55 protein-coding genes and 1 tRNA gene (2 of these 56 only partly in view) are annotated in these 55630 nt (G+C 65.7%); 31 read left to right on the top strand and 25 right to left on the bottom strand.

From position 1 onward, the window contains the following. The 3 genes from U1H82_RS13855 to glmU all read right to left on the bottom strand — a co-directional run. Positions 1-385 carry the 5' portion of a putative bifunctional diguanylate cyclase/phosphodiesterase gene (locus U1H82_RS13855; protein ID WP_322965547.1) on the bottom strand. Its footprint begins 1490 nt before the window's first position, so 385 of the gene's 1875 nt are visible here — the first part of the coding sequence; the start codon lies at positions 383-385; its stop codon lies beyond the left edge, outside the window. 76 nt (positions 386-461) lie between these two features. Next, positions 462-2285: a glutamine--fructose-6-phosphate transaminase (isomerizing) gene (gene glmS / locus U1H82_RS13850; protein WP_322965546.1), complete on the bottom strand. Its 1824-nt coding sequence runs from the start codon at positions 2283-2285 to the stop codon at positions 462-464. Between the two features lie 4 nt (positions 2286-2289). Continuing rightward, entirely contained in the window at positions 2290-3654 is a 1365-nt protein-coding gene (glmU, locus tag U1H82_RS13845) for a bifunctional UDP-N-acetylglucosamine diphosphorylase/glucosamine-1-phosphate N-acetyltransferase GlmU (protein ID WP_322965545.1), read from the bottom strand. 62 nt (positions 3655-3716) lie between these two features. On the opposite strand from glmU, the gene U1H82_RS13840 reads away from it, so the two are divergent. Next, a complete protein-coding gene (locus U1H82_RS13840) occupies positions 3717-4409 on the top strand; it encodes an HAD-IA family hydrolase (protein WP_322965544.1) in 693 nt (230 codons plus the stop codon). Here U1H82_RS13840 and U1H82_RS13835 read toward each other — a convergent pair. The 4 genes from U1H82_RS13835 to U1H82_RS13820 are packed head-to-tail and all read right to left on the bottom strand — an operon-like array spanning position 4369 to position 6968. Beyond that, positions 4369-5397 carry a nucleotidyltransferase domain-containing protein gene (locus U1H82_RS13835; protein ID WP_375339530.1) on the bottom strand — a complete coding sequence of 343 codons (1029 nt, stop codon included), beginning with the start codon at positions 5395-5397 and terminating at the stop codon, positions 4369-4371. The genes U1H82_RS13840 and U1H82_RS13835 overlap by 41 nt on opposite strands. Beyond that, positions 5382-6227, bottom strand: a complete 846-nt coding sequence (locus U1H82_RS13830) for an HprK-related kinase A (RefSeq protein WP_322965543.1) — start codon at positions 6225-6227, stop codon at positions 5382-5384. Before U1H82_RS13830 ends, U1H82_RS13835 begins: the two co-directional genes overlap by 16 nt. Further along, complete coding sequence (locus U1H82_RS13825) at positions 6224-6508, bottom strand: HPr-rel-A system PqqD family peptide chaperone (RefSeq protein ID WP_322965542.1); 285 nt, start codon at positions 6506-6508, stop codon at positions 6224-6226. Before U1H82_RS13825 ends, U1H82_RS13830 begins: the two co-directional genes overlap by 4 nt. Positions 6509-6512: 4 nt before the next feature. Continuing rightward, positions 6513-6968: a hypothetical protein gene (locus tag U1H82_RS13820; RefSeq protein WP_322965541.1), complete on the bottom strand. Its 456-nt coding sequence runs from the start codon at positions 6966-6968 to the stop codon at positions 6513-6515. A 154-nt stretch (positions 6969-7122) separates the two neighbouring features. Here U1H82_RS13820 and U1H82_RS13815 point away from each other — a divergent pair, with 154 nt between their 5' ends. The 8 genes from U1H82_RS13815 (at position 7123) to U1H82_RS13780 (ending at position 14754) form a co-directional block, all read left to right on the top strand. Then, positions 7123-8367: a sensor histidine kinase gene (locus U1H82_RS13815; protein ID WP_322965540.1), complete on the top strand. Its 1245-nt coding sequence runs from the start codon at positions 7123-7125 to the stop codon at positions 8365-8367. 72 nt (positions 8368-8439) lie between these two features. Beyond that, positions 8440-9486: a substrate-binding domain-containing protein gene (locus U1H82_RS13810; protein WP_322965539.1), complete on the top strand. Its 1047-nt coding sequence runs from the start codon at positions 8440-8442 to the stop codon at positions 9484-9486. Then, complete coding sequence (pstC, locus tag U1H82_RS13805; RefSeq protein ID WP_322965538.1) at positions 9483-10859, top strand: phosphate ABC transporter permease subunit PstC; 1377 nt, start codon at positions 9483-9485, stop codon at positions 10857-10859. The genes U1H82_RS13810 and pstC overlap by 4 nt, the downstream gene beginning before the upstream one ends. Then, positions 10852-12117, top strand: a complete 1266-nt coding sequence (pstA, locus tag U1H82_RS13800) for a phosphate ABC transporter permease PstA (protein WP_322965537.1) — start codon at positions 10852-10854, stop codon at positions 12115-12117. The genes pstC and pstA overlap by 8 nt, the downstream gene beginning before the upstream one ends. Next, positions 12111-12875, top strand: coding sequence for a phosphate ABC transporter ATP-binding protein PstB (gene pstB / locus U1H82_RS13795; protein ID WP_445977870.1), 765 nt, complete (start codon positions 12111-12113; stop codon positions 12873-12875). The genes pstA and pstB overlap by 7 nt, the downstream gene beginning before the upstream one ends. Before the next feature lie 11 nt (positions 12876-12886). Beyond that, on the top strand, positions 12887-13570 hold the full coding sequence (gene phoU / locus U1H82_RS13790; RefSeq protein ID WP_322965535.1) for a phosphate signaling complex protein PhoU: 684 nt from the start codon (positions 12887-12889) through the stop codon (positions 13568-13570). A gap of 13 nt (positions 13571-13583) precedes the next feature. Then, a complete protein-coding gene (gene phoB / locus U1H82_RS13785) occupies positions 13584-14276 on the top strand; it encodes a phosphate regulon transcriptional regulator PhoB (protein WP_219019896.1) in 693 nt (230 codons plus the stop codon). A 115-nt stretch (positions 14277-14391) separates the two neighbouring features. Beyond that, on the top strand, positions 14392-14754 hold the full coding sequence (locus U1H82_RS13780) for a hypothetical protein (RefSeq protein WP_322965534.1): 363 nt from the start codon (positions 14392-14394) through the stop codon (positions 14752-14754). Positions 14755-14814: 60 nt separating this feature from the next. On the opposite strand, the gene U1H82_RS13775 is transcribed toward U1H82_RS13780, so the two are convergent. Then, complete coding sequence (locus tag U1H82_RS13775; protein ID WP_322965533.1) at positions 14815-15147, bottom strand: DUF2794 domain-containing protein; 333 nt, start codon at positions 15145-15147, stop codon at positions 14815-14817. Further along, positions 15147-15830 (bottom strand): serine O-acetyltransferase EpsC, encoded by a 684-nt coding sequence (gene epsC, locus U1H82_RS13770; protein WP_322965532.1) that lies wholly within the window; start codon positions 15828-15830, stop codon positions 15147-15149. The genes U1H82_RS13775 and epsC overlap by 1 nt, the downstream gene beginning before the upstream one ends. A gap of 155 nt (positions 15831-15985) precedes the next feature. Between epsC and U1H82_RS13765 the strand changes: the two genes are divergently transcribed. Beyond that, a complete protein-coding gene (locus U1H82_RS13765; protein ID WP_322965642.1) occupies positions 15986-16750 on the top strand; it encodes a sulfite exporter TauE/SafE family protein in 765 nt (254 codons plus the stop codon). 88 nt (positions 16751-16838) lie between these two features. Here U1H82_RS13765 and ahpD read toward each other — a convergent pair whose 3' ends face one another. Both ahpD and U1H82_RS13755 read right to left on the bottom strand, forming a co-directional pair. Beyond that, positions 16839-17360 carry an alkylhydroperoxidase, AhpD family gene (gene ahpD, locus U1H82_RS13760; protein ID WP_322965531.1) on the bottom strand — a complete coding sequence of 174 codons (522 nt, stop codon included), beginning with the start codon at positions 17358-17360 and terminating at the stop codon, positions 16839-16841. Between the two features lie 118 nt (positions 17361-17478). Further along, entirely contained in the window at positions 17479-18024 is a 546-nt protein-coding gene (locus U1H82_RS13755) for a peroxiredoxin (protein WP_183950930.1), read from the bottom strand. Between the two features lie 155 nt (positions 18025-18179). Between U1H82_RS13755 and U1H82_RS13750 the strand changes: the two genes are divergently transcribed. The 3 genes from U1H82_RS13750 to U1H82_RS13740 all read left to right on the top strand — a co-directional run bounded on the left by U1H82_RS13750 (position 18180) and on the right by U1H82_RS13740 (position 20459). Further along, positions 18180-19082 (top strand): hydrogen peroxide-inducible genes activator, encoded by a 903-nt coding sequence (locus U1H82_RS13750; protein ID WP_322965530.1) that lies wholly within the window; start codon positions 18180-18182, stop codon positions 19080-19082. A 48-nt stretch (positions 19083-19130) separates the two neighbouring features. After that, positions 19131-19751 carry a fasciclin domain-containing protein gene (locus U1H82_RS13745; RefSeq protein WP_322965529.1) on the top strand — a complete coding sequence of 207 codons (621 nt, stop codon included), beginning with the start codon at positions 19131-19133 and terminating at the stop codon, positions 19749-19751. 114 nt (positions 19752-19865) lie between these two features. Then, positions 19866-20459 (top strand): fasciclin domain-containing protein, encoded by a 594-nt coding sequence (locus U1H82_RS13740; RefSeq protein ID WP_322965528.1) that lies wholly within the window; start codon positions 19866-19868, stop codon positions 20457-20459. Between the two features lie 49 nt (positions 20460-20508). Here U1H82_RS13740 and U1H82_RS13735 read toward each other — a convergent pair whose 3' ends face one another. Genes U1H82_RS13735 through pgsA form a run of 3 tightly spaced genes read right to left on the bottom strand, consistent with a single transcriptional unit; the run spans position 20509 to position 21757 of the window. Continuing rightward, a complete protein-coding gene (locus U1H82_RS13735) occupies positions 20509-20949 on the bottom strand; it encodes a molybdenum cofactor biosynthesis protein MoaE (protein ID WP_322965527.1) in 441 nt (146 codons plus the stop codon). After that, the gene (gene moaD, locus U1H82_RS13730; RefSeq protein ID WP_322965526.1) at positions 20946-21203 is read right to left on the bottom strand and encodes a molybdopterin converting factor subunit 1; all 258 of its coding nucleotides are present in this window, start codon (positions 21201-21203) and stop codon (positions 20946-20948) included. The genes U1H82_RS13735 and moaD overlap by 4 nt, the downstream gene beginning before the upstream one ends. Next, complete coding sequence (gene pgsA / locus U1H82_RS13725) at positions 21203-21757, bottom strand: CDP-diacylglycerol--glycerol-3-phosphate 3-phosphatidyltransferase (protein ID WP_322965525.1); 555 nt, start codon at positions 21755-21757, stop codon at positions 21203-21205. Before pgsA ends, moaD begins: the two co-directional genes overlap by 1 nt. Before the next feature lie 114 nt (positions 21758-21871). On the opposite strand from pgsA, the gene U1H82_RS13720 reads away from it, so the two are divergent. Next, positions 21872-23182, top strand: a complete 1311-nt coding sequence (locus U1H82_RS13720) for an MFS transporter (RefSeq protein ID WP_322965523.1) — start codon at positions 21872-21874, stop codon at positions 23180-23182. 23 nt (positions 23183-23205) lie between these two features. On the opposite strand, the gene U1H82_RS13715 is transcribed toward U1H82_RS13720, so the two are convergent. The 5 genes from U1H82_RS13715 to U1H82_RS13695 form a co-directional block, all read right to left on the bottom strand. Further along, positions 23206-23376, bottom strand: coding sequence for a hypothetical protein (locus U1H82_RS13715; protein WP_322965522.1), 171 nt, complete (start codon positions 23374-23376; stop codon positions 23206-23208). 97 nt (positions 23377-23473) lie between these two features. Then, positions 23474-25177: a cation acetate symporter gene (locus U1H82_RS13710; RefSeq protein WP_322965521.1), complete on the bottom strand. Its 1704-nt coding sequence runs from the start codon at positions 25175-25177 to the stop codon at positions 23474-23476. Next, positions 25174-25479, bottom strand: coding sequence for a DUF485 domain-containing protein (locus U1H82_RS13705; protein ID WP_322965519.1), 306 nt, complete (start codon positions 25477-25479; stop codon positions 25174-25176). The genes U1H82_RS13710 and U1H82_RS13705 overlap by 4 nt, the downstream gene beginning before the upstream one ends. Positions 25480-25549: 70 nt before the next feature. Continuing rightward, positions 25550-26866 (bottom strand): sigma-54-dependent transcriptional regulator, encoded by a 1317-nt coding sequence (locus tag U1H82_RS13700; protein ID WP_322965518.1) that lies wholly within the window; start codon positions 26864-26866, stop codon positions 25550-25552. Beyond that, the gene (locus tag U1H82_RS13695) at positions 26863-28653 is read right to left on the bottom strand and encodes a sensor histidine kinase (protein ID WP_322965517.1); all 1791 of its coding nucleotides are present in this window, start codon (positions 28651-28653) and stop codon (positions 26863-26865) included. The genes U1H82_RS13700 and U1H82_RS13695 overlap by 4 nt, the downstream gene beginning before the upstream one ends. Positions 28654-28863: 210 nt before the next feature. Between U1H82_RS13695 and U1H82_RS13690 the strand changes: the two genes are divergently transcribed. Beyond that, complete coding sequence (locus tag U1H82_RS13690; RefSeq protein WP_322965514.1) at positions 28864-30195, top strand: dicarboxylate/amino acid:cation symporter; 1332 nt, start codon at positions 28864-28866, stop codon at positions 30193-30195. A 109-nt stretch (positions 30196-30304) separates the two neighbouring features. Then, complete coding sequence (locus U1H82_RS13685) at positions 30305-31792, top strand: alginate export family protein (RefSeq protein WP_322965513.1); 1488 nt, start codon at positions 30305-30307, stop codon at positions 31790-31792. A gap of 34 nt (positions 31793-31826) precedes the next feature. On the opposite strand, the gene mtnP is transcribed toward U1H82_RS13685, so the two are convergent. From mtnP to U1H82_RS13665, 4 genes are all read right to left on the bottom strand, one after another. Further along, complete coding sequence (mtnP, locus tag U1H82_RS13680; protein WP_322965511.1) at positions 31827-32705, bottom strand: S-methyl-5'-thioadenosine phosphorylase; 879 nt, start codon at positions 32703-32705, stop codon at positions 31827-31829. Between the two features lie 118 nt (positions 32706-32823). Further along, positions 32824-34293: an efflux transporter outer membrane subunit gene (locus U1H82_RS13675; protein WP_322965509.1), complete on the bottom strand. Its 1470-nt coding sequence runs from the start codon at positions 34291-34293 to the stop codon at positions 32824-32826. Beyond that, a complete protein-coding gene (locus U1H82_RS13670) occupies positions 34286-37498 on the bottom strand; it encodes a multidrug efflux RND transporter permease subunit (RefSeq protein ID WP_322965507.1) in 3213 nt (1070 codons plus the stop codon). The genes U1H82_RS13675 and U1H82_RS13670 overlap by 8 nt, the downstream gene beginning before the upstream one ends. 18 nt (positions 37499-37516) lie before the next feature. Next, on the bottom strand, positions 37517-38716 hold the full coding sequence (locus tag U1H82_RS13665) for an efflux RND transporter periplasmic adaptor subunit (RefSeq protein WP_322965505.1): 1200 nt from the start codon (positions 38714-38716) through the stop codon (positions 37517-37519). Positions 38717-38845: 129 nt separating this feature from the next. Between U1H82_RS13665 and U1H82_RS13660 the strand changes: the two genes are divergently transcribed. From U1H82_RS13660 to U1H82_RS13645, 4 genes are read left to right on the top strand one after another with little or no spacing between them, the layout of a single operon-like run. Then, entirely contained in the window at positions 38846-39478 is a 633-nt protein-coding gene (locus U1H82_RS13660) for a TetR/AcrR family transcriptional regulator (RefSeq protein ID WP_322965504.1), read from the top strand. A gap of 50 nt (positions 39479-39528) precedes the next feature. Continuing rightward, positions 39529-40644, top strand: a complete 1116-nt coding sequence (locus U1H82_RS13655; RefSeq protein WP_322965503.1) for a glycoside hydrolase family 130 protein — start codon at positions 39529-39531, stop codon at positions 40642-40644. Then, positions 40641-42233, top strand: a complete 1593-nt coding sequence (locus U1H82_RS13650) for an alpha-amylase family glycosyl hydrolase (RefSeq protein WP_322965502.1) — start codon at positions 40641-40643, stop codon at positions 42231-42233. The genes U1H82_RS13655 and U1H82_RS13650 overlap by 4 nt, the downstream gene beginning before the upstream one ends. Next, positions 42230-43237 carry a glycosyltransferase family 4 protein gene (locus U1H82_RS13645; protein ID WP_322965501.1) on the top strand — a complete coding sequence of 336 codons (1008 nt, stop codon included), beginning with the start codon at positions 42230-42232 and terminating at the stop codon, positions 43235-43237. Before U1H82_RS13650 ends, U1H82_RS13645 begins: the two co-directional genes overlap by 4 nt. Here the strand turns inward: U1H82_RS13645 and U1H82_RS13640 are convergent. Beyond that, a complete protein-coding gene (locus U1H82_RS13640; protein ID WP_322965500.1) occupies positions 43234-43686 on the bottom strand; it encodes a MarR family winged helix-turn-helix transcriptional regulator in 453 nt (150 codons plus the stop codon). The two genes, U1H82_RS13645 and U1H82_RS13640, sit on opposite strands and share 4 nt — an antisense overlap. A 63-nt stretch (positions 43687-43749) precedes the next feature. Between U1H82_RS13640 and hppD the strand changes: the two genes are divergently transcribed. From hppD to U1H82_RS13620, 4 genes are all read left to right on the top strand, one after another. Next, entirely contained in the window at positions 43750-44811 is a 1062-nt protein-coding gene (gene hppD, locus U1H82_RS13635; RefSeq protein ID WP_322965499.1) for a 4-hydroxyphenylpyruvate dioxygenase, read from the top strand. 164 nt (positions 44812-44975) lie between these two features. Next, the gene (hmgA, locus tag U1H82_RS13630) at positions 44976-46253 is read left to right on the top strand and encodes a homogentisate 1,2-dioxygenase (protein ID WP_322965498.1); all 1278 of its coding nucleotides are present in this window, start codon (positions 44976-44978) and stop codon (positions 46251-46253) included. Then, positions 46250-46882 carry a maleylacetoacetate isomerase gene (gene maiA / locus U1H82_RS13625; protein WP_322965497.1) on the top strand — a complete coding sequence of 211 codons (633 nt, stop codon included), beginning with the start codon at positions 46250-46252 and terminating at the stop codon, positions 46880-46882. Before hmgA ends, maiA begins: the two co-directional genes overlap by 4 nt. Then, positions 46879-47238, top strand: coding sequence for a Rieske (2Fe-2S) protein (locus U1H82_RS13620; RefSeq protein WP_322965496.1), 360 nt, complete (start codon positions 46879-46881; stop codon positions 47236-47238). Before maiA ends, U1H82_RS13620 begins: the two co-directional genes overlap by 4 nt. Here U1H82_RS13620 and U1H82_RS13615 read toward each other — a convergent pair. After that, the gene (locus U1H82_RS13615; RefSeq protein WP_322965495.1) at positions 47228-48061 is read right to left on the bottom strand and encodes a PEP-CTERM sorting domain-containing protein; all 834 of its coding nucleotides are present in this window, start codon (positions 48059-48061) and stop codon (positions 47228-47230) included. The two genes, U1H82_RS13620 and U1H82_RS13615, sit on opposite strands and share 11 nt — an antisense overlap. Positions 48062-48197: 136 nt before the next feature. On the opposite strand from U1H82_RS13615, the gene U1H82_RS13610 reads away from it, so the two are divergent. The 7 genes from U1H82_RS13610 to U1H82_RS13580 form a co-directional block, all read left to right on the top strand. After that, positions 48198-48473, top strand: coding sequence for a metal/formaldehyde-sensitive transcriptional repressor (locus tag U1H82_RS13610; RefSeq protein ID WP_322965494.1), 276 nt, complete (start codon positions 48198-48200; stop codon positions 48471-48473). A gap of 43 nt (positions 48474-48516) precedes the next feature. Then, positions 48517-49485 carry a CDF family Co(II)/Ni(II) efflux transporter DmeF gene (gene dmeF / locus U1H82_RS13605; RefSeq protein ID WP_322965493.1) on the top strand — a complete coding sequence of 323 codons (969 nt, stop codon included), beginning with the start codon at positions 48517-48519 and terminating at the stop codon, positions 49483-49485. 44 nt (positions 49486-49529) lie between these two features. Next, a complete protein-coding gene (locus tag U1H82_RS13600) occupies positions 49530-50165 on the top strand; it encodes a L,D-transpeptidase family protein (protein ID WP_322965492.1) in 636 nt (211 codons plus the stop codon). A 72-nt stretch (positions 50166-50237) separates the two neighbouring features. Next, positions 50238-50311: transfer RNA gene (locus tag U1H82_RS13595), tRNA-Gly, on the top strand. Positions 50312-50457: 146 nt separating this feature from the next. Further along, complete coding sequence (locus U1H82_RS13590) at positions 50458-52491, top strand: DUF6538 domain-containing protein (protein WP_322965491.1); 2034 nt, start codon at positions 50458-50460, stop codon at positions 52489-52491. Between the two features lie 485 nt (positions 52492-52976). Beyond that, positions 52977-54440 (top strand): ATP-binding protein, encoded by a 1464-nt coding sequence (locus U1H82_RS13585; protein WP_322965490.1) that lies wholly within the window; start codon positions 52977-52979, stop codon positions 54438-54440. A 22-nt stretch (positions 54441-54462) separates the two neighbouring features. Continuing rightward, a protein-coding gene (locus U1H82_RS13580) for a Z1 domain-containing protein (RefSeq protein WP_322965489.1) crosses the window boundary here: on the top strand, positions 54463-55630 show its 5' portion. The gene runs 1505 nt beyond the window's last position; 1168 of the gene's 2673 nt are visible here — the first part of the coding sequence; the start codon lies at positions 54463-54465; the stop codon falls past the right edge of the window.

Raw genomic sequence — 55630 nt, 5'->3', positions numbered from 1 at the left:
AAATCTTGTCGGCCGGCCCGGCGACCTTGCCGATCTCGGCCGGTGAGAAGTCCGAATAGCCGGTCACGATGACCAGGTTGATATCGGGATCGATCGCCCGGATGCGACGCGCCGTCTCGCGCCCGTCGATACCTGGCGGCATGCGGATGTCGATAAAGGCGACCGCGAAGGGTGTGCCGTCGGCCATCGCCTGCTCGACCGCAGCCAAGGCCTCTTCGCCCTGGAGGCAGTGGCGGCGCTCCAGCGCATAATCCGCGCTACCCTCGTCGGCGGGTTCGCCGAACAGCGCGGCGGCCATCGCGTCGAGCGTGCCATCCCGGCCCGAAAAACACAGCCCATAGCTGTCATGAACGGCCGGTTCGTCGTCGACGATCAGAATACGCATCCGGCTACCACCCGTCCATTACTCACTAATTGGACAGATGGTAACCGGAGACGCTTAAAGTGACGTAAATGGTCAGTTATTCGACGGTTACGCTCTTGGCGAGGTTGCGCGGCTGGTCGACATCGGTGCCCTTGGCGACCGCGACGTGATAGGCGAGCAGCTGGACCGGCACCGCATAGACGATCGGCGCGATCAGCGGGTGCACCTTGGGCATGGTGATGGTGGCGATGCAATCCTCGCCCGCCGCCTCGATCCCGTCATAGTCGGAAATCAGGATCACCTTGCCGCCGCGCGCCTGCACCTCCTGCATGTTCGAGACGGTTTTCTCGAACAACGGACCCGACGGCGCAATGACGATAACGGGCACTGATTCGTCGATCAGCGCGATCGGACCATGCTTCATCTCGCCCGCCGCATAGCCCTCGGCATGGATGTAGCTGATCTCCTTCAGCTTGAGCGCGCCTTCCAGCGCCAGCGGATAATCGGTTCCGCGTCCCAGATACAGCACGTCACGCGCGCCCGCGACCGCCCCCGCCATCGCCTCGATGGCTTCGTCATAGGCGAGCGCGCCGTTGATCGCGGCGGGCGCCTCGGCCAAGTGCCGGACGATCTGACGTTCCTCGTCGGCCGACAGCCGCCCCTTGGCCTTGGCGAGATTGGCGGCGAGCGCGGCCAGCACGCTCAACTGGCAGGTGAACGCCTTGGTCGAGGCGACGCCGATCTCCGGCCCGGCATGGGTCGGCAGCAGCAGATCGGCTTCGCGCGCCATCGAGCTGGTGGGGACGTTGACCACGGCCGCGATCGTCTGCCCCTCGGCCTTGGCGTGGCGAAGTGCGGCCAGCGTGTCGGCGGTTTCGCCCGATTGGCTGATGACGATCATCAAGCCGCCCGGCTCCATCACCGGTGCACGGTAACGGAATTCGGACGCGACATCGAGGTCGACCGGCACGCGGGCGAACTGCTCGAACCAGTATTTGGCGACCATGCCCGCATAGAAGCTGGTGCCGCAGGCGACGATGGTGACGCGCTTGATGTCCGACAGGTCGAATTCGGGGATGGGCAGCGCGATCTTGCCCTCCAACCGCTGGAGATACGAGCGCAGCGTCTGGGCGACGACGATCGGCTGCTCGTAGATTTCCTTCTGCATGAAGTGCCGGTGATTGCCCTTGTCGATCAGCGCGCCGGTGACGCCCGACAGGGTCACGGGCCGGTCGACGGGGGTGTTGTCGCGGTCATAGACCTGCGTGCCCTCACGGGTGCAGACGACCCAGTCGCCTTCGTCGAGATAGGCGATACGCTGGGTCAGCGGCGCGAGCGCCAGCGCGTCCGAACCCAGATAGGTCTCGCCATCGCCATAACCCACGACCAGCGGCGAGCCGAGCCGTGCACCGATCAACAGATCGGGCTGTTCACGGAACAGGATGGCGAGCGCGAAGGCGCCGTGCAGGCGCGGCAGCACCTCTCGAACGGCCGCGACGGGATCGAGCCCCTGCTCGACCTTCTCGCTGACCAGATGCGCGACGACTTCGGTATCGGTCTCGCTGGTGAAGACACGCCCGCGCCCGATCAGTTCGTCGCGCAGCGCCTTGAAATTCTCGATGATGCCGTTGTGGACGACTGCGACATGATCGGTGGCGTGCGGGTGGGCATTGTTGGTCGTCGGGCCGCCATGCGTCGCCCACCTGGTATGTGCGATGCCGATCGAGCCGGGCAGCGGATGCGCCGCCAGTTCCTTGGCAAGGTTGACCAGCTTGCCCGAGGCGCGACGGCGCTCGATCTGGCCATGATCGATGGTCGCGATCCCGGCCGAGTCATAGCCCCGATATTCCAGGCGACGCAGACCATCGAGCAGCCGCTCGGCAACATCCTCGCCGCCCAGGATTCCCACGATACCGCACATAGTCTTACTCCCCAGCCTTCTTCGCGGCTTTCTTTGCCGTCATCATCTCTCGGAAACGCTTGGCCCAACCGGACTTGGTCTGACGCTCGGCCCGGACCAGCGCCAGCGCATCGGCCTCGACATCGCTCGTCACGACCGAGCCCGCCCCGACGATGGCACCTGCGCCGATCGTCACCGGCGCGACGAGTGCCGAGTTGGAACCGACAAAGGCCCCCTCGCCGATCACGGTTCGGTATTTGAGGAAGCCGTCATAATTACAGGTGATCGTGCCCGCGCCGATATTGGCGCCCGCCCCCACCTCGGCATCCCCCAGATAGGTCAGGTGATTGGCCTTGGCGCCGGGACCGAGCACGGCCTTTTTCATCTCGACGAAATTGCCGACCCGCGCGCCCTCGCGCACATCGGCACCAGGCCGGAGGCGCGCATAGGGACCGATATCCGCACCGGTGGCGACAGTCGCGCCCTCCAGATGGCTGAAGGCATGGATCGTCACCCCGTCGGCGACATGGACGCCGGGGCCGAAGACGACATGCGGCTCGATCACCACATCGCGGCCCAGTCGGGTGTCATGCGAGAACCACACCGTGTCCGGTGCGATCAGCGTCGCGCCATCGGCCATGGCGCGGGCGCGACGACGCACCTGCCAGTCGTTCTCGACCACCGCCAGCTCGGCGCGGCTGTTGACGCCCGCCACCTCGCCCGCGCTCGTTTCGATCACCGCCGAATGACGGCCATCGGCGGCCGCCAGCATGACGATATCGGGCAGATAATATTCCCCCGCCGCATTGTCATTGCCGACGCGGTCGAGCAGGCCGAAGAGATCCTCGGAGCGCACCGCCATCAGCCCGGAGTTGCAGAGGGTTACGGCGCGCTCTTGAGCATTGGCGTCCTTGAACTCGACCATTCGGTCGATGCGCCCGTCGGCATCCGCGATGACGCGGCCATAGGCGGCGGGATCGGCAGGCCGGAAACCCAGCACGACGGCGGCGGGCGCATCCGCCTCGGCCAGTCGGTCGATCATCGCGCGCATCGTCCGCGCCTCGACCAGCGGTACGTCGCCATAGAGGATCAGGACGTCACCCTGGAAACCCGACAGCGCGTCGCGCGCCTGCGCCACGGCATGGCCGGTGCCCAGCTGCTCGGCCTGGAGCGCGGTCGCCACGCCGAGCGGCGCGACCGCCGCCTCGACCTGTTCGCGCCCTGCGCCCGTCACCACGACCATGCGCTCGGGCGACAAGGCCTTCACGCTGTCGATCAGGTGGAGCAGCATCGGCCGCCCTGCAATGGGATGGAGGACCTTGTGCAGGTCCGACTTCATGCGGGTGCCCTTGCCCGCAGCGAGGATGATGGCGGCGACTGGTCTCGTCATGGTGGTTGCGCCTGCCATGGATTTCCGGCCAAAGCCAGCCACAGACTGAACCGGGACCCATCATGGAAACCAATTCACCGCACGGCTTTCCTTTCGCCATCGTCGGGTTCGACCTGGACGGGACGCTGCTGGACACGAGCGGCGATCTGGCCGCCGCCGTCAACCACGCGCTGGCCTCGATCGGGCGCGATCCGTTGAGCGTCGCGGCGGTCAAGCCGATGATCGGCGGTGGCGCGCGCGCGATGTTGCACTATGGACTAGATGCAACCGGTGGTTATGATCCCGAGACGCTCGATGCGCTGCACCGCCGTCTGCTCGACTATTACGAGGCGAACCTTGCCGTGCACACCGCCCCCTTCCCCGGCGCGCTCGATGCGCTGGACGAACTGGCGGCGCGGGGCGTGACGCTCGGCATCATGACCAACAAGCTGGAACGCTTTGCCCGTGCGATCCTGGACGCGCTGGGACTGACCGAGCGCTTCGCGTCAATCATCGGGGGCGACACGCTGGGCGTGTCCAAGCCCTCGCCAAAGCCGATCCAGGCGCTGGTCGAACAATGCGGTGGCGGGACGGCCGCCTTTGTCGGTGATTCGATCTTCGACGTACAGGCGGCGCGGGCGGCGGGTCTGCCGGTCATCGCCTGTTCCTTCGGGTTTCTGAGCCAGCCGGTCGAAGCGCTCGGTGCGGACGCCGTGATCGACGGTTATGCCGATCTCATCCCGACACTGGAGCGGCTTTCGCCTTCCGCCACTTGATCCACAAATGCCGTGCGAGCAGCGGCGGCGGCATGCGGATGGCATGCGAACGGATATAGAAGGCCAACCGCGTCCCCTTCCGCCGCTCCCGGCCCCAGCCATCGCGGGCCGTCATCCGGCGAAGGAAGAGCCGGTCGACCGCCGTCACGCGCCGCCATCGGTGGGGGACTTCCGTCCTGTAAAGCGCATGGCTTAAGCGGAGCGCCCTTCCGACCGCGACCGACAAGCCATGACGGGCGGAGCGCGCCTCAAGCCCCTCAAAACCGCGTTCCTCGATCAGGGCGTGGATATCCCAGATATTGCGCAAGCCCCCCGCCAGTTCGCCATCGGCGAACAGATGCGCGGCGGCATGGACGATCATGTCGCTATGGCACAACACCGCCAGCCCGCCCTCCAGCGGTTCGGCATCGGCGATCAGCGCGGCGGCATCGGGCCTTGGCCGCGCGGTCGGCGGCAGGATGGTGTGATGCACATCGACCATCCGCCCGCGTTCACCATGGACCAGCGGGGGAAGCTCATGCATCCATTGCCGGTAATAGAAATCGTCATAGGGGTCCGGCTTGACCCATTCCCATCCGGCCCCGATCAGCAGCTTCTCGGCATGGTCGAGCGATGCGCGCGGCAACAGGATATCGCAGTCGCCGATCCCCCGCCCCTGCGCTGCGGCGAGACCGGCAGCGGCAAAAGCGGTTCCCTTGAGCAGAATGACCGGATGTCCCAAGGGTTTGAGCGCCTGCGCCACGCGGTTCGCCTCCCACAATGCGGTCCGACGCGCTTCGGCGGCATCGATACGCGCCTCTGCCAATGCCGCTGCCACGACCGGCGGCACGGCCAGCCCCTCCAGCCGGTGCGCGAGCGTCCCCGCCAGCGTTTCGGCGCGCGCCACGGTCAGCACTTCGGTCCATGTCGCAAGGTCGAGCGTTGCCACACGCTCCGGGGCTCGGAGCAAGGCGACGAGTATCCGCACCGCCTTCACAACGCGTCCCACAGCGCTTCGACCGCTGCGACACCGGTCGCCCCGTCAGGATAGTCCAGCGTGACGGCCGGTATCCCCGCCCGCAATCGCGTAAGTGCCCGAAATCCCGCTTCCCCCAATGCGGTATAGTTGGTCGAAGCCTGGGTCAGCCGAAGAAAGACCTCGGTCGGCGGCAGGCTGTTGAGCGCGGACGGATAGCCGAAGCGGGGGAAAACCAGCAGCACGGGGCGGGCGGGCTCCCCCATCGCTGCGATCGCGGCAGCGTCGGGCGCGACATGGCGAATATCGCCCTTTGGCGTTCCCTTCATGAGCGGGCCGACCCGGCTACCCTCCGGAATGACGGCGAGGCTTTCGTTCTTCAGGCTGAAGGGACGGGGAAAGGGGTGCACCCATCCGGTGACCGGGTCGACCATCGCGAATTCGTCACCCAGAAAGCGCCAGCCCTTTTGCGCCAGCATCAGCGCCAGAGTCGATTTGCCCGCACCCGACACGCCGCTGAGCAGGATAGCCTTGTCCCCCCGTGCGACGACGGCGGCATGGAGCAGAAGGTGGCGGCGATGCCCCAGCGCGACTTGCAGGTTCATCCCCATCTCGGCCGCCAACAGCCCATGCGCCAACGGCAAAGGCGCGGCGTCCGGCAACTCGTAATCGCCCCCCAGCCGAACCGATGGGCGCAGCCAGCGCCGCCAGACGGACATTGCCTCCAACCGGACGCTATAATCGGCGAAGGCTGGACGGGGATAATCGCTGTACAGCGCGTCCAAGGCGGCGATCGGCGCACGCCAGTCGGCGCCGATCCGAAAACCGATCGAGCCGACCTGTAGGAAAATCCGGTGTCTCACACCCGGTCGACCAACCCGGCGGCGACCAACTCGTCCAGACGGGTGCGCAGCATCCCGGCCCCGTCACCGGGCGTGCCGTCGAGGTCATAATGGCGTGCCAGTCGCGCGAGCAGGGTGTCCACGTCCAACGGCTCACCGGTCAGCGCCTCCAATATCTGGGGTGCCGGCTCGTTCAGCAGATGCGTCGTGCCCGACGGACGGTGAAAGACGACGGTAAAGATATCGAGCGGCTCGACGATCAGCAGGGCCGCCGCCGCCGCGCGGTAGCGCGGACCGGGCACTGGGTCAGCTCCGGGGATTCTGCACGGACACGAAACAGGTATAGCCGCTCTGCCCCATCTTCAACTTGTTGATATACTTCAGATAGGCGCTGTTGGTGGAATAGTTGGTGCCGGGCAGATACGCCCCCCCATTGAGCGCCCGACGTACTTCCTCGCCGGTAAAGGGGCGTGGCGGTGGGGGATAAGGGCCGCCAAGCAAGCCGCCGATCGCCCCCAGCGGACCGGGGGGAACCGCATTGCCGTCGCGGTCGATATATTTGCCCGCATCGGCCGGGCCCGGCACCGGTATCTGACAGTTCATGACCGAACCCGTCGTCTGGGCCAGCGCCGGTCGGATCGCGACGACCGTACTCGCGCCGACCGCGCCCAGCATCAGCATCCGGCGGCTCGTCACGCTGGAGGCGGGAGCAGCGGCCGGTTCCTCGGGGCCGGAGCCATGATCGGGGGGCGTGTCGTCCATCACGGTGCGATGTCCCATATTCATCGCCGCGCCACAAGAACCTGTGCAAAGGCCGTACCTTTCCAAAACTGGCCCAAAGCTGGAACCATGATTGCGCTGGCCACAACGGCTGGGAGGAAGACAGAGCCCGCGCCGGCCGCTACATCGACACGCCATGGGATTCGGCATTCGTACTCTATGGGCCATCGTGGTGGTGGTGGTGGCCGCGGCCGTCGTGTTCCTGACGGCAGGCCCCGCGCCTGCGATCATCGCGCTGGTCGGCGGGATCGCCGCCGCGCTGGTCGCGAGCGAAGGCATTCCCGACGAAGCCGAGGATGATCGCCAGACCGAGGAGGGCCCGCCCGGCCTGTCCCCGCTGCTCGCGGAAGCCCTGGACGCGATCGTCGAGCCGGTGCTGCTGATCGAGGGGGGCCGGGTCATCCTGGCGAACCGGTCGGCGCGGGGGTTGCTCGGTGCGCATATCGTGGGTGAGGATGCCCGTATCGCCATCCGCCACCCGGCCGCCGCCGAACGGCTGCTGGCCAAGGAAGGCGTGACCGATCCCGACCATCCCATTTCGCTGGTCGGCCTGGGCTCGCTGGAACAGCGATGGGAAATGCGCGTCGCCGACACGACCAGCGGACAGCGGATCGTTCATCTGATCGACCAGACCGCGCATGACGCCGCCGAGCGGATGCGCGTCGACTTCGTCGCCAATGCCAGCCACGAACTGCGCACCCCGCTCGCCTCGATCCTGGGGTTTATCGAGACGCTGGGCGACGAGGCAGGCGAAGACCCCGAAATCCGCGCCCGTTTCCTGAAGGTCATGTTCGACGAAGCCCGGCGGATGCAGCGGCTGGTCGAAGATCTGATCTCGCTCAGCCGGATCGAGGCGGACAAATATCGCCAGCCCGCCCAGCCCGTCGATATGGTCGATCTGGTCAATCACGTCTGGGAAGAGTTTCTGGACTCGGGCTCGCCGCGTGCGGACGACATCGTGTGCGAGCTGACCGACGATCTGCCGCCCATCGCCGGGGACCGCGCCCAATTGTCGCAGATGCTGCACAATCTGATCGGCAACGCGATGAAATATGGCAAGGCCGAAACGCCGGTCCGCGTCCGCCTGGACCGTGACGGGGTGATGCTGCGACTAAGCGTTGCGGATCGTGGCGAGGGGATCGCCGCCAGCCATCTGCCACGGCTGACCGAACGCTTCTACCGTGTCGACTCCGGGCGCAGCCGTAGCATCGGCGGCACCGGACTGGGCCTGGCCATCGTCAAACATATCGTCGAGCGGCATCGCGGACGGCTGGAGATCACAAGCGAGGTCGGGGCCGGAACGACGGTAACCGTGCGCCTGCCCCCGATCAAATCCCCCGAAAAGAGCCTTTCCGAGGCCACTGTCACAAAACCACAATAAAAATGTCACACGGGGGTATAGCGAGCGTGGCAGCGCCGGTTCGCACCCGTTCCGGTGTTTCCAAGGATCTCGATGCGTCTGCCCTGCCTTCTCGCCGCGATGTTCGCGCTGGCGGCCTGCCATGATCAGGCCAATGGCGGCGGCGCGGGCGTGCGGGAGCAGATCACGGCGGTCGGTTCCTCGACGGTCTATCCCTTCACCACGATCATCGCCGAACGCTTCGTCGCGGCCGATCCGGATGCGAAGGCGCCGGTGATCGAATCCACCGGTACGGGCGCGGGCATGAAGCTGTTCTGCGCGGGGATCGGGGCGGGTCATCCCGATCTGGAAGACGCCTCGCGCCGGATGAAGGCGAGCGAATATCGCGAATGCGCCGCGCATGGTGCCGATCAGGTGCTGGAAATCCCGATCGGGATCGACGGCATCGCCTTCGCCGAATCGAAGCGTGGACCGCATATGGCGCTGACCTCGGTCGATATCTACCGTGCGCTGGCCGCGCATCCCGGCGGCAGGCCCAATCGGGCGCGGACCTGGGCCGACGTCAATCCGTCGCTCCCCGCCATTCCTATTCAGGTCTATGGTCCGCCCGCGACCAGCGGCACGCGCGACGCGCTGGCGGAGCTGATCCTGATGAAGGGGTGCGACGCGGTCGAGCCCGGTGCCGCCGCGCTGGCCGCCCGCGACGTGGACGCCCACCGGCTGTTCTGCACCCGCGTCCGCGAGGACGGCGCCTATATCGATGCGGGCGAGAACGATAATCTGATCGTCCAGAAGCTTCAGGCCAATCCCGATGCACTGGGCGTCTTCGGCTATTCCTATCTCGAGGAAAACCGCCAGACGGTCGACGGCGTCGCGATCAACGGCGTCAAGCCGACCTATGATGCCATCGCCGCCGACCGCTATCCGGGATCGCGCCCGCTTTATATCTATGTGAAGAAGGCGCATCTCGATGCCATTCCCGGCCTGCGCGCGTTCCTGCGCCTCTATGCGGATAATTGGGGAAAGAACGGGCCGCTGGTCCGCCGGGGGCTGATCGCCTCACCCGCCCCGGTCCAGGCCCGCGCGCGCGCGATCATCGTGCATGAGATTCCGCTCGATCCGGCAAGCCTGCCGTCATGAACGGGGTCGTTCTCCTGATCCTGACCGTGGGGCTGGGCATCATCGCCTGGGCCTGTACGCGGATGCATGCGATGGGCTTCCGGCGCCGATCGGCGATGCGGGTCAGCTCGCTGCCGCATCATCATGGCTGGTATGTCGCATTGTGGACGACCGTGCCGCCGCTACTCTTCCTGGCCGTCTGGGCCGCGACCTCACCCGCGCTGGTCACGGACATGGTATTGCAGGCACCTGCCGCCGTCCGGCTCCCCCCGCCCGGTTTCGAGCGCGCCGCGATCCTCTCCGAAGCGCGGGCGCTGGCGGCGGGGCAGGCCCATGGTGCCTTCCATGCGCTGTCGCGGACCCTCGCCCCGGCCTATGAGGCGGCGCAGACGCGGATCGACTGGATCGCCACCGCGATCGTCCTGCTGCTGGCGCTGGCGGGCGGCGCCTATGCCTATCTGCGCGTTCGCCCTGAATTTTCGGCACGGACCCGGATCGAGCGCGTGGTACTGGGCCTGTTGCTGGGCGCATCGCTGATCGCGATCCTGACCACCGCCGGGATCGTCGCTTCGCTGCTCTATGAGGCCGGACGCTTCTTCTCGGTCGTGCCGATTACCGATTTCCTCTTCGGCACCCATTGGAGCCCCCAATCGATCGATCCCCGCAATCCCGGCGCATCGCTGGGGGCGGTTCCGCTCTTCTGGGGCACGTTCTTCATCGGGGCGGTCATCGCCATGGCGGTGGCCATCCCGTTCGGGCTGATGAGCGCCATCTATCTCACCCAATATGCCGCCCCCCGCGCCCGCCGGATCATGAAACCGGTGCTGGAGGTGCTCGCGGGCATTCCGACCGTCGTCTATGGCTATTTCGCCGCGCTGACGGTGGCGCCTGCGGTGCGGCAGTTCGCGATCGCGATCGGCGTGGACTGGGCCTCGTCGGAAAGCGCACTGGCCGCCGGACTGGTCATGGGGGTGATGATCATCCCCTTCGTGTCGTCGATGGCCGATGACAGCCTGGCCGCCGTGCCGAGCGCGATGCGCGACGGCAGCCTGGCGATGGGCGCGACACCGTCCGAGACGATCACCCGTGTCCTGCTGCCCGCCGCGTTGCCCGGCGTCGTCGGCGGCGTGCTGCTCGCAGTCAGCCGCGCGATCGGCGAGACGATGATCGTCGTCATGGCGGCGAGCGGCGTCGCGACGCTGACCGCCAATCCCTTTGCCAGCACCACCACGGTCACCCGCCAGATCGTCGACCTGCTGACCGGCGAGGCCGAGTTCGACAGCCCCAAGACGCTGGCCGCCTTTGCACTGGGCCTGACCCTGTTCCTCATCACGCTGCTCCTCAACATCGTCGCGCTGAACGTGGTCAAGCGGTATCGGGAAACCTATGAATAAGCCGCCTTCCTCGCCAGCGCCCGCCGGCTGGGGCAGTCCGGCGATGGCCCGGCGCCTGCGCCGTCGCTATGCCGCGGAGCGTCGTTTCCGGCGGCTGGGCGCGGCCGCCGTCGCGCTGTCGGCCGCCTTCCTGGCCTTCCTGCTCATCACCATGCTGGCCCAGGGGCTTCGCGGCTTTACCGAGACGCGCGTGTCGATGCCGGTGGACCTCGCGGCGGCGGACCTGCCGGTCGAACCCGCACGGCTGAAGGGCCGCAGTGCCGATCTGGCGCTGGCGGGAGCGGGGCTGGAAGACGCCGTCGATACCGCCGCGACCAAGGCGTTCGGCCCGATGGGGACGGACCTGTTGTCGCCCGGCGCGTGGATCGTGGTGCGTGACGCCGTCAAGGCGGACCCCGGCTTGCTCCACCGTACCACCCGGTTCAAACTGCCCGTCGCCAGCGCCTATGACGTCGCGGCCAAGGGCATCGGCACGCCCGAGGCCGAGCGGGTCGTCGACCAATTGCGGGCGCGCGGTGTCCTGTCGACCGGATGGGACCTGGGCTTCCTGCGCGATGCCGATGCGACCGATCCGACGCGGGTCGGTATCTGGGGCGCGGCGAAGGGCTCGCTGCTGACCATGCTGGTCACGCTCGCGCTCGCCTTTCCGATCGGTGTGCTGGCCGCCCTCTATCTCGAGGAATATGCGCCCAAGAATCGGTGGACCGACATGATCGAGGTGTCGATCAACAATCTGGCGGCGGTCCCCTCGATCATCTTCGGCCTGCTCGGCCTTGCGGTATTCCTGGGCAGCTTCGGCCTGCCGCGCTCGGCCCCCTTGGTGGGCGGCCTGACCCTGGCGCTGATGACCATGCCGGTGATCGTCATCGCCGGGCGCAACGCGATCAAGGCGGTGCCGCCCTCGATCCGTGACGCCGCGCTGGCAATCGGGGCATCACGGGTACAGGTGATCTTCCACCATGTCCTGCCACTCGCCCTGCCCGGTATCCTGACCGGCACGATCATCGGCATGGCCCGCGCGCTGGGCGAGACCGCGCCGCTGCTGATGATCGGTATGCGGGCCTTCATCGCCGCGCCGCCGCAGGGGCTGACCGACCCGGCAACGGTGCTGCCGGTCCAGATCTTCCTCTGGTCGGATCAGGTCGATCGCGGCTTCATCGAGAAGACGTCGGCCGCGATCATCGTCCTGCTCGTCTTCCTGCTCGCGATGAACGGGCTGGCCATCTACCTCCGCAATCGGTTCGAGACACGCTGGTGAGTACCCCCAAGATAACCGCGCGCAACGTCAGCGTGTCCTATGGCGCCAAGCAGGCGATCCACGACATCTCGATCGATGTCGACATGGATCACGTCATCGCGTTCATCGGCCCATCGGGCTGCGGCAAGTCGACCTTCCTGCGCACGCTCAACCGGATGAACGATACCATCCCCTCGGCGCGCGTGTCGGGCGAGGTGCGGCTCGACGGACAGGATATCTATGCCCCCGAGATGGACGTGGTACAGCTGCGCGCACGGGTCGGCATGGTGTTCCAGAAGCCCAACCCCTTCCCCAAGTCGATCTACGAGAATGTTGCCTATGGCCCGCGCATCCATGGCCTCGCTACGTCTCGCAGCGAACTGGACGCGATCGTCGAACGCTCGCTGACCCGCGCGGGCCTGTGGAACGAGGTAAAGGATCGCCTCTCGGAAAGCGGCACCGCCCTGTCAGGCGGTCAGCAGCAGCGGCTCTGCATCGCGCGCGCCATCGCGGTGGACCCGGAAGTCATCCTGATGGACGAGCCGTGCAGCGCGCTCGATCCGATCGCGACGGCCCGCATTGAGGAGCTGATCCACGACCTGCGCGGCCGCTACGCCATCGCGATCGTCACCCACAACATGCAGCAGGCCGCCCGCGTTTCGCAGCGCACCGCCTTTTTCCACCTCGGCACTTTGGTCGAGTACGGCAAGACGTCCGACATCTTCACCAACCCCAGGCAAGAGCGGACCAAGGACTATATTACCGGCCGTTACGGCTGAGGACGAGGATCATGGACCACACCGTAAAAGCCTTTGACAACGATATCGGCCGGTTGCGCGGGCTGATCAGCCAGATGGGGGGCATGGCCGAGGAAGCCATCGCCAACGCCATCAAGGCGCTGCAACGCTCCGACCTGGAACTGGCGCGCAAAGTTCGCGACGACGACAAGGCGATCGACCTGATCGAAGCGGAGGTTGAGCGGCTGGCCGTGCGCACCATCGCGCTACGGGCACCGATGGCGAACGACCTGCGCGAGGTGGTCGCGGCGCTGAAGATCGCCAGCGTCGTCGAACGTATCGGCGACTATGCCAAGAACATCGCCAAGCGCGTGCCGATGATCGAGAGCGAGGATCGGATCGAGCCCGTCTCGATCCTGCCCGCCATGGCCAAGATCGCCTCGGCAATGGTCCATGACGTGCTCGACGCCTTTGCCGCGCGCGATGCCGAGGCGGCGATCCGGGTCCGCGACAGCGACAACGCGCTCGACGATTTTTACGATTCCATCTTCCGCACGCTCGTCACCCATATGGTCGAGAATCCCAAGACGATCGGACAGGTCGCGCACCTGCTGTTCATCGCCAAGAATCTCGAACGGATCGGGGACCATGCGACCAATGTCGCGGAGATGGTCTATTTCGCCGCCACCGGCACCCAGATGGGTGAGCGGGATCGCGGCGGCTCCTTGCCTTCTTGAGGGAACAGGCATCATGGCACGGGTAAAGATGTTGCTGGTCGAAGACGACGCCGCACTCGCGGAACTGCTCGTCTTCCATTTCAAGCGCGAGGATTTCGAGGTTACCCATACCCCGGACGGCGAGGAAGCGCTCCTGCTGGCGCGGGAAAGCACGCCCGACATCGTCCTGCTCGACTGGATGGTCGAGGGGATTTCGGGGATCGAGGTCTGCCGCCGCCTGCGCCGATCGCCCGAAACGGCGAACGTGCCGATCATCATGCTGACCGCACGCGGTGAGGAAGAGGATCGGGTCCGTGGGCTGGAGACGGGTGCGGACGATTATGTCACGAAGCCCTTCTCGCCCCGCGAACTGGTCGCGCGCGTCGGCGCCGTGCTGCGTCGCGTCCGTCCCGCGCTGGCGGGCGAGGCCTTGGTCTATGCGGACATCGAGATGGACACGGTCGGCCACAAGGTCCGCCGCGCAGGCGAAGTCGTCTCGCTCGGGCCGACCGAGTTCCGCCTGCTCAAGCATTTCCTGGAACATCCCGGCTGGGTCTTCTCGCGCGAGCGACTGCTCGATGCGGTGTGGGGCCATGACTCGGATATCGAAAGCCGTACGGTCGACGTGCATATCCGTCGCCTGCGCAAGGCGATCAATATTGGCGACCGGCCCGACATCATCCGGACGGTCCGTTCGGCGGGTTATTCGCTCGACGCAGGCGGATAATTAATCTGCGATAAGGCGGTCGGGATCGGGTCGCAAGCGAAACGAGGGAGCCAAGTTGCTGGTCGGGCGTTCTGCCCCCGCGCTTACCACTTGCGCTTCTGAATAGGAGATTCGCATGAAGCTCGTTTTTCTGGCCGCCACCGCGCTGATCGCAGCGCCGGCGCTGGCCCAGACGACCCAGGCCGATACGACCGCACAGGCGGGGGTACAGGCCGGGGCGTCGACCCAGACGGACAGCACCCAGGCCGACGCATCGGGCTCGGTCCAGGCCAATGCCGCCGCCTCGGCAGCGACGATGACGCCCGGCGGCTATCAGCCCGCGCAGCCCCCGATGGCCTCGCAGCCTGCACCGGGTGCGCAGATCATCTTCAAGCAGGCGCCAAGCCCCGAACAGGCCTATCCGCCGCCCGCTCCGCTGAAGAGCTATCCGCTGTGCAAGAAGGGCCAGTACAACAACTGCCGTCAGCGCGGTCAGTAATCGGCCTTATGCCGGATTGAACGAGGCGCCGGTTCCCTGACGGGGATCGGCGCCTTTTTCTCATTCCTCGACCAGCTTCATCAGGCGGCGCTCGACCGGGGCCAGCACCGGACCAAGCTCATGCCCGCGCTTCAGCACCGCCCCGCCCTCGCCGATCAGCGCCCACATGCCCTGCCGGTTGCGCAGCGCCGGACGCTTCTCGATCCGGTATTCGGGCCGCTCGGCAGCGCGACGAAAGGCGGAGAAGATCGCCGCGTCGCGTCCCAGATCCATCGCATAATCCCGCCAATGTCCGGCGGCGACCATGCGGCCGTAAAGGTCGAGAATGCGGTTCAATTCGGCGCGGTCGAACCCGACCTGCCCGACCGTCTTGGGAAAGGGTACGACCCCCATCAGGCCCGGTCGCGCTCGTCGCCCTGCTCGGCCAGCGCCGCATCCAGCCGTCGCCGCATCGTGTCCAGTTCGCAGCGGAGCATCTCGATCTTCTGGGTCTGCGGATCGAAGATTTCCGAGCAAGGCGTGCCATAGGGGACGAAGCGCTGCTCGGGCGCGGCGCCGCCCTCGACCATGGTCGGGCGGGCCGGGATGCCGACCATGACCGCGCCCTCGGGCACATCGCGGGTGACGACCGCGTTCGCACCCACCCGCGCGCGCGGACCGACAATGATCGGGCCCAGCACCTGCGCGCCCGATCCAACGATCGCGCCGTCCATCAGGGTCGGGTGGCGCTTGCCCGCCACGCCATTGTCGGGGCTCGTCCCGCCCAGCGTCACGCACTGATAAATGGTGACGTCGTCACCGATCTCCGCCGTCTCGCCGATCACCACAAAGCCATGATCGATGAAGAAGTTGCGACCGATCTTGGCACCGGGATGAATGTCGATCGCGGTCAGGAAGCGGGTAAAGTGATTGACCAGCCGCGCCAGGAAGAACGCGCGCGAGCGATAGAGCCGATGCGCGATCCGATGTCCGGCAAGCGCCCAGACGCCCGGATAGAGCAAGATTTCCGCACGCGAATGCGGAGCGGGATCGCGCGCCCGGATCGAATCGAGATAAGCGGCCAATCGGCTCGGCATGAGCATGTCCCCAGATGCGATATGCGCATTTAGGCATAGGCTTGACTGAAATCCAGATCGACCGGGCAATCGCTTGTCCCCGGCCAAACGCTATCGCGGTTGCAGCGTTGCCTGCGACGGGGCATGGCCGCCGGTCATAAAGCACAGGAGACATGATGGACCCGACCAGTACCGAGCTGATCCACATCCTGCCGTTCATTGCCGTGGGCTTTGCCGCGCAGGTGGTCGACGGCGCGCTGGGCATGGCGTTCGGGGTGATCTCCAACACGCTCCTCATCAGCCTGGGCGTACCGCCTGCCGCCGCCTCTGCGGGGGTACATAGTGTCGAGACCTTCACGACTGCCGTCTCGGGGATCAGCCATGCGGTCCATCGCAACGTCAACTGGCGACTGTTCCTGCGGCTGATGATCCCCGGCGTCATCGGCGGGGCGTTGGGTGCCTATGTCCTGTCGAACATCGATGCCGCCGTGGTGAAGCCGTTCATCCTGGCCTATCTGACCGGCATCGGCCTCTATTTGCTGATCCGTGCCTGGCGGCACAAGGCGGCCACGCGCGAGCCCAAGGTGGTCGAGCCGCTGGGCTTCATCGGTGGTTTTCTGGATGCGGCGGGCGGCGGTGGCTGGGGGCCGGTCGTGACCTCCAACCTGTTGGCGCAAGGGGCCGCACCGCGTACGACCATCGGGACGGTCAACACCGCCGAGTTCTTCCTGACCGCGACCATTTCGGCGACCTTCATTACCCAGCTGGGCTGGGGCGCGTTCACCATGGCGACGGTCGGGCTGTTGATCGGCGGGATTTGTGCCGCGCCCTTCGGTGCGATGCTTGCCAAGCGGGTTCCGGCGCGCACGCTGCTGACGCTGGTCGGCATCATACTGACGTTGACCAGCCTTTGGGGATTTTACCAGGCGATCAAGGGCTGACGAGGGGCGCAGCTTGCGGCGATGCCCCTCCACCACCGGGCTGCGCCCGGCGGTCCCCCTCCCCAAGCTCCGCTTGGGGAGGATTGGCTTACGCGACGGCCGAATGCACGGTCGCGACGGCCTGGATCACGGCGGCGATCCGGACCGCCGTCTGGATGACTTCGGCCGAGGCACCGGCCTTCTTCAACACCGCCTCATGCGCGTCGATGCACATGCCGCAGCCGTTGATCGCCGACACCGCCAGGCTGAACAGCTCGAAGTCGATCTTGTCGATACCCGGCGCGCCGATCACGTTCATGCGGAGCTTGGCGGGCATGTTGCGATATTCCTGGTTTCCGGCCAGGTGCGTGAAGCGGTAATAGACGTTGTTCATCGCCATCACCGCCGCCGCCGCACGCGCCGCATTGGCGGCTTCCGGCGACAGCTTGGGGGCGCATTCCGCCTCCGCCGCTTCGACCAGCGGCTTGTGGCCGGTGCCGTGCGCGCAGGCGAGCAGCAGGCCATATTTGCGCTGGTCGTTCAGCACCGCTTCGTTGAGCAGCGAGCCGACGTTCAGGCGGATGTCCTTGGCGAAATCGGGCAGCTGCCCGGCGAATTCCTTGAGAGACATGGGATTGCTCCGGATAAACGACGCCCCAGTCCGGGCACCGATCGATCAGGATCGGCAACCCTCGCCGGGGCGTCGAAAAATGTGGGTCCGGGGACGTCACCGCCCCCGGACGACAGGGTTATTCGGCCGCGAGCTGGAGGACGTCGTCGCCCTTGTTCCAGTTGCACGGGCACAGCTCGTCGGTCTGCAGCGCGTCGAGAACACGCAGGGTTTCCTGCGGGTTGCGGCCGACGTTCAGGCCGTTGATCGTGACGTGCTGGATGACATTGTCGGGGTCGATGATGAAGGTCGCGCGGTAGGCGACATGCTCATTCTTGTCGACGATGCCCAGCGCGTCGGCCAGGACGCGGCCATTGTCCGCGATCCAAGGGAAGTCGGCTGCGGCCAGATCCGGGTCCGACTTGCGCCATGCCAGGTGGACGTGGGCGGTGTCGGTCGAGGCGCCGATCAGCACGGCGTCGCGGTCCTCGAAGTCACCCTTCAGCTCGGAATAGCCGACGATCTCGGTCGGGCAGACGAAGGTGAAATCCTTCGGCCAGTAGAACAGGACCTTCCACTTGCCCTCATAGGAGGTGTCGCTGATCGTCTCGCCAGCGGGCAGCGCGTTGGTGCCCTGCTGGACGGGAACGGTGAATGCGGGGAGCTTGTCTCCAACGGTCAACATGGCAATGAGCCTCCATTCTACAAAAAATCGGGCTTCAGCCATCCTCTCACACGATCGGCGGTGGTCCGCCTGTATTCGTTGCCGCGACAGATATGGGGACTGGCGCCTTTGATCCAACAAGCTATTTGTCACATCGCAATCGACTGAGACGATCAATGGCCGCGACCTACTTACCTACGTTAAAACAGCTCCAATATCTGGTGGCCCTGCAGGACCATGGCCATTTCGGCCGGGCGGCGGATGCGTGTTTCGTGACGCAATCCACCCTGTCGGCGGGCCTGCGCGAGCTGGAGACGCTGATCGGCGTGACCCTGGTGGAGCGGACCCGGCGAGTCGTGCGCTTCACGCCGCTGGGCGAGCGGATCGCGGACAAGGCCCGGCGCGTCCTGCGCGAGGCGGATGAGCTGGGCGACATGGCGCGTGCCGCCGGGCGTCCGCTATCGGGGGAGATGCGCATGTCGGTGATCCCGACCATCGCGCCATTCATGCTGCCCCGTATCCTGCCCCGACTGCGCCGCGACTATCCCGACCTGAAGCTGTTCCTGCGCGAGGAGCCGAGCGGCCCGGCCTGCGAACGGCTGCATAACGGGCGGACCGATTGCGTTCTGCTTGCCCTTCCCTTTGCCTGCGGCGAGGTGACCGCCGAGCCGTTGTTCGACGACCGGCTGTTCGTGGCCTTCCCCACGGACGATGATCTGTCGCCGCCGCCCGCCATTTCCGCCGCCGCGATCGACGAGACGCGACTGTTGTTGCTGGAAGACGGGCATTGCCTGAAGGATCATGCGCTCGCCGCATGCAACCGGCCCGAGCTCCGCGCCGAGGCGACGATGCTGGGCACCTCGCTCCACACGATCGTCCAGATGGTCGACAATGGCTTGGGCATGACGATGCTGCCCGAAATGGCGCTGCGCTCGGGCATACTCGACAACACCCATATCACCGCGCGACCGCTCGACGCCGAGAATGCCATGCGCAAGATCGCGTTGGTCTGGCGCCGGGCCAGCCCGCGCGAAAAGGATTTCCGCCTGTTGGCGCAGGTCCTGGCCGAGGCGGCCTAGCGCGCCTTCCCCCTTTCGCTATCATCCCTTTTTCAGGAGGTTTCGCCCATGACCCATAATGCACGGCGGCTGGTGGCCGTTCTGCCGCTCATCGCCTTGGTCGGCCTTGGCGGTTGCGGACGCGGGCGGGACCAGCGCGAGGTGCCTGCGGTGCCCTCCAACGCTCCGGTGGTGGCGGCCCCCGCAGCGCCACGGACCGATCAGCCGATGGTGCCGACCCGGACCATCCTGGACAATGCCACGGCGACGCCTTCGCTGTCGTCGCTCGTTGCCGCGATCCGCGCAGCGGGGCTGGCGACGACGCTGGCGGGCCCCGGCCCCTATACCCTGTTCGCGCCGTCCAACGAGGCGTTCGCGCGCCTTGCCCCCGGCGTTCAGGAACAGCTGCTACAGCCCGCCAATCGGGACTCGCTGGTCAAGCTGCTGCGTTTCCACATGGTGCCGGGCGTCGTCGGCATCGCCGATCTGCAGGAGAAAATCGCGGCGGGCGGCGGCTCCGCGACGCTGATGACCGTCCAGGGCGAGCCGCTGACCGTCAGCATGACCCAGTCGGTCATCACCCTGACCGACAGCGGCGGCAACAAAAGCTATATCGAGGCAGGCGATCTGACCCAGGCGAACGGCGTGATCCATATCGTCAACGGGGTTTTGGTGCCAAAACTGGATTAAGTGCGTTACCCCTCCCAGGACAGACGTTTCGCAAAGCGAACGGCTGTCCTGCCCTTCACCATGCGGCGCGACGCGACCCCGCTCCGCCGCCAGAAGAATGGGAGTATGCCTTTCATGTTGAAGACTTTTGCGATCATCCTGTCCGCCACCACGCTCGCAAGCACCGGGGCGGCAAATGCACAGACCGCTCCGGCTCAGCCCGCGCCCGCGCAAACGGCGCCTGCGGCTCCGGCGACCGCGACGCCCGCCGCGACCGGCAATATCGTCCAGATCCTGGCCGCGACGCCCGACCGCAGCACGCTGGCGCGGTTGGTGACGACGGCAGGTCTGACCGCCGATCTCTCGGGCCCCGGCCCCTTCACCGTCTTCGCACCGAGCAACGAGGCGTTCAGCCGCATGCCGCCGGGCGCGCTCGACACGCTGAGCAAGCCCGAGGCCAAGGCGACGCTGGCGACGATCCTGAAATACCATGTCGTGCCCGGCAAGCTGACCGCCGAGCAGTTGAAGGCGCAGATCGCGGCTGGAAACGGCAGTGCGACACTGAATACGCTGGCAGGCCAGCCGCTGACCGCACAGCTTGGGCCCAACGGCAACATCATGCTGACCGACGTGAACGGCCAGAAGGCCTATGTCGACAAGGCCGATGTCGAGGCGACCAATGGCGTCGTCCATCTGACCAACGGCATCAACGTGCCCAAGATCGGCTGATCCGCTTATCAGCCATCATGAAGGAGGCGGGGCTGCGGCTCCGCCTTTTTTATTGGGACCAGCGTTCGGCGGCGGCCGTGTCACTCTCACGGGCTTCCACCCAGCGCGCATCCTCGCCCCGCGTCTCACGCTTCCAGAACGGCGCGTCGGTCTTCAGCCGATCGATCAGATAGGCACAGGCGTCGAGCGCATCGCGCCGATGCGGGGCCGCCGCTATGACCAGCACGATCCGCTCGCCGGGTGCCATCGGACCGACCCGGTGGACGATCGTCGCCGCCTGAAGCGACCACCGCTCGACCGCCTCCTGCGCGATCCGGTCGAGTGCCGTCTCGGTCGCGCCGGGATAATGTTCGAGTTCGAGGCTGTCGACGCCGTCATCCGCCCGGACCAGCCCGCAAAAGCTCGCCACCGCGCCGACATCCTGCCCCTCGACCCGCGCCATTTCCTCGGCAAGGTCGATCGGAGCGACCGAGACCAGAATGCGGATCATCCGCCCGTCACCGGCGGAAAGATCGCGACCTCACGCGCTGATCCGATCGGCGCATCGAGGCCGACGAAATTCTGGTCGACCGCCGCGCGCAGTCGCTCTGGCTGGGCCATCGCTTCGGCATAGCCACCGCCCCGCATCGCCAGCCAGCCGATCAGATCGGCCATCGTCGCGACATTATCGGGCAAGGTCACCGCCTCTTCGGACAGCCCGATCCGCTCGCGGACCCAGGCGAAATACAGGATCGTCAGCGTCATCAGCTATCCATATGCTTGAGGCCGACGCGTAGATAATCCCACCCTGTCACGAGCGTCAGCACCGCCGCGCCCCAGAGCGCCGCCAGTGCGGCGATATGCATCCAGGGCCAGCCCGGCAACGCACCACCCAGGATCAAGCCGCCAAGTGCGACGAGTTGCAGCGTCGTCTTCCACTTGGCGAGCCGGGAGACGGGCACCGACACCTGCAACTGCGCCAGAAACTCGCGTAGGCCCGACACCGCAATCTCGCGTAGCAGGATGATGAGGCCCGCCACGACGCTCACCCCGCTCAACACCTGGACCGCGACCAGCACCAGAATGACCGAGGCGACCATGATCTTGTCGGCGATGGGGTCCAGAAACACCCCCAGTTTCGACACGGCGCCCTGCGCCCGCGCGAGATAGCCGTCGAAATAATCGGTAATGCCCATCAGGCAGTAGAGCACGAAGGCAATGCCATAGCCCAGCGCCCAGTCGGGCTGCCACAACAGCCCTGCAAGCAACGGCACGGCCAGGATTCGGGAGAGCGTCAACAGGTTGGGCAGCGTCAGCATGTCGCCTTCTAACCGCTCCCTCGCGCATGACAAACCGCTTTAAGCGGTTGGCGTTGTGACCGGGGGTGGTTATGTTGGTGTCATTCTGTTGCCACGATCGGGCCATTTTTCGTTATGCTCAATGCCCTCGGGCTTCTCAAGCAGCGTCGGTTCCTGCCGCTCTTCGCTACCCAGTTTCTCGGCGCCTTCAACGATAACCTGTTCAAGACGTCCATGGTGCTGTTCGCGACCTATGCGATCTTCACCGACCCCCATTCGGAATTCTATTTCAACTGCGCCGCGACCGGGGCCGCCATCCTGCCCTTCGTGTTCCTGTCGGCGCTGTCAGGGCAGCTGGCGGACAGCCATGACAAGGCGCGGATCATCCGTATCGTCAAGACGGTGGAGATCGGCATCATGCTGGTCGGCGCCGGTGGCCTGCTGATCGCCAAGGCGGGTTATACGACGGTCGGGCTCGCGCTGATGCTGGGCACGGTGCTGGCGCTGGGCGTCCACTCGACCTTTTTCGGGCCGATCAAATACGCCATCCTGCCCCAGCATCTGGAGCCGGACGATATTCTCGGCGGCACCGGCCTGGTCGAGGCGGGAACCTATCTGGCGATCCTGCTCGGCACGGTCGCGGCGGGCTGGATTCCGATCGAGGCCGCCGCGATCGGCGTGCTGGTGGTCGCAGGGCTGGGCTGGTTCATGGGGCGTCAGGTGCCACCAGCCCCGCGCGAGGGGCCGCCGCTGAAGCTGAACTATAATCCGTTCACCGCCTCGTGGCGGTTGATCTCGGCGACGCTACATATCCGCCGCCTGTTCCTGGCGATCATCGCGATCAGCTTCTTCTGGACGATCGGCGCGGTGCTCATCATCATCTTCCCGCCGCTGGTGAAGAATGTTCTGACCGCCGACAAGGAGGTCGCCAGCCTCGCCATCGCGATCTTCTCGATCGGGGTCGCGATCGGATCGGTGGTCATCAACACCATGTTGAAGGGCGAGATTTCGGCGCGCTATTCGCCGATGTCGGTGATCGCGATGGGTGCGTTCGTCGTGCTGTTCTCGATCCTGTGCCGCAACTGGACGCCGGCGGCGGGCGGCGGGCTGTACAGCTGGCAGGCCTTCCTCGCCGAGCCGCGGGCGATCGGCATCCTGGCGACGCTGCTCGCGATCGCGACGACGGGGGGCATGTTCGTGGTGCCGCTCTATGCCTTTCTGACCACCACCGTCGAAAAGGATCAGACGGCACGCACCGTGGCGGCGAACAACATCGTCAATTGCTTTGCGATGACCATCGGCTCGGTCCTGGCCTTCGCGATCAGCGCGGCGGGCGTCACGTCCGAGGATATGCTGTTCGTGGTGGCGGCCATGTGCCTGGTATCGGCCTGGCTGGCGCTACGTCTTCACCGCGCCTGTGATGACGGCTGTATCGAACCGGCCTGACCGGTCAGAACAGGCCTGATCCGTCAGAACAGGAATGTGTAGAAGCAGATGAAGAAGGCGGTGAAGCTGACGACGAACAGGCGGATATCCTGATCGTCATCCCGCCTGCTGCGCGACTGCGTGACGGGCGGCGGTAGCGACCTCCGAAAGGGGTGGCGGGCGGCTTCGTTGGTTAGGACCAGGCGGCGTCTCATAGCGCATGTGTTAACGCCGCGTTGACCATTTCGGCATTGGTGCAGTTGTCGCGCATATGTCCCCGCTGCCCCGTTACGAGACAGCGGGGACGGGTTCTCAATGGTCGTGCGCGCCAGAGGCCCCAATCCCGGTCTCCGACCGGACGCGCTGTGCCGGATAGCCCGCCTTATCGATGGCCGCCCGGTCGCTCCGGTCGGTGACCGACATCAGCCAGATCGTCAGGAATGCCAGCGGCATCGAGAAGATGGTCGGCGAACCATAGGGGAAGATCGGCGCGGCATGGCCCAGCACCGTCACCCAGATGGCAGGAGACAGGATGGTCAGCACCAGGGCGGTCAGCAACCCGACAAGGCCGCCCGCCACCACGCCGCGCGTCGTGCACCCCGACCAGAGCAGTGACAGGAACAGCACCGGGAAGTTGGCCGAGGCGGCCAGCGCGAAGGCCAGGCTGACCATGAAGGCGACATTCTGCTTCTCGAACAGGATGCCCAGCAGGATCGCGACCACCGCCAGCACCAGCACCGTGATCCGCGACACCCGCAGTTCGGAGGCGGAGTCCGCCTGCCCCTTCTTGATGACCGTCGCATAGAGGTCATGGCTGACCGCCGATGCACCCGACAAGGTCAACCCCGCAACGACCGCCAGGATCGTCGCAAAGGCCACGGCCGAGATGAAGCCGAGGAACAGATTACCCCCGACCGCCTGTGCGAGATGGATGGCCGCCATGTTGCTGCCACCCCGCAGCGCCCCCTCTGCATCGAGGAAGCCCGCATCGGTCGCGACCAACACGATCGCGCCGAAGCCGATGACGAAGGTCAGGATGTAGAAATACCCGATCCAGCCCGTCGCCCACAGCACCGAACTGCGCGCCGCCTTGGCGTTGGGCACCGTGAAGAAGCGCATCAGGATATGCGGCAGACCCGCCGTCCCGAACATCAGCGCCGCGCCGATCGAAATGGCGGAGATCGGGTCCTTGATGAACCCGCCCGGCCCCATGATCGCACGGCCCTTCGCCACCGCCTCGTCCGGGCCTGCGCCTGCCAGGGCGGCCAGCGCCGTCTTGACCTCGACCGCCCGTGCGAACAGCGCCTCGGGGCTGAAACCGAACCGCGCCAGCACCGCGATTGCCATGAAGCTGGCCGCGCCGAGCAGCATCATCGCCTTGACGATCTGGACCCAGGTCGTAGCGGTCATGCCGCCGAACAGCACGTAGAGCGTCATCAGCACACCGACGATGACGACGGCATAGCCATAAGGCAGTCCGAAGAGCAGCCGGATCAGCTGCCCCGCCCCCACCATCTGCGCGATCAGGTAGAACAGGACGACCAGCAACGTCGAACAGGCCGCCACCATCCGCACCGGTGTCTGGGCAAAGCGGAAGGAGGCCACATCGGCAAAGGTGAAACGGCCCAGATTGCGCAACCGCTCGGCCATCAGGAAGAGCAGGATCGGCCAGCCTACTAGAAAGCCGATCGAATAAATCAGACCGTCATAGCCATCGGCATAGATCTGCGCGGAAATGCCTAGGAACGAGGCCGCCGACATGAAATCGCCCGCGATCGCCAGACCATTCTGAAAGCCGGTGATGCCGCCGCCCGCCGTATAGAAATCCGACGCCGTGCGCGTCCGCCGCGCCGCCCAACGGGTGATCGCCAGCGTCAGCGCGACGAAGGCGGCAAACATGCCGATCGCCGTCCAGTTCGTCGCCTGCTGCACCGCCGGGCCGATCGCATGGGCCTGTGCCGCCGACATCGGGCTGATCGCCAGCAGCACGGCGAGCGCGGATAGGCCGCGCCTCATGCGCCATACTCCGTGCGCAGGGCCTCGATCACCGGATCGAAATCGCGATTGGCGCGCCAGACGTAAAGCCCGGTCAACAGGATCGCCAGCGCGATGACGCCCAGACCGACCGGAATGCCCCAGCTGGTCGCGCCTCCGCTGACCGATTGGGCCAGCAACGCCTTGTCGAACGCGATCGTCAGCACGAACCCAAAATAGACGATCAGCATGATCGCCGTCAGGACGGTCGTGAATCGTCCTCGCCTGCGAACGAGCGCGATATAGCGCGGATCGCGCGCCAGCCGGGCAGCGGCATCCTCCATGGCATTCTCCTAACCCCCGCACCGCATATCGGTGTCGTGGCGGCCATGCTCCCCTGCCCCCGTCGTAACGTCAAGCGCGATTGGGGCGATAGGCGTTCAGGTCGATGCCATGCCGGGCGACCTTGTCGTAAAAGGTCTTGCGCGGGATGCCGAGTATGGCGAGCGCGGCGCGGACGTCGCCTGCCACTTCCTCCAGCACGGCGCGGATCGTCGCGCCCTCGAACTGCTCGACCCGCTCCGGCAGGGGAAGCGGATCACCCGCATCGCGCGCCTCGCCGAACAGGCCCAGCGCGACGCGATTGGCATAGTTGCGCACCTCGCGCACATTGCCGGGCCAGTCATGCGACAACAGCCGGGCATGGATGCCGCCGTCGATCATCGGCACCGGCCGCCCGAACCGCTCCGCCGCTTCGCGCAGGAAATGGGCGAAGAGCAGCGGCACATCGGCCCGCCGCTCGCGCAAGGGCGGCACGCGCAGTCGAACCGCATCCAGCCGGTAGAGCAGGTCCGCGCGGAACCGCCCCTCCGCCACCGCCCGCGCCAGGTCGGACTTGGCGGCGGCGACGATGCGCAGGTCGAGCACCTGCGGGTCTTCGGCCCCGATCGCGCGCACCTCCCGCTCCTCGACCACCCGCAGCATCCGGCCCTGGAGCGCAGGCGCCATGCTGTCGACCTCGTCCAGGAACAGCGTGCCGCGATGCGCCGCCGCGATCCGGCCCGGCGTCCGGCCATGCGCCTGACCGAACAACTCGTCCTCGGCAATCGCCTCGGGCAGCGCGGCGCAGTCGACCGCAATGAAGGGCCGGGTCCGCCTGGCGCTCCAACGGTGGAGCAGCAGCGCGACCAGTTCCTTGCCGGTGCCCGTCTCCCCCTCGACCAGTACGTCGACATCGGCCTGCGCGACCTGCCGCACCGTCTCGCGCAACCGCATCATGACGGGCGTTTCGCCGATCAACGGATAAGCACCCTGCGCCTCCTCGGCCGCTTGCCGCAGGCGTCGGTTGTCGAGGACCAGCCGCCGCATTTCGAGCGCACGCTCGACGCTGGCCACCAGATGGTCTGCCGCAAAGGGCTTGGCGACGAAATCGTGCACGCCCTGTTTCAGCGCGGCGACCGCCATCGGCACGTCGCCATGCCCGGTCATCAGGATCACCGGTATCTCGGCATCGATCGCCGCGATCCGCCGGGACAGCTCGATCCCGTCGATACCGGGCATCCGGATGTCGGAGACGACCATGCCGGGGAAGTCCGCCGTTATCGTCGCCAGCGCGGCCAGCGGATCGCCATGCGCCTCGACATCGATCCCGGCCAGCTCGAACGACTGGGCCAGCGCCTGGCGCAGCACCGTGTCGTCATCGACGAGCAGGACACGCAGCGTCTCGTTCATGCCCGGCGCATCCGCAATCGAAAGCCCGCACCGCCCAAGGTCGAGGGGATGGTTTCCAGCACGCCGCCAAACTCCGTCATGATATCCTGCGCAATCCCCAGGCCCAGGCCCAATCCATCGGGCTTACCCGTCACAAAGGGGGTGAAAATCTCCGTCGCGATCGCGGGGTCGAGGCCGGGCCCATTATCCTCGACGATCAGTTCGATGCCATCGGCCCGCTCCGCAACGGTCAACCGTACCCGAGGGGACGGGCATCCCGCCACGGCATCAAGCGCATTCTGCAGCAGATTGACCAGCACCTGCTCCAACCGAACCCGTCCCGCCACCACCATGGGCAGGGCTTCGCCGCTCGGCCGTTCCAGGGCGACGCCCGCCGTGCGGAACCGGTCGCCGATCAACAGCATGGTCCCGTCGAGCACCGCGTCGAGCGATACCGGGCCCAGCCCATGGCTCCCGCGCCGGACGAAGCGCCGCATCTCCTGAACGATCGATCCGATCCGCTCGGTCAACTCGACGATGGTCGCCAGATTGCCCGAGGCCTGCTCCGGCTTGTCGCGCGACAGGAAGGTCCGGGCATTGTCCGCCAGCGTCCGGATCGCGGCGACCGGCTGGTTGATCTCATGCGCGACGCCTGCGGTGATCGAGCCGAGCGAGCCCAGACGATTGGCCTGGGCCAGTTCCTCGCGCGCGGCGCGGAAACGCTGGTCGGCGCGGATACGCTCGGCAATCTCCACGGTGAGCTGATCGTTGGTCGCGCGCAGTTCGGCGGTGCGTCGGGCGACCTCGTCCTCCAGGGCCTCGCGCGCCATCGCGGCGCGTTCAGCGCGTGTCCGCCGCCAGATCGCCACGAGCGTCAGGCCGACCAGCAGCACCCCGATCAACGCCGTCGCCGACCGTACCCAGCTATCTGCGTCGCGCAGCGCGGGCTTGGTGGGAAGGATATGGACGAGCCGCCAATGGGGAAGTGGTGCCGGGATCGCGCCAACGACGAAACGCGCGCCGTCGCGGTCGGTCGCATCACGACCGATGATCCGATAGGGGCCGGGGCGTAGCGTGATGTTGCCGAATTGCTGACTATCGCGGATCGCCGCCTGAGCCGCCGGGGTGAGCGGATGGGTCAGCGTGAACTCCGCGCGCGGGTCCGTCGTGACCACGACGACGCCGTGATCGTCGAGCAGCAGGGTCTGGCCCGCATCGCTCGCCCAAGCCTGTACGATACGGTCGAACTCGACCTTGACGACGACCACGCCGTCGGGGGCTGAGGCCGGGCCGATACGGCGCGCCAGGAACAGGCCCGGCCGATGGCTGGTATTGCCCAGCGCGAAATATTCCGCCGTGCCGGTGCGCATCGCCTGACGGAAATAGGGCCGGAAGCTGTAATCCCGCCCGACAAAGCTGTCCGGCCGCCCCGCATTGGAGGCGGAGATGGTGCGTCCGCTCCGATCGATGGCATAGATGACCGGCGCGCCCGTCCGCTCCGCCAACCCACGCAGCTTCTCGTTCAGCCGTTCGGCGGCTTGATGCGATCCGTTGCGCAGCGCCGCGGCCACATCGGGATATTCGACCAGGACGATCGGCAACAGGCGAAAGCGCTGCAACTCGCTGTTAAGCAGCCGTTCCTGCTGGCGCGCGATGCGCACGGCTTCGGTGCGGAGCCCCGCCACGGCTTGGCGATGCGCGTAGACCCGTAGGGCCAAGGCTGCCGCGATAGCCACCAGCAGCACCGCCAGCACAGGCAGGGCGTAGCGCCGAAGATAGTGACGGCTGATGGACGGAGGCAGGGACATATGTGCGAAATATCGCAACACCGACCCGATTGTCATGCGGATTTTCGCGCTCATTCAACGACTTATCGATTATTTATCGTTATATTACAGTACGTTAGGGTGGCGTTTTAGGAATTTGTAAAGCACGGCGGCATCTCGCACACTGGGTTCAATTCGGAAGCGCGGTCCACCGCGTCCGGTCCACCTTTTTGCAGAGGATGTCGAATAGCCATGATCGCCCAAGATTATGCCGTGGCAGAGGCGCCCCGCCGGGCGCGCATCTGGTCCCACCTTTACGTACAGGTCATATTCGCGATCGTGCTGGGCGCGTTCATCGGCCATTTCTGGCCTGCGTTCGGCGAGTCGCTGAAGCCGATCGGCGATGCCTTCATCAAACTGGTGAAGATGATCATCGCACCCGTGATCTTCCTGACGGTCGTCACCGGTATCGCCGGCATGCGCGAACTCGGGTCGGTCGGCCGCGTCGCGGGCAAGGCATTTTTCTACTTCATCACCGTATCGACCTTCGCGCTGATCGTCGGCCTGATCGTCGCCAATGTCGTCCAGCCGGGCGCGGGCATGCACATCGATCCCACCACGCTGAAGGCCGGATCGATCGCCGAATATACCGCCAAGGCGCATGACACGACCGTCACCGGCTTCCTGCTGGGCATCATCCCTGACACGCTGGTCAGCGCCTTCACTCAGGGCAACATCCTGCAGGTGCTGATGGTCGCGATCCTGTTCGGCATTTCGATGGCGCTGGTCGGCGAGCCTGCCCGCCCGCTGCTGAACAGCCTGGAGCGGATCAGCGTCGTCGTCTTCCGCATGGTCGGCATCCTGATGCGCGCCGCGCCGATCGGTGCATTCGGTGCGATCGCCTTCACCATCGGCAAATATGGCGTCGGCAGCCTGGTCAACCTCGGCGCGCTGGTCGCGACCTTCTATTTCACCTCGATCCTGTTCGTCGTCGTCGTGCTCGGCACCATCGCCCGCGCCAACGGTTTCTCGGTCCTGAAGCTGATCCGCTATCTGAAGGCCGAACTGCTGCTGGTCCTCGGCACCTCGTCCTCCGAAGCCGCGCTGCCCAACCTGCTCGTGAAGATGGAGCGGGCCGGTTGTGAGAAGTCGGTCGTCGGCCTGGTCGTGCCCACCGGCTATTCGTTCAACCTTGACGGCACCAACATCTATATGACGCTGGCCGCGCTGTTCATCGCCCAGGCCTGCGGCGTCGATCTGTCGCTCGGTCAGCAGCTCGCCCTGCTCCTCGTCGCGATGCTCTCGTCCAAGGGCGCGGCGGGCGTCACCGGTGCGGGCTTCATCACGCTGGCCGCCACCCTGTCGATCGTGCCCGACGTTCCGGTGGCGGGGATGGCGCTGATCCTAGGCGTCGACCGCTTCATGTCCGAGTGCCGCAGCCTGACCAACTTCATCGGCAACGCGGTCGCCACCGTCGTCGTCGCCCGTTGGGAAAATGCCCTCGACAAGGAAGCGCTCGACGCCGCCCTGAACGGCCATCCCATCCTCCCCGCCCCTGCCGCCACCCAGGCTGCGGTTGCCTGATCCCTATCCGGGCCCGGCCGATCCACCGGCCGGGTCATTTTTGTTTACCTGGATGCGATAAAGCAGCCGACGTGACGACAGAATGGTTTGATTGAAGGGGGTTATTTCCATGAAGTTTCTTTGGCTTGCTGGCACCGCCATGGTGTCGGCGACCGGGATGGTCGCATCCCCGGCGGTGGCGCAGACCGTCACGCCCAAGGCGGCCGCGGAACCCGCCAGCCCTGCCAGCACCGCCTATCCGACCAGCGCGGCAGGCGACGGCAATACGGTGGGCGGCTACAACCAGTCGCGCTGGGCCGAGGATTGGCGCAAGATGTGCGATCCGGCCAAGCGCGACGATCCCATCGACGCCTTGAAGTGCGTGAAGCTGACCGAGGACGGCAAGTCCTACGTCACCTTCTCGGGCGAGGCGCGTGCCCGCATGAACCTGACCACCAACCCCAATCTGCGCGAGGTCGAGCAGCAGCGTCAGGATATCCTGCGCCTCGTCGGCGGTGCCGATGTGCATCTGGGCGACCATTTCCGGGTGTTCGGCGAACTCGGCCGCGCCGAGCTGCAGGGTATCAACCTGGGCACGCCCGGCGGCAACCTGCGCAACAAATTGGCGGTGCAGCAGCTCTTCGCCGAGGTGAAGGGCAAGGCGCTGGGCCTGGACGTCGGCGTGCGCGCCGGGCGTCAGGAGTTTTTCGACGGGCCGCAGCTGCTGACCGTCGGTCGTGACAACAACACGCTCTACTTCGTGCTCGACGGCGTGCGCGCTTATGCGCGGGGGAAGGATGCGCGGATCGACGTGTTCGATCTGAACTATGTCACCTACGGCTTCCAGGGTATCAGCGACGACAAGACCAATCCCGATATCCGCTTCACCGGCGCGACCTTCGGCTTTCGCCTGTCGCCCCAATTGTTCGGCGGATCGAAGCTGTTCCTCGATCCGTTCATCTGGCGGTTGCGCAATCGGCGCGCGACCTGGGGGCCGACGACCGCGCTTGAGGAACGCTATTTCCTGGGTCTGCATGCTTATGGCGATGCCGGGCCGTTCAATATCGACTGGACCGTCAACAATCAGCGCGGCACCTTCGGCAACCGTCCGATTTCGGCATGGCAGGCCTTTGTAGCGCAGACCTATCGCCTGGGCAAGAAGCCCGATGCGCCGCGCGTCGGCGTGCATTTCGACTATGGTTCGGGCGGTGGCGCCTATCAGCGCAACGGCGAGCTGAACACGACCAGCGGCCTGTTCGGCAACAATATCTATTACAGCTATGGCCTGTTCCTGACGCCGACGAACCTGTTGTACGCCGCGCCGAACTTCACCTTCTCGCCCGTCAAGGGCGTGCGTCTGGCGACTGAATATGGCTTCGCCTGGCGGCCCGACGAATTCGACGCCGTTTATCGGGCCAGCGGTGCGCCATGGGCGGGCACGCAGAATGTGCGTGGCAAGAAGGTCGGCGAGGTCGCTCGCCTTCAGGCGACATGGACCATCACGCCGCGTCTTTCGTTCGTTGGCCGATACGAACATTTCAAGGCCGACACGGTGCTGCAGCGGGCCAACCTCAAAAGCTCGGACTTCTGGGCAGGATGGTTGAGCTTCCGCTTCTGACGCCAGAACAGCCGGACAATCGGCCGTTTGATCGTCAGCCGCCGCGCCTCGCCAGGACGCGCGACACGATCGGGCCAAGGCTTTCCGCCTTGGCCCGATCCATATGCGAGATATGCGTGATCAGCGCCTGATCGAGCACCGTGTCGATCGGCGAGGCGGTTCGCTCCGCAGGCAGCATCGCCGCCAGTTCGACGACCAGCGCCCGCGCCGTCGCGGCATTGGCGGCAAGCTGCGCCAGGACCGTATCGACCTCGACATGCGCCTCGTCCTCGCGCCAACAGTCATAGTCGGTGACCATGCCGATCAACGCATAGGGAAGCTCCGCCTCGCGCGCCAACTTGGCCTCGGGCATGGCGGTCATGCCGATCACATCGGCGCCCCATTGACGGTAGAGATGGCTTTCCGCACGGGTCGAGAATTGCGGCCCCTCCATCGCCAGATAGGTGCCGCCATGCACCATCCGCGCCCCTGCCCGCTCGCCCGCCTGCGCGGCCAGCGTCGACAGGCGCGGACAGACCGGATCGGCCATCGAGACGTGCGCGACCAGGCCTGCACCGAAAAAGCTGGTGTCGCGGTGGACGGTCCGGTCGATGAACTGGTCGACCGCGACGAAATGGCCCGGCGGCAATTCCTCGCGCAGCGACCCGATGGCGGAGATCGCCAGCACATCGGTACAGCCCGCGAGCTTCAGCGCATGGATATTGGCACGCGCATTCAGCTCGGTCGGCGACAGGCGATGGCCCCGGCCATGCCGCGGCAGGAAGACGAAACGGACATTGCCGATCCGTCCCTGCACCAGACTGTCGGACGGCACACCCCAGGGCGTGTCGATCACCAGCGTCTCGACATCCTCCAGCGCGTCGATCGCGTAAAGCCCCGAGCCGCCGATGATCCCGATCGTCCAGCCTGTCATACCGCGCTCCTGTTCCATGACAGGCCGGTTAAGCGGTTAACGGACCAAAGCAAAGGGGCGCACGGGGGGAGGACCCGTACGCCCCTCGCTCAACCGCGTCGGCCGGGGGTTCGGGGATTTAGCCGGACGCGGGAACCGTGGACGTCGCCCCGCCTTCACGCAGGCCACCGCCCAGCGCGACATAGAGGGTGACGTCATTCTGAAGGGCGGCACTGCGCAGGGTCAGCAACTGCTGTTCGGCGGAGAACAGATTGCGCTCGGCGTCCAGCACTTCGAGATAGATGGCGATGCCGTTGGTGTAGCGGAGCCGCGCGGTGCGGGCGAGCCGACGCTGCGCCTCGACCGCGCGGGTCTGCGCCTCGATCTGCTCGGCATAGCGACGGCGAGCGACCAACGCATCGGCCACTTCCCGGAACGCCCCCTGCACCGTACGCTGATAGGCGGCGGTCAGTTCGTCCGCCTGCGCGCGGCTGAGCTTCAACTGCGCGTTGCGGCGGCCCCAGTCGAAGATCGGGAGCAAGGCGGCACCCTGCACCTGATATTGCGTCGAATCGCCGTCGATCAGACTGCGGAGCGCGGGCGACACGAAGCCCGCCAGCCCGGTCAGCGAGATGCTGGGCAGGAAGGCCGCGCGCGCCGCACCGATATTGGCATTGGCCGCTAGCAATTGCTGCTCGGCCTGAAGCACATCGGGTCGATTGACGAGCAGCGCCGACGGCAATCCCGGCTCGATCGCGGCGAACTGGTTCTGGTCGCCCAGACGCCGTCCGGCGGGAAGCGGCCCGGTAATCGGGCCGCCAACCAGCACGGTCAGCAAATTCTGCGACTGGGCGACCGTACGGCGCAACTCAGCCAGCTGCGTTTCCGCCTGGGTCAGCAGGGCCGCCGCCTGGTCGTAATCGACGCTGGAGGTGACGCCCGCATCCATCCGCCGTTTGGCGATGCTCAAGCCTTCGCGGCGGCTGGCAACGGTCCGCTCGGCCAGCGCGATCTGTTCCTCGGCCGCACGGATCTGGAGATAGGTCGCGGCGACCTGGCCCACCAGCGACAGGCGGAAGGCGCGCTCCGCCTCGACCGTCGCCAGATATTGCCGCCGCTGCGCCTCCGCCAGGTTGCGGACCCGGCCCCAGAAATCCAGCTCAAAGCTCGACACCCGTGCGCCCAGCGAGAACTGGTTATAGGTGATCGAGGTCGGATTTTCGGCGTTCCCGGCGCCGGGGATCGCATTGCCGAAGCCCAGCGAGTTGAGCGGCACGCGGGTCCGCGACGCGCCTGCCGAGGCATCCAGCGCGGGTAGGCGCTGCGCATCCTGAATGCGATACTGCGCCCGTGCCTGCGCGACCCGCGCCACCGCCTGCGCCAGATCGCGGTTGTTGGCGAGCGCGGCGGCGATATAGGCCTTCAGCTGGTCGTCGCCGAAGAATTCGCGCCAGCCAATCTCGGCCGCCGTCCGGGTGCCGGTCGCCATCTCGGGATAGGTGGCGGAGACCGGCGCGATCGGCTGGCGATATTGCGGCGCCAGGTTGCAACCCGCCAGCGCACTGGTCAGCGCCAGTGCAGCGGCCGCGCGGGAAAAGGCCTTACGCATGGGCCGGGCCCTCCTCTTCACCCGTTCGTCCGTCACGCTCGCGCGCCTCCTCTTCGGCATCGGCGGCCTCATGGTCATGCTCGCGCGCCAGCCACTTCTTGGCCGCGATGTAGAAGACGGGGGTGAAGAAGATGCCGAACGCGGTCGCCGCGATCATGCCGCCCATGACGCCGGTGCCGACCGCACGACGGCTGGCCGCGCCCGCCCCGCTTGCGATGAACAGCGGCACCATGCCCAGGATGAAGGCAAGGCTGGTCATCAGGATCGGGCGCAGACGCTGCCGCGCCGCCTCCAGGGTCGCCTCGAAGGGCGAACGGCCGCCTTCCTCGTCCTCGATCGCGAACTCCACGATCAGGATCGCGTTCTTCGCTGCCAGGCCGATGATCGTGATGAGGCCGACATTGAAGTACACGTCCGCCGAGAAGCCGCGGAAGATGGTCAGCAACACTGCACCCAGCACACCGAACGGCACCACCAGCAACACAGCCAGCGGGATCGCCCAGCTTTCGTAGAGCGCCGCGAGCAGCAGGAAGACCACGACCAGCGACAGGCCCAGCAGCAGGCCGATCTGGCCGCCCGCCTGGCGTTCCTCGAACGCGGTGCCGGTCCATTCGAAGCTCATGCCCGCCGGCATCACTTCGCGTGCGATCTTCTCCATTTCGTTGAGCGCGGTGCCGGTCGACTGGCCGGGTGCCGCCATGCCCGAAATGGTCAGCGACGGATAACCGTTATACCGCTCCAGCTGCTGCGGCCCGTTCTGCCACCGCACCTTCGTGAAGGCGGAGAACGGCACCATATTGCCCTGCGTATTGCGGACGCGCAGCGCCAGCACATCCTCGGGCGACATACGCTGCGGTGCGTCGGCCTGAAGATAGACGCGCAACACATTGCCTTCGCGGACGAAGTCGTTCGCATAGGCCGAGCCGAAGGCGATCGACAGCGTCTGGTTCACATCCGCGATCTGAAGCCCCAGCGCGCGCGCCTGGATACGATCGATATCGACATAGAGCTGCGGCGCCGGGCCCAGGCCTTCGGGGCGAACGCCCATCAGCACCTTGTTCTGCGACGCCTTGGCCAGGATCGCGCCCTGCGCCTGTTGCAGCGCGGCTTCACCCAGGCCCGACCGATCCTCGATCTTCATCGAGAAGCCGGTGGCGTTGCCCAACGCCTGGATCGGCGGCGGGTCGAGCGCGAAGATGGTCGCCTCCGGGATCGACTGGACGAAGCCCATCGTCTTGCCGACCAGCGTGGTCGAGTTGTTCGCGGTCCCCTTGCGGTCATGCCATGGTTTCAGGTTGACGAACGAGATGCCCGCCGACTGGCCCTGGCCGAAGAAGTTGAAGCCCGCGACCGACACGATGTCGGACACCTGCGGCTGGGCGTGGAGGAACTTCTCGACCTTGGTGATCGCCTCGCCCGTCCGCTCCAGCGTGGCACCGGGCGCCGCGTCATAGGACACGAAGATATAGCCCTGGTCCTCGGTCGGCAGGAAGCCGCCGGGGATGCGGGTGAACATCAGGCCGGTGATGACGACGACGACGGCGAACACCGCCAGCCAGCGAACCGGCCGCGTCATCATCCGCTTCACGCCGCCCGTGTATTTTTCCGTACCACGGCCGAACCTGTCGTTGAACCAGTTGAAGAAGCGCTGCGGCAGGCCGCGCACGCCCGGCTTGGGCTCGGGCCGATCCTCCAGATGCGCATCCTCCTGCTTCAGCAGCGTCGCGCACAGGGCGGGCGTCAGCGTCAGGGCGAGTACGGCGGAGAAGAAGATCGACACCGCCAGCGTCACCGAGAACTGGCGATAAATGCCCCCCGTGGAACCGGGAAAGAACGCCATCGGGATGAACACCGCGACCAGCACCAGCGTAATGCCGATGATCGCCCCGGTGATCTGCCCCATCGCCTTCACGGTCGCGCGGCGCGGGCTCAGTCCCTCCTCCGACATGATACGCTCGACATTCTCGACGACGACGATCGCGTCGTCGACCAGGATGCCGATCGCCACCACCATGCCGAACAGCGACAGCGTATTGATCGAGAAACCGAAGGCCAGCAGGCCGATACAGGCACCGCCCAGCGCGATCGGCACGACGATCGCGGGGATCAGCGTGGCGCGCCAGTTCTGCAGGAACAGGAACATCACCAGGAAGACGAGGATCATCGCCTCGACCAGCGTATGGATCACGCTTTCGACCGAAGCCGTGATGAACGGCGTCGTGGTGAAGGGAACGCTCCAGGTCACATCGGCGGGGAAGCTCGACTGAAGCTGCTTCATCTTGGCCGCTACCGCGTCGGCGGTCGCCAGCGCGTTCGCGCCGCTCGCCAACTGCACGGCGAGACCGACCGTCTCCTTGCCGTTCAGGGTCAGGCGGAAGCCGTAATTGTCCTTGCCCAGTTCGACCCGCGCCACATCGCCCAGCCGGATCGCCGAACCGTCGGGATTGGCGCGAATGATGATCTGGCGGAACTGTTCGGGCGTCGCGAAACGGTTCTGGGTGATGATCTGCGCGGTGAACTCGGCCGTGCGGTTCAATGGCTGGGCGCCGATCGAGCCGCCCGCGGTCTGGCTGTTCTGCTCCTGCACCGCCGCCAGCGCCTCGGATGCCGACAGGTTATAGCCAGCGAGCTTCTGCGGATCGAGCCAGATGCGCATCGCATAGGGCGAGCCAAACAACTGCACGTCGCCCACGCCCTCGATACGACGCAGCTCGTTCCGGATGTTGTTCTCTGCGAAATTGCCCATCTCGACCGGGCTGGTCTTGCCCGACTTGGAGCTGAGCGTGATGACTTCCAGGAAGCCCGCCGAGCCCTCGGTCACCTGGATGCCGAGTGCGCGCACCTCCTGCGGCAGACGCGGTTCGGCGCGGCTCAACCGGTCCTGAACCTGCGTGCGGGCCACGTCCAGATTGGTGCCGGGTTTGAAGGTGACGGTGATCTGCGCGGTGCCGTTCGAACGGCTGGTCGACGCCATGTACAGGAAATTGTCGACCCCGTTCAGTTCCTTCTCGATGACGGCCGTCACCGAACGGTCCATCACCTCGGCATCGGCGCCGTTATAATTGATCGCCAGGTTCAACGCGGGCGGCGCGACGGACGGATAGCTTTCGATCGGCAGCAGCCGCAGCGAAATCACACCGAACAGCGCGATGAAGAGCGCGATCACCCAGGCGAATACCGGGTGATAGACGAAGAAGCGGTTCATGATGCTCTACTCCGGCGATCAGCGGCCTGAGGCGGGCTGAGCGCCCGTCTGGCCCTGCGCCTGTGCGCCGCCCGGTTGGCCCGGCTGTTGCCCAGCTTCCTGAATGCGGACCCTCTGGCCCGGCTGCACCTTCTGCCAACCTTCGGTGATGACCTTCTCACCGGGCTTGAGCCCGGTCAGAATCACCCAGTTGCTGCCGACCTGACCACCCAGCGTCACCGGGCGCGACTGGACCGTGCCCGACCCGTCGACCACCATGACGGAGGCCGCCTGGTTGCTCAGCTGGACCGCGCGCTGCGGGATCGAGATGCCGTTGCGCAGCGTGCCCGCCGTGACATGCGCGCGGACGAACTGGCCGGGCAGCAACATGCGGTTGGGATTGGGGAAGCGTGCGCGCAGCTGCTGGCTGCCCGTCGTCGGATCGACCGTCTGCCCGGCAAAGTCGAGCTGGCCGGTCGGGCCATAGTCCGACCCGTCCTCCAGCGTCAGGCGCACGGTGATGTGCGACAAATCGGGCAGCGCCAGACCACCCGAACGCGCCTGCTGGATCAACTCGCTCAGCGCCGCATTCGACTGGGTGAAGACGGCGTAGATGGGTGACATCTGGTCGACTTGGGTCAGCGGCGTCGCCTGGGTCGCGCTGACCAGTGCGCCCTCGGTCACCTGCGCACGGCCCACCCGGCCTGCGATCGGCGCGCGGACGATGGTGTAGCTGAGCTGCAACTGCGCGCGCGACAGGGCGGCGCGGGCGTCGGCGACGCTGGCATCCGCCTGGCGCAAGGTCGACTGGGCGGCGTCGAACTCCTGGGCGCTGACCGCGCGTTCCGACACCAGCGGCTGGTAACGCCGCACGATCGAGGCGGCATTGATCCGGGCGGCCTCGGCACGGGCGAGCGCGGCCTGTGCCTGCTGCACCTGGGCGCGGTAATCGCGCTGGTCGATGCGGAAGAGCGGCTGCCCCTCGGCGACGTCGGTGCCCTCCCGGTACAGGCGCCGCTCGACGATACCATCGGTCCGGGCGCGCACTTCGGCGCTGCGGATCGCCTCGATCCGGCCGGGCAGTTCGATGATGTTGGGCACTGCGGCCGATTGCACCGTGATCGCCGTGACGAGCGGCGGCGGCGGAGCTGCCTGCTGCTGCTCAGACGCCCCTTGTCCGCAGGCGGCCAGTGCCAATGCCATCGCAAGCGACGGCCCCAGGACGGTAAATTTGGACACGCCGTGAAACTCCCTGAACCACGTGACGTTTAAGTCATTCAAATCCCCTGTACCTCGCACTTGCAAAAAAGCAACGGCTAGGTGCAATTAAATTTGACCTATGCCGTGGGAGGCCGCAGAAGGGGGATCATGACAGTCACCAAACGGACCGCTGGACGCCCGACGCGAGAGCAGGCGCAGCATATTGACGACATCATCCTCTCCGGCGCGCGCGAGGCGTTTTGCAGCCGCGGGATCGAGGGGACTTCGATGGAAGAAATCGCCTTATCCGTGGGGGTTAGCAAGCATACTATCTATCGCCGCTATGCTGGCAAGATGGCGCTGCTCGATGCGGTGGTGACGCGCGACCTCGATCGGCTGAACCAGACGATGCTGGACGAGAGCATCGGGGCCAATCCGTTGGAGCGATTGAAGAATTCGGCGCGCCGTTTCTTCTTTTTCTGCGTCGAGCCCGACTCGGTCCGTTTCATGGCCTTTCTGACATCGGAGGCCGTTTTCTCCGAGGAATTGCGTCAGCGATTCGCGACATGGGACCGGGTGTTGTCCGATCCGATCATCGCCTGCATCCAGGCATCACAGGATGCCGGGCTGTTGCGGCGTGACGACAGTGCCATGGCATTGTTCAGCCTGTTGGCCGACATTCTCGACGGCCCCAGCCGCCGGATGCAGTTCGATCTGCCCGATCCGTTCAGCGGGCTAGATCCCGACAATTTCTTCGAACATCGCTGGTCGGTCTTCTTGAAGGTCGCGACCGCCGGATGATCCTGCGCGCATGATCGGGAACGGGGGATGACGGCGGGCGTTGGCGGGCCATGTCCGACGACCTGCTGATCTTCCGCCCCGACGATGTCGATCTGTCCCGCTCGCCCCTCCGTCGCGGCATAAACGAGCCGACCTATGTGCTGGGGGCGTTCAACCCCGGCATGACCCGGCTGGTCAATGGCAATATCCTGTTGATGGTCCGCGTGGCCGAGGCGCTGAGCCAGCCGGTCGATGGCGATCATGTCCGCGCGATCCGCTGGACGCCGGACGGCTATGTGCTCGACCGCTATCCCCTGTCGGGGGTCGACATGACCGATCCGCGCCAGTTCGCCATTCGCGGCAGCGCCCACCGGATATTGGCGCTGACCTCGCTATCCTGGCTGTTGCCGGTCGAACTGTCGGCCGATGGCTCGGCCATCATCGCCGTCCATTATGACAAGGCGATCGAACCGGCCGCGACGTGGCAGGATTATGGGGTCGAGGACGCCCGGATCAGTCGGGTCGGCGACCGCTGGTACATGACCACCTGTTCGGTGTCGGCCGAACGGCATTCGACGACGCTCCATATCTCCGACAATGGGCTCGACTATCGGCTGGCGGGGATCATCCTCGACCACCAGAACAAGGATATGCTGTTTTTCGAAGGGCTGGTCGAAGGTCGCTTCATGGCGCTGACCCGGCCGCTTGGCGAAGTCTATTTCGCCTATCCGGATGAGAGCCCGTTCGTCGGTGGGCCATCGATCAATTTCGCGACCTCCCCCGATGCGCTGCATTGGAAGCCGCTCGAGGCTCCCGGCATCAGGGCGCGCAAGGACTCCGTCTCGGCGATGAAGGTGGGCGGCGGCACACCGCCGATCCTGACCGAGCGTGGCTGGCTGACCCTCTATCACGGCGTCGAGCGGCGCGAGGCGGTCGGCATCTATCGCAGCTTCTGGGCCTTGTTCGACAAGGACGATCCAACACGCATCCTCCATCTTGCCGACGATCGACCCGTTTTGGAGGCCGATCCGGCGCTGACCGCGTCGATCGCTCATCAGATGTACTTGCCGACCCCCGTGGTCTTTTCGACCGGGATGATCGACATGGGCGACCATTATCTGGTGGCCAGCGGCGAGGCCGATCTCGCCTGTCGCATGACACGCCTGTCCAAGGCTCTGTTCGCATGAGCGCTCGGCCCTGGTGGCAATCGGCCGTCCTCTACCAAATCTATCCCTGGTCGTTTCAGGACAGCGATGGCGACGGGATCGGCGATCTGCGCGGGATCGAGAGCCGCCTCGACTATCTGGTTGATCTGGGGATCGATGCGATATGGCTTTCGCCGATATTTCCGTCACCTATGGCCGACTTTGGCTATGACGTGGCGGATTATTGCGGCATCGATCCGCGGTTCGGCACGCTGGCCGATTTCGACTCGCTCCTGGCATCGGCGCATGCCCGCGGGCTCAAGCTGCTGCTCGATTTCGTGCCCAATCATAGTTCGGACCAGCACCCCTGGTTCGTCGAAAGCCGGTCGAGCCGCGACAATCCCAAGCGCGACTGGTATATCTGGCACGACGCCGCGCCCGGTGGCGGTCCGCCCAACAACTGGATCAGCGATTTCGGCGGCTCGGCCTGGACCTGGGATGAGGCGACGGGCCAATATTATTACCACGCCTTTCTGAAGGAGCAGCCGGACCTCAACTGGCGCAATCCGGCGGTCCGCACGGCGATGCTCGACGTGCTGCGCTTCTGGTTCGCGCGCGGGGTCGATGGGTTCCGGATCGACGTCTTGTGGCACATCGTCAAGGACGCGAGCTTTCCCGACAATCCGATCAATCCGGACTGGGACCCGGCGACGGGCGAGATGAACCGGGTGTTCCAACTTCATTCGACCGACCAGCCCGAGGTCCACGACATCGCCGCCGAGATGAGGGCCATTGCCGATGCGTTCGGCCGCGAGGGCGACGAACGGGTGCTGATCGGCGAGATATACCTGCCGGTCGCGCGATTGATGCGCTATTATGGCGAGCATGGCGAGGGCGTGCACCTACCCTTCAACTTCCAGTTGATCGACGCGCCTTGGGAGGCCCGGCATCTGGCACGGATGATCGCCGAATATGAGGCTGCCCTGCCCCCCGGCGGCTGGCCCAACTGGGTGCTCGGCAATCATGACCGCCCGCGCAGCGCGACCAGGCGCGGCCCGGCCCAGGCGCGGGTCGCGGCGATGTTGCTCCTGACGCTCCGTGGCACGCCGACGCTTTATTATGGCGACGAACTGGGCATGGAGAATGGCGACATTCCGCCCGACCGTGTCCGTGATCCCCGCGAGTTGCGCGAGCCGGGCCTCGGCCTGGGCCGCGACCCGGTGCGTACGCCCATGGTCTGGGACGACAGCCCGCATGGCGGCTTCAGCACCGGCGAGCCCTGGTTGCCTCTAGGGGCCGGATGGGCCGGACGCAATGTCGCCAAGGAATTGGCCAACCCGACCTCAATGCTGGCGCTTCACCGCACGCTGCTCGCGCTGCGGCGGACGAGTCCGGCGCTGGCGACGGGATCGATCCGGCTGATCGAGGCCGAGGGTGCCGTGCTGGCCTATGAACGCGAACAGGATGGCGAGCGCTTCATCATCGCCCTCAATCTCGGCGAGGCGCCCGCCGCCGTCGATCTACCGCCGGGCCGCCCCATCGTTTCGACGCTGGGCGATCTGCCTGCCCCGGTCCCTGCCCTGCTCCGCCCCAATGAGGGGCTGATCCTGAAAGTCGATACCGCCGCATGAAAATCGCAATGATTGCCCCGATCGCGTGGCGCACCCCGCCGCGCGCCTATGGCCCCTGGGAATTGGTGACGAGCCTGCTGACCGAGGCGCTGGTCGCACGCGGCGTCGACGTCACCCTCTTCGCGACGCAGGATAGCATCACCGCCGCCACGTTGGCAGGCCCCGTCCCCGCCCCCTATTCGGAAGATCCATCGGTCGATGCCAAGGTCTGGGAGATGCGGCACCTCGCCGCCGTGTTCGAACGGGCGGGCGAGTTCGACCTGATCCACAACCAGGCCGACTTCCCCGCCCATGCTTTTGCTGGGCTGGTTGACACGCCGATGGTGACGACGATCCATGGCTTCTCGTCCGAGCGCATCATGCCGATGTACGAGCCCTATCAGGACAGGGTGTATTATGTGGCCATTTCGGATGCGGACCGGCATCCCCGGCTCCGTTATGCCGACACCATCCATCACGGCATCCCGATCGAAGAATTTCCTTTTGATCCAACGGGTAGTGACGACCTCCTCTTCTTCGGTCGCATCCATCCCGACAAGGGTGCAGCCGAGGCGATCGCAGTGGCCCAGGCCACCGGCCGGCGTCTGATCATGGCGGGGATCATCCAGGATCAGGGCTATTGGGAGCGCGAGGTTCGCCCTCATGTCGACGACGACCGCATCGTCTATCGCGGTCCCGTCGGTGGGACGGATCGTACCGCAGCGCTGGGTCAAGCCAGGGCGCTGCTCCATCTTATCAATTTCGACGAGCCGTTCGGCCTCTCGGTGGTCGAGGCGATGGCCTGCGGCACGCCGGTCATCGCCGTCCGGCGTGGGTCGATGCCGGAATTGATCGAGAACGGCGTCAACGGCTTTCTGGTGGATAATGTCGAGCAGGCAATCCACGCCATCGGCCGGGTCGGCGAGATCGACCGGGCAACCTGCCGGAAGGTGGCCGCAGAGCGCTTCTCGGTCGACCGTATGGCCGACCGCTACGTCCAGCTTTACCGCTCGATCCTGGGCTAATCGCGCTGGGCGAGTGCCACGGCATCGATCCGTTGAAGCATCGTGACAAAGGCATCCAACTCGGCTTGCGTGAACCCGGCGAAGAGCTGCGCCTCCAACTCCAGGGCCTTGGGCGCGACATCGGCGTAAAGCTCGCGTCCCGCATCGGTCAGGACCAGCAGGTGCGAGCGTCGGTCGCCGTCATGCGCCGTGCGCGCGAGCAGGCCGCGGCCGACCATCGCGATCGCGGCGCGCGACACGGTGACCTTGTCCATCCGGCTGCGCTCGCACACCGCCGATTGGGCAACCGCCTCCTCCTCCGCGACGATCGCGATCAGCCGCCATTCGGGGATCGTGAGCCCGAACAGCTGCTGATAGGCGCTGGCGATATGGTCGCTGACCAGGTTCGAGGTGATCGACAACCGATAGGGAAGAAAGCCGTCCAGCCGCAATTCGCGAGATCGTAACATTTGACACCAATTCCCCATTCTGCGATCTGGTAACGGAAGATACTGGATCAGGAGTTGGACGTCATGGCAACCACCCCGAACAATCCGCTGGGCCTGGACGGCTTCGCTTTCTGCGAATTCACCACCCCCGAACCCGAAACGCTGGCGCGCCAGTTCGACATGATGGGCTTCACGCCCACCCATCGGCACCCCGCCAAGGCGATCACGCGGTACAAGCAAGGCCGCATCACCCTGCTGCTCAATGCCGAGGCGGAAGGCCAGGCGGCGGCGTTCCGCGCTGAACATGGCCCTTCGGCCAGCGGCATGGGCTTTTACGTCGCCGACCCGGCTGAGGCGTTCGACCATGCGGTCAAGGGCGGTGCGACGCCGGTCGACGCGACCAGCGGCTGCCTGACCCCGGAGGCCAAGGCGATCGAGGGGATCGGCGGCAGCTATCTCTATCTGGTCAAGGCGGGCGACGACCTGTTCGCCGACTGGAACGAGATCGAGGGCTGGCAGCAGGCGGAGGCCGAGAACAATGTCGGCCTCGACCTGCTCGACCATCTGACCCACAATGTCCGTCGCGGCGAGATGCGGACCTGGTCGGGCTTCTACTCCAAGCTGTTCGGCTTTGAGGAACAGAAATATTTCGACATCAAGGGCAAGGCGACCGGCCTGTTCAGCCAGGCGATGATCGCCCCCGACAAGGCGATCCGCATCCCCCTGAACGAAAGCCAGGACGAGAAGAGCCAGATCGAGGAATTCATCCGCGAATATAATGGCGAAGGCATTCAGCACCTCGCGCTGACCACCGACAATATCTACGAAACCGTCGAAAAGCTGCGCGCGCGCGGCGTCCGTTTGCAGGATACGATCGAGACCTATTACGAACTGGTCGACAAGCGCGTGCCGAACCATGGCGAAGACCTGGACCGGCTGAAGCGCAACCGCATCCTGATCGACGGCAATGTCGGCGAAGAGGGCATTCTGCTCCAGATTTTCACCGAGAATATGGTCGGTCCGATCTTCTTCGAGATCATTCAGCGCAAGGGCAATGAGGGCTTCGGCAACGGCAATTTCCAGGCGTTGTTCGAGTCGATCGAACTCGACCAGATCCGGCGCGGCGTGATTACCGTCGACGCCTGACCGTCACGGTTCCTTCCTCCCCTGTAAGGGGGAGGGGGACCATGCGAAGCATGGTGGAGGGGTGTCGCCCTATCGATAGCGGGATACCCCTCCGTCAGGCCTGACGGCCTGCCACCTCCCCTTACAGGGGAGGAAGAGGGTGCGAGAAGAGGAGAGGAAAAGAGATGACGACATCCTACATCCCCGGCTTCGGCAACCACGTCGCGACCGAGGCGGTCCCCGGCGCGCTTCCCATCGGCCGCAACTCGCCGCAGCGCCCGGCCTATGGCCTTTACGCCGAACAGCTCTCCGGCACCGCCTTCACGGCGCCGCGTCACGAAAACCGCCGTTCCTGGCTCTATCGCCTGCGCCCCACCGCCGAGCACCCGCCCTATGAGCGGTATGACAGCGCGCCCCGCTTCGCCCCCGGCACCAGTGACGCCCCCCTGCCCCCCAATCGCCTGCGCTGGGACCCGGCACCGATGACGCCGCCGGGCACCGACTGGATCGACGGCGTGACGACGATGCTCGCCAACCGCGATCCGGCGGATTTGGAAGGCGTCGCGGTCCATGTCTATGCCTGCAACCGCAGCATGACGCGCGTCTTCGTCGACGCGGACGGCGAGTTGGTCTTCCTGCCCCAATCCGGCCGCTTGACCATCCTGACCGAGCTGGGCCGCATCGACATCGCGCCGGGCCAGATCGCGCTCGTCCCACGCGGCGTTCGCTTCCGCGTCGAACTGCCCGATGGCGAGGCGGCAGGCTATGTCGCGGAGAACCACGGGAGCCTGTTCCGCCTGCCCGATCTCGGCCCGATCGGCGCCAACGGTTTGGGCAACCCCCGCGATTTCGAGACGCCCGTCGCCTGGTTCGAGGATCGCGACGAGTCGACCCAGGTCGTCCAGAAATTCCTCGGCTCGCTCTGGACGATGACGCTCGACCACAGCCCGCTCGACGTGGTCGCGTGGCACGGCAATCTCGCCCCCTGGCGGTACGATCTGTCGCATTTCAACACGATCAACACGGTCAGCTTCGACCATCCCGATCCGTCGATCTTCACCCTGCTGACCTCGCCCAGCGACGTGCCCGGCCGCGCCAATGCCGATCTGGTGCTGTTTCCACCGCGCTGGATGGTGGCGGAGGACACGTTCCGCCCGCCCTGGTTCCACCGCAACGTCATGTCGGAGGCGATGGGCCTGATTACCGGCGCTTACGATGCCAAGGCCGAGGGCTTCCGCCCCGGCGGGCTGTCGCTGCACAATCTGATGGCGGGTCACGGCCCCGACCTCGCCAGCTGGCAGGGGGCGAGCAACGCGGACCTAAAGCCGCACCGGATCGAGGGCACCATGGCCTTCATGGTCGAAAGCTGCTGGCCCTATCGCCCGACCACACATGCGCTGGCGCATGCCCAACTCGATTATGATGCGGTATGGAAAGACTTCCCCAAGGCCCAGCTTCCATGAGCCTGACGCTCCACGGCTATTGGCGGTCGAGCGCGGCCTATCGCGTGCGACTGGCGCTGGCGCTGAAAGGCCTGTCCTATGCCAGCGTGGCGCATGATCTGCGCACCGGCGCGCAGCGTGCGGACGACTACCGCAGGCTCCAGCCGCAGGGACTGGTGCCGGTACTGGAAGGCCCGGACGGTCCGCTGATCCAGAGCCCCGCCATCCTCGAATGGCTGGAGGAGCGCTATCCCGATCCGCCTTTGCTCCCCAGTGACCGCGCAGGACGGGCCGTGGTCCGCGCGATGGCCGCGATCGTCGCGTGCGATATCCACCCGATCAACAATCTGCGCGTGCTGACCATGCTGCGTCAGGCGATGGGGGCCGACGAAGCCGCGATCGGCCGGTGGATCGGCCATTGGGTGACGGAAGGCTTCGCGGCGCTGGAGACGCTGATCGAACGGCATGGCGCGGCCTATGCTTATGGCGATACGCCGACGCTTGCCGACTGCCATATTCTGCCGCAAGTCTATAATGCGGAGCGGTTCGGCGTCGATTTGTCCGCCTTTCCCCGGCTGACGGCAGCCGCGAAACGGCTCCGCGACCGCGTGCCGGAGGCCACGCCTGAAGTCCAGGGCGATGCGGTATGAGTGACGAACGCCTGACGGCCACGCCTGCCGGGATCACGCTGGGGCCGCTGGATACGATCGCAGACGGCGAGGCACGCAACTTCGTGCTTCAGATGCGGGCGGGGCGCTTTCACGGTTTCGTCGTTCGCCGGGGTGGGGCAGTTCATGGCTATGTCGACCGCTGCCCGCATATGGGGCTACCGCTGGCGCAGACCCTCGATGCCTATCTGACGCCCGATGGGCAGCGTATCGCCTGTTCCTGGCATGGCGCGATCTTTACGGTCGAGGACGGTCAATGTCTGGGCGGCCCGTGCATGGGACAGCGGCTGACACCCTGGCCGGTTGCGGTCCGGGACGGGACGATCGTTACGGCGTGACGCCCGTCACCTCGGCATGGGCGATCGCCTCCAGCCGCCCGATGAGGCGCGGCTCCAGTCCCAGGTCGATCCCGGCCCGCTCCTGCTCGCCGAGCCGCCGCACGTCATATCCGGTGATCTTCCCGAAAATGACCAGCGCCTCCAGATAATAGCCCGCCGCGCTGGCGTGATACTGGTCCCAGGTCCACAGGTCGATCTGCCCAAAGGCGATGCCGTCATAGGGATTGGGGTCGGCGACACGCTCGGCCCAGGCGCGGTTCCAGGCCTGTCCGACCGGAATCGTACCCGAAATCTCCGGGTAGCGCCGCAGCGCATAGGCGTTGCCTGCCGCCAGATCGTCGGCCATCGCGGTGATCGGCTTGCCCCGCCAGGGGCTGGGCGTGCGATAGGTCAGGTCGGCACGGCTCCAGGTGGAGACCAGCTCGACCCGAACGCGCGGATTGGCCCGGCGCAGCATCGCGGTAATCAGCCCGGCCGCCTCGGCATGGCGGGTCGGATCACCGGGGCGTTGCGGATCGAGCGTGCTATATCCCTGCAACACGACCACGTCCCAGCGGCGATCGATCTCTTTCGCCTTATGTTCGTAATGCCAGGCCAGATCGCGGCCGCCCGCCGTTTCCAGGCTTACCGTCCAGTCGAGCCCGGCCTCATCGGCAAAGGTCTTGAACAGCGAAGGCACGCCGCCGATTCCTTCGCGATTAAGGTCGCGGACATGATCGGGCCGGTAACGCATGACCGGCGAATGGGCACCGAAGGTAAAGCTGTTGCCGACGAACAGGATCGACTCTGCCGCGACCGGTGTGGCCACCGTGAGCGCCGCCATCGCCAGGGTCCATCGCCATACGCTTACCATCATCATCCCCATGCCTGTCGTCGATGGCCCTTCTGGCCGATGCGCTCGCTGATCGGCAACCCGGAAGTTGATCCGGACCGCAATATACCCTATACCCCTATCCGTTATGGCCCATGTGACGACCAGCAAGGAAAAGATCATCGCGCGCGTCCGGCGGATCGCGGGACAGGTCGCGGCAATCGAACGCTCGGTCAGCGCCGACGCGGATTGCGCCGAGACGCTGCATCTGGTGGCGGCGGTGCGCGGCGCGGTGGCGGGATTGATGGACGAACTGGTCGAGGATCATCTCCACGCCCATGTCGCGGCCCCCGGTCTGTCCGATACGGAACGGACCGCCGCGGCGGCCGAACTGGCCAAGCTGCTCCGACGCCATTTCCGTTGATCCCCCATCCCCCTCGGTTCCCGCACAGCAAGGACGCGATTTCGTGACGACCCACGACCATGATTATCTGGGCCATGCCCATGACGAGAATGCACGGCGCACCCGATTGGTGGTCTGGCTGTCGACGGGCATGATGGTCGCGGAGATCGTTGCGGGCTATCTGACCGGATCGATGGCGCTGTTGGCGGACGGCTTTCATATGGCGACCCATGTCGGCGCGCTGGGGATTGCCGCCATCGCCTATTCCTATGCCAAGCGACATGTCGCCAATCCGCGTTACAGCTGGGGCACCGGAAAGGTCGGCGAACTGGCGGGCTTCGGCTCGGCGATGGTGCTGGGGCTGGTGTCGCTCGGCATCGCTTATGAATCCCTGGTGCGGCTTACCGATCCGCATCCCGTCGCCTTCAGCGACGCGATCCTGGTCGCGGTGCTGGGCCTTGTCGTCAATATCGTGAGTGCCTGGCTGCTGGGTCATGGGCCTGGGCATAGCCATGGGCATGGTCACGATCATGGCCACGGCCACGGCCACGGACATTCGCATGGCCATCACCACGATACGCACGATCATGACCACGACCATCAGCATGATCGCTATGGCGGCGATACCAATATGCGTGCCGCCTATATCCATGTTTTGGCCGACGCGCTGACCTCGGTCATGGCGATCCTGGCGCTGGTGGCGGGTCGCTATCTGGGCTGGGTCTGGCTCGATCCGGCGGTGGGCCTGTTGGGTGCGGTGGTCATCGCCAACTGGTCGGTCGGGCTGATGCGGCAGGCCTCGACGGTGCTGCTCGATGTCGCCGATCCCAAACTCGCCGTCAAAGTGCGCGAACGGGTCGAGGGACCAGGTGATATCCGCATCCATGATTTCCATATCTGGCGGATCGGCCCCACAGCCCATGCCGTGATCCTCTCCGTCGAGGGAATCGATGCGACGCTGACGACCAAGGCCGTCCACGAGCGGCTCGACGACATGCCCATGATCGGCCATGTAACGGTCGAGATCCACTAACCCATTGTTCAGCGAAGGTTCTTAACGTCAGCGCGATGCGAGGCATGCAGATCTTGGCCGGAGCGATCCTCCTGGGCGCGGTGGGCGGCGGCGTGATGCTCGTCCGCCATGCCGCGCATGGTGACGCTGCGCAGCCGGAAACTGTGAGGCCGAGCGCGACGCCTCCCAAGCCTCCCGTGGAACCCGCCCCTCCTCCGCCGCCCCCGTCCCCCACCCCGGCACCCTTCGTCGTGCGTCATATCCTGGACCTGAAGGCGCCGCTGCGTCACGGCGATTTCGTGTGGGACGAAAGCGGCGCGCCGCAGGGGCCGATCGTCATCACCGTCGATCTGGCGGCGCAGGTCGTCTCGATCTTCCGCGATGGTTATGAGATCGGGACCGCCGCGATCATCTACGGTGCTGACAATATGCCGACGCCGCTCGGCGTGTTCCCCATCCTGCAAAAGGATGCGGACCATGTGTCGAACCTTTATGACGCACCGATGCCCTATATGCTGCGCCTGACCAATGACGGCGTCGCCATCCATGCCAGCGACGTGCGCTATGGCAACGCCACCCATGGCTGCATCGGGGTGCCGATCGGCTTTGCCAAAAAACTGTTCGCCGCGACGAAGATCGGCGACCGGGTGATCGTGACCAACGGCAAGACGATGACGCTGGGCCAGTCCATCATCGGCTGATCCCCGCCCCGAAAGAAATTTGCGTCGCCCCGCTTGCCAAATTCCCGAGGCTTGAATAGGCAGCATCGGTACGCGGGTGTAGCTCAATGGTAGAGCAGGAGCTTCCCAAGCTCACGACGAGGGTTCGATTCCCTTCACCCGCTCCATCTCCGCACTGAACCCACGGATTTCCGCCATTCCGGCGTCCGGCCGCGCTTCGCGGGACACCTGGCTGTAGCACCAAGCTGCGCACGCGCCGCCGTCGTCCGCCCGCAACCGAAGCCCGTGCCGGCGACCGGACGAGACGTGGGACGTGGCCTCAATCACCTATCTGTGCCGGCGTGGCGCGCGCTATTACTACCGCCGCCGCCTGTACCAGCGGAGCGTCGTCAACCATCCTATAAGCATCTCGCTCGGTACGGCCGACCCGGTCGAGGCACGTCGCCTCGTCCCCCGGCTGTCCGCTCGATGGGAGATGATGGCGATGCAGATGTTCAACCGGACCAGCCGCGGTTTCCTTCAGGCGCAGGAACTGACGCGCATCTTCCGCGCAGGGCTCGACGAGGAGTTAGGGCTGGCGATGGCCTCCCAATTCGATGCTCCCGACGAGCTGCAAGGGAACCGCCGCACAGTGCGGGTGCTGGAAGCGGCCTATCGGATCGCCGCGCGTCTGCCCGCCGACGCGGGCAGCGTGCCGGAGACCATCGTCGACGAGCTGACCGACGGCTTCTCGGACGAGGATCGTGCAGCCGTCGTGCTGATGCTCCGTTCGCTGGCGCCCCATAAGAGCGCGCAACGTGATGCCGAGAGCGCCTTGACGGCGATGTCGGCACCGACGACCCCGCGCGCGATAGATGACGCGCGCGTGCAAATCCTTCGGGCGCGTGCAGAAGCGCAGGCGCGTGCAGCGCTCGCCGATCACCCGCTCGCGGCCAGCCGGGGCGATCCGTACACGGCACTGCTCGACGACGATGTCGTCGCGGCGATCCGGCGCCAGCCGGTTGCGCCTTCAACCCCAACGCCATTCGGTCAGGCTGATCCGCATCGATCCTCTAGCGCGGGTCAGCCCGACTCCCCGTTCCTCACCCAAGACACGCGGCGGTTCAACGAGATCATCGAGGACACCATCAAGATGATCCAGAGCGCGGGCGACTGGGACGAGGATCTGGACCAGCGTCGGCGTGTGATACGCAGCTTCGGGTGGATCACCGGCGACAAGCGCCTATGCGATTATGGCCCCGCCGATGCCCTGCATTATGCCCAGACCCTGAGGAAGCTACCCACGGAATTCAGATGGGGAACGCCTGAGGCGGGCGCCATGAGTCGCCCGCTGCAGGAGGTGCTTGTGGAGGTCGACGCGATGGCGAAGAAAACGCCGCGCAGCGATCGTACGTACAATCGCGATCTGACGATCATGGCGCGCTTCTCGCGGGAGCTGGCCAAGGCGTCGTGGCGGCCGAGATTCGGCAAGGATCTCATCGTCGACTTCAACGAACACACCGCCAAGGTCCAAGATGATCCCACCGATCCTGACCGGATGCCGTGGACGGAGGAGCAGTTAGTCTGCGCCTTCAAGGCTCCGATTTATACGGGCGGCGGCGGGTGCAGCCGACGGTTCAAGACCGGTTCCGATGACAAGGTGTGGCAGGATGCTGCATACTGGGTCCCGCTGCTGTTGGCCTACACCTTCATGAGCCGCGAAGAGGCGTGCGGGCTCGAATGCAGCGAGATCGTGTTCGACGTCGACACGCCCTTCCTGATCGTCAAAGCTAACATGACCAAAAGCAAGAACGGCGAAACGGCGGCAGGGCTGAAACGTCGCTCTCGCCACCGTGTCATCCCTCTACATCCGGAACTATTGCGGCTCGGCTTCCAGAGGTACGTCGCTGCGATCGAGGCAGAAGGTCACTGCATGCTGTTCCCGGAATTGTACCGGGGTGATCTCAAAAGGCGTGGTGGGATCCGCTTCTACGCCAGCGCTGGTCGGTATCTGCTCGACTATGTCGATCAGAATGTACCGCTCCTGCGAACCTCCTCGGGCAAGCGCGCAGACCTCCATTCAATGCGCACCGCCGGCGCAAGTTTTCTCGAGGATTCAGACGCGAAGCAGGTCTATATGGATGATATCCTGGGGCATGTCCGCGAGGGTACGGGGCCGCGTAAATATTGCAAGGCATGGTTCGTGAAGGGCGGTGCGGCGATCATTCAGAAGCGGCTGGGTCTGATGTGCGACGCGACGCCGAACCTGACTGCGCATCTCACGCCTGCACCGCTGGCCCTGCTGCCGCTGGAGGAGCGGTCGCGGACGGGATCGTACAGGGAATGCGCATCGCGGCGGAAGGCGTGATGATCCAGAACTCGACGTTCGCGATACCCCAAGCGCAGCCCGAAACCGGTCCTTCGTTCAGGTGCCGCCCGCCGGCCGGGATTAGGCTGATTGCAGACCGGCTGCTGCTAAATTCGTATTTCAAGGAGCGGACACAATAATACCTCTGCCATGGTAACGCTGAGGTCGTGGTCAGCCGTGCCTTCCGGTCGGGCAGCCATCGGCCAACGACCGCTTGCGGTTGGCTGAGCGTCGCGGCGGCGGCATCCACGCCTCCGGCATCGACTATCGCAAATAGGTGCGCGGTTCTTAGAAACGGTCCGCCATGCTTCCTCGGCGCGGCGGAAACTCGCTTGAGTTCAGACGATAGCACCGCACGACGGCAATTAGCGCCCGTGTGCGCGGTGGAATCTCCACCGCGGTGCGCACTCGCGGAACCGGTGACTTGATAGCCGCGTGAATTTCTAGTCTAAGTTCCTCAAAGGGGAAGGATCAGCTTGAGATTCGTGCCGAACCCGCCGGACGCGGCCGCGCTGATGATGTCGGCGCGCAGCTTCGGCAACTACGATCTGCCGAGCGCCCTGGCCGATCTCGTCGACAACAGCCTGAAGGCTCGCGCGCGGATCATTCACATCTCCTGCCTGCGCTCGGAGGCTGGGATCGAGGTGAGGATACGCGACGATGGCGAGGGCATGTCGATGGAGGCGCTTGCCGCCGCCATGCGGCCCGCGAGCGCCAACCCCGAGGACGATCGATCCCCCGACGACCTCGGTCGCTTTGGCTGGGGGCTGAAGTCCGCTTCCTTCTCCCAGTGCCGCCGGGTCACCGTGATCTCGAACGACGGGGGCAATGCGTGCGGCGCGGAGTGGGACCTCGACAGCATCGACGGCTGGTGCATGGGACTGCTGGAGGAGGCCGAGCTGACCGCGCTCGCCGATCCGCTGGTCCTTTCGGCTCCGGGCACCGAGGTCGTCTGGCGCAATTGCGACCGCCTTTCGGAGGATGGAACGCTGGGGCCGGAGGCTTTCAACGCGCTGGTCGTCCATGCGCGCGCACGCCTTGCCCTCCTGTTCCATCGGTTCCTCGCCGGCGAGGTCCGCGGGCGGCCGCTGCAAATCGTCCTGAACGGGCAGGCGATCGCCCCCTTCGACCCCTTCCACCGCGACAACAATGCGACCCAAGCGCTCGCGCCCGAGGAGGTCCACCTTTCCGACGGGTCGATGATCGCGATCCGGGGCTACGTCCTGCCCCACTTCTCGAAGCTGGCGCTGTCGGACTACGACCGGCTCGGCGGCGAGGAGGGATTCCTGCGCAATCAGGGGTTCTACGTCTACCGCGCGGGTCGACTGATCATGAACGGGACCTGGTTCCGGCTGATCCGGCACGGCGAGCTGTCGCAGCTGGTGCGCGTCGCCATCGACATTCCTAACTCGCTGGACGCGATGTGGAAGATCACCGTCGACAAGGCCGACGCGCAGCTTCCTTCGGTGCTGAGGGAGCGACTGCGCGCGCTGGTCGCAGGACTGCGCCGCGGGTCCGCCGAGGCGTTCCGCTCGCGTGGCGGCAGGCTTTCCACCAAGGGCGCCGTCTCGGTGTGGAGCAAGTTCGCGCGCGGTGGCCGGATCCGCTATTACGTCAACCGCGACCATCCGCTGGTCGCGTCCCTGCTCGCCGACGCCGAGCGCGGCCGCACGGTTGCAGCGGCGATCACGCTCATCGAGCAGCAGTTCCCCGCCGTCACCATCGGCGAAGACGTCGTCCGCGCGCCGGACGCCATGAGCCAGGGCGAGTTCGATGCGCGGGCATTCCTCGACACGCTCGACGCGTCGCTGCCCTCGCTGCTGGCGCAGGCCGGGACAATGAAGGGCCTCGGCGAGGCGCTCGCCTCCACCGAGCCGTGGTCGGCGCATGGCGCGCTGGTCCGCGATCATCTGAAGAAGAAAGGCTGGGTCGATGCCGTACGAGAGTGAGCTGGCCTTCTTTCGGAGCCGCGTGAACGAGCTGCACGGCGCCGCGCTAGCGCAGGGGGAGGCCCTGCCTGAGGGGGCGATACGGCACCTTGTCGAGACCGGTCCATTTAGCCATCTCGACGAGGCGGCCCGGACCGCTGTCGTCCGGGAGCTGGAGGGAGCGTTCGTCACGCGCCAGCGCCGCGGTTCGATCATCGTCTCGAACGCGCGTCCGTGGCTGATCGAGCGCCGCCCCTACATCGACTTTTACTACTGGAACCGGCTGCGCCGGTTCTACATGGAGACAGGCATCCTTCCCGCGCACGTGCTGGCGACGCTCGACCACGACACCGATCAGGTGCTGGACCAGTGCGGCGATCCATCGGAGTCTCCGGCGGGTGCGCGTCGGGGCATGGTGATGGGGCACGTCCAGTCCGGCAAGACCACGAACTACTCGGCGCTGATCTGTAAGGCTGCGGACGCGGGCTACAAGGTCATCATCCTGCTGGCCGGCATCACCAACTCGCTGCGCGCGCAAACGCAGGAGCGGCTCGACGAGACATTCATCGGCAAGAAGTCGGTTTTCGGGCCGATCGCATCGGAGCTGATGCCGATCCAGAATTTCGCCGGCACAAGGCGTGTCCCGTCATACGGCACGACGCGCGACGCGGACTTCGTCAGCGGCCGTGACGGCATGTTCTTCAGCCTCTCGGGACACAGCGAGCCGATCATCTTCGTCACGAAGAAGAACAAGGGTGTGCTCGAGCGGCTGCGTGACTGGCTGGGCGAGCAGGACGACGCCGCGACCTTCCCGCTCATCCTGATCGACGACGAGGCCGACAACGCCTCAATCAACACCGCCAAGGATCCGCGCCGCACCACTGCGATCAACGGGGTCATCCGCGACATTCTCGGTCGCTTCCCGCGTTCGGCCTACGTCGGCTACACCGCGACGCCGTTCGCCAACATTTTCATCGATCCCGACACACCGGCGGACATGGAGCATGACGACCTCTTCCCGCGCCACTTCATAAAGGCGCTAGACCCGCCGACGAACTACGTCGGCTCGCGAAGGGTGTTCTGGGAGCAGGGCGACCTCAGGCAGTCGATGGTAAGGGTGATCGACGACTACCGAGGGGTGCTGCCGCTCGCGCACAAGGCGCACGAGCTGCCCTCGGCGCTGCCGGCCTCGCTGCTCAAGGCGATCCGGG

It is taken from the genome of Sphingomonas fuzhouensis (assembly GCF_034659795.1).
Taxonomy (GTDB): Bacteria; Pseudomonadota; Alphaproteobacteria; order Sphingomonadales; family Sphingomonadaceae; genus Sphingomonas; species Sphingomonas fuzhouensis.
This window is presented reverse-complemented; position numbering and strand designations above follow the sequence as displayed.

What these genes read in the sequence shown, in the direction of transcription:
- glmS (WP_322965546.1), bottom strand. Translation starts at nt 2,285, where the DNA reads ATGTGCGGTATCGTGGGAATCCTGGGCGGCGAGGATGTTGCCGAGCGG.
- glmU (WP_322965545.1), bottom strand. Translation starts at nt 3,654, where the DNA reads ATGACGAGACCAGTCGCCGCCATCATCCTCGCTGCGGGCAAGGGCACC.
- U1H82_RS13840 (WP_322965544.1), top strand. Translation starts at nt 3,717, where the DNA reads ATGGAAACCAATTCACCGCACGGCTTTCCTTTCGCCATCGTCGGGTTC.
- U1H82_RS13820 (WP_322965541.1), bottom strand. Translation starts at nt 6,968, where the DNA reads ATGGACGACACGCCCCCCGATCATGGCTCCGGCCCCGAGGAACCGGCC.
- U1H82_RS13815 (WP_322965540.1), top strand. Translation starts at nt 7,123, where the DNA reads ATGGGATTCGGCATTCGTACTCTATGGGCCATCGTGGTGGTGGTGGTG.
- U1H82_RS13810 (WP_322965539.1), top strand. Translation starts at nt 8,440, where the DNA reads ATGCGTCTGCCCTGCCTTCTCGCCGCGATGTTCGCGCTGGCGGCCTGC.
- pstC (WP_322965538.1), top strand. Translation starts at nt 9,483, where the DNA reads ATGAACGGGGTCGTTCTCCTGATCCTGACCGTGGGGCTGGGCATCATC.
- pstA (WP_322965537.1), top strand. Translation starts at nt 10,852, where the DNA reads ATGAATAAGCCGCCTTCCTCGCCAGCGCCCGCCGGCTGGGGCAGTCCG.
- phoU (WP_322965535.1), top strand. Translation starts at nt 12,887, where the DNA reads ATGGACCACACCGTAAAAGCCTTTGACAACGATATCGGCCGGTTGCGC.
- phoB (WP_219019896.1), top strand. Translation starts at nt 13,584, where the DNA reads ATGGCACGGGTAAAGATGTTGCTGGTCGAAGACGACGCCGCACTCGCG.
- U1H82_RS13780 (WP_322965534.1), top strand. Translation starts at nt 14,392, where the DNA reads ATGAAGCTCGTTTTTCTGGCCGCCACCGCGCTGATCGCAGCGCCGGCG.
- U1H82_RS13775 (WP_322965533.1), bottom strand. Translation starts at nt 15,147, where the DNA reads ATGGGGGTCGTACCCTTTCCCAAGACGGTCGGGCAGGTCGGGTTCGAC.
- epsC (WP_322965532.1), bottom strand. Translation starts at nt 15,830, where the DNA reads ATGCCGAGCCGATTGGCCGCTTATCTCGATTCGATCCGGGCGCGCGAT.
- U1H82_RS13765 (WP_322965642.1), top strand. Translation starts at nt 15,986, where the DNA reads ATGGACCCGACCAGTACCGAGCTGATCCACATCCTGCCGTTCATTGCC.
- ahpD (WP_322965531.1), bottom strand. Translation starts at nt 17,360, where the DNA reads ATGTCTCTCAAGGAATTCGCCGGGCAGCTGCCCGATTTCGCCAAGGAC.
- U1H82_RS13755 (WP_183950930.1), bottom strand. Translation starts at nt 18,024, where the DNA reads ATGTTGACCGTTGGAGACAAGCTCCCCGCATTCACCGTTCCCGTCCAG.
- U1H82_RS13750 (WP_322965530.1), top strand. Translation starts at nt 18,180, where the DNA reads ATGGCCGCGACCTACTTACCTACGTTAAAACAGCTCCAATATCTGGTG.
- U1H82_RS13745 (WP_322965529.1), top strand. Translation starts at nt 19,131, where the DNA reads ATGACCCATAATGCACGGCGGCTGGTGGCCGTTCTGCCGCTCATCGCC.
- U1H82_RS13740 (WP_322965528.1), top strand. Translation starts at nt 19,866, where the DNA reads ATGTTGAAGACTTTTGCGATCATCCTGTCCGCCACCACGCTCGCAAGC.
- U1H82_RS13735 (WP_322965527.1), bottom strand. Translation starts at nt 20,949, where the DNA reads ATGATCCGCATTCTGGTCTCGGTCGCTCCGATCGACCTTGCCGAGGAA.
- moaD (WP_322965526.1), bottom strand. Translation starts at nt 21,203, where the DNA reads ATGACGCTGACGATCCTGTATTTCGCCTGGGTCCGCGAGCGGATCGGG.
- pgsA (WP_322965525.1), bottom strand. Translation starts at nt 21,757, where the DNA reads ATGCTGACGCTGCCCAACCTGTTGACGCTCTCCCGAATCCTGGCCGTG.
- U1H82_RS13720 (WP_322965523.1), top strand. Translation starts at nt 21,872, where the DNA reads ATGCTCAATGCCCTCGGGCTTCTCAAGCAGCGTCGGTTCCTGCCGCTC.
- U1H82_RS13715 (WP_322965522.1), bottom strand. Translation starts at nt 23,376, where the DNA reads ATGAGACGCCGCCTGGTCCTAACCAACGAAGCCGCCCGCCACCCCTTT.
- U1H82_RS13710 (WP_322965521.1), bottom strand. Translation starts at nt 25,177, where the DNA reads ATGAGGCGCGGCCTATCCGCGCTCGCCGTGCTGCTGGCGATCAGCCCG.
- U1H82_RS13705 (WP_322965519.1), bottom strand. Translation starts at nt 25,479, where the DNA reads ATGGAGGATGCCGCTGCCCGGCTGGCGCGCGATCCGCGCTATATCGCG.
- U1H82_RS13700 (WP_322965518.1), bottom strand. Translation starts at nt 26,866, where the DNA reads ATGAACGAGACGCTGCGTGTCCTGCTCGTCGATGACGACACGGTGCTG.
- U1H82_RS13695 (WP_322965517.1), bottom strand. Translation starts at nt 28,653, where the DNA reads ATGTCCCTGCCTCCGTCCATCAGCCGTCACTATCTTCGGCGCTACGCC.
- U1H82_RS13690 (WP_322965514.1), top strand. Translation starts at nt 28,864, where the DNA reads ATGATCGCCCAAGATTATGCCGTGGCAGAGGCGCCCCGCCGGGCGCGC.
- U1H82_RS13685 (WP_322965513.1), top strand. Translation starts at nt 30,305, where the DNA reads ATGAAGTTTCTTTGGCTTGCTGGCACCGCCATGGTGTCGGCGACCGGG.
- mtnP (WP_322965511.1), bottom strand. Translation starts at nt 32,705, where the DNA reads ATGACAGGCTGGACGATCGGGATCATCGGCGGCTCGGGGCTTTACGCG.
- U1H82_RS13675 (WP_322965509.1), bottom strand. Translation starts at nt 34,293, where the DNA reads ATGCGTAAGGCCTTTTCCCGCGCGGCCGCTGCACTGGCGCTGACCAGT.
- U1H82_RS13670 (WP_322965507.1), bottom strand. Translation starts at nt 37,498, where the DNA reads ATGAACCGCTTCTTCGTCTATCACCCGGTATTCGCCTGGGTGATCGCG.
- U1H82_RS13660 (WP_322965504.1), top strand. Translation starts at nt 38,846, where the DNA reads ATGACAGTCACCAAACGGACCGCTGGACGCCCGACGCGAGAGCAGGCG.
- U1H82_RS13655 (WP_322965503.1), top strand. Translation starts at nt 39,529, where the DNA reads ATGTCCGACGACCTGCTGATCTTCCGCCCCGACGATGTCGATCTGTCC.
- U1H82_RS13650 (WP_322965502.1), top strand. Translation starts at nt 40,641, where the DNA reads ATGAGCGCTCGGCCCTGGTGGCAATCGGCCGTCCTCTACCAAATCTAT.
- U1H82_RS13645 (WP_322965501.1), top strand. Translation starts at nt 42,230, where the DNA reads ATGAAAATCGCAATGATTGCCCCGATCGCGTGGCGCACCCCGCCGCGC.
- U1H82_RS13640 (WP_322965500.1), bottom strand. Translation starts at nt 43,686, where the DNA reads ATGTTACGATCTCGCGAATTGCGGCTGGACGGCTTTCTTCCCTATCGG.
- hppD (WP_322965499.1), top strand. Translation starts at nt 43,750, where the DNA reads ATGGCAACCACCCCGAACAATCCGCTGGGCCTGGACGGCTTCGCTTTC.
- hmgA (WP_322965498.1), top strand. Translation starts at nt 44,976, where the DNA reads ATGACGACATCCTACATCCCCGGCTTCGGCAACCACGTCGCGACCGAG.
- maiA (WP_322965497.1), top strand. Translation starts at nt 46,250, where the DNA reads ATGAGCCTGACGCTCCACGGCTATTGGCGGTCGAGCGCGGCCTATCGC.
- U1H82_RS13620 (WP_322965496.1), top strand. Translation starts at nt 46,879, where the DNA reads ATGAGTGACGAACGCCTGACGGCCACGCCTGCCGGGATCACGCTGGGG.
- U1H82_RS13615 (WP_322965495.1), bottom strand. Translation starts at nt 48,061, where the DNA reads ATGGCGGCGCTCACGGTGGCCACACCGGTCGCGGCAGAGTCGATCCTG.
- U1H82_RS13610 (WP_322965494.1), top strand. Translation starts at nt 48,198, where the DNA reads ATGGCCCATGTGACGACCAGCAAGGAAAAGATCATCGCGCGCGTCCGG.
- U1H82_RS13600 (WP_322965492.1), top strand. Translation starts at nt 49,530, where the DNA reads ATGCAGATCTTGGCCGGAGCGATCCTCCTGGGCGCGGTGGGCGGCGGC.